Origin of the sequence: Niallia sp. MER 6 (assembly GCF_023714395.1) — a bacterium.
GTDB lineage: Bacteria > Bacillota > Bacilli > Bacillales > Cytobacillaceae > Niallia.
Genome location: NZ_JAMAUK010000004.1, coordinates 1 through 57,671, shown reverse-complemented (window position 1 = coordinate 57,671; position 57,671 = coordinate 1). Strand labels below are relative to the sequence as shown.

The window sequence follows — 57,671 nt, the reverse complement described above, 5'->3', positions numbered from 1 at the left end:
TACAAGCAAAGCATCCGGTCTATCCTTTAATTCCAACAGTTTTTTAACGACTCTTTTTCCATCTTCAATTGACAGGCAGCTGTCAAATACCCATTCCTTCTCTGCAGCCAAACCTAACTTCTGCAAGCCTTCATAAAAGGCTTTTTCCCTCAGCCTGCTGTTGGCGCTTGTCGCCCTGTTGACACAGTAGCCTATGTGCTTGTATCCATTGCTATGCAAAAAGTCTAAACCTTGCCTGAATGCACTGTAATGGTCAATATAGACTGCAGCGATATTTTCCTCTGTTACCTTTTCACAGACTATTATCGGATGGTCACTTGCATATTTGCGGAGAATGTCCATATTAGCAGTGTGGGAGCCGATAATCATCCCGTCCACTTGTTTGCTTTTTAGTTTTTCGAGCGCTTCCTTTTCTTTGTTCACATCATAGTTCGTCTGAAATAAATTGATGCTATAGTTATTTTTCAGCGCCTCTTCCCCGATACCGTCAAGCAGGCTTCCATAGTATGGAACAGTAATATATGGCACCATTACACCTATCATGCTTGTTTTTCCTCGCGACAGGTGAACAGCATTCAAGTTTTGGCTGTAATTTAATTTATCAATTGTCTCTAAAACTGCTTTTCTTTTTTCTTCTTTAACATAAGGATGATTATTTAATACTCTTGATACGGTTGTAACAGACACTCCTGATAATTCTGCGATTTTTTTTATATTTCCCATTCGTTCTCTTACTCCCATACAATTTGATCTAAACGGTCACCTATAAAATACCAAGGCTAGCTGAAATTTTCAATGGGGATTTTAATGTGTTTCAGAAGTTCCCCTTCTATTTCAGACAACTCGTCCATATATTTTATTAATAGTATGAACGCAGTTAGGGTGATTTTCAAATGACAGAAAAAATCAGCGCCATATTAATCGGCAGCCTTCTTATCGGGATTGGTGTTAACGGCTTTTTAGTCCCTCATCATCTTCTTGATGGGGGTCTTATTGGCATTGGCCTCATCTTACATTATCATTATGATATCCCGACAGGCTTATCTATGATACTTATCAGCATCCCGATTTATATCATTATTTGGTTTTATAATAAGCAATATATCGCCTACGGTTTATTGGGTTTTCTCATCTCCTCTGGAATGATTGACGTTTGTTCCTTTATGCGCGACACATTTTCCACCAATATTTTAGTCAGTTCTGTGATTGGCGGCAGTATCATTGGAGTGGGTATTGGCATTATGCTTCGCTTCGATACAAGTACAGGCGGAACAGACATGCTTGCCCAAATGCTGTCTAGTATTTTTAAATTCCCTGTCGGCATTATCATCTTTATTATTGATGGTCTTGTTTTATTAGGTGGATTAAGAATCGTCGGTCTTCCTATTTTAGCCGCTTCGTTTTTAACAATTATCTCTGTGGCCCTATTTACTAGTTTGCTAACTAAGAAAGTGAAAACTGTTTAAGCATGGAAAGAAACCTGCACACATATGTGCAGGCTTCTTTTAAAACTTTATTGTTCTTCCGGGATAAGCACTTGCCCAATCTTGCCCATTTTGAGCAATGTTTGCATAATAGCCCGGGAAAGCTGACTTGGCGGATAAGGTTTCACCAAGTAATCAATTGCGCCTAATGCAATGCCCTTTTCCTTCTCATCCAAGGCAGTAGAAACGACAATTGGAATGTTTTTCAGATACTCAGAATCTTTCATTGCTTTCATGATATCCCATCCGTCCATCCTGCTGTCTTCCAGCATTATGTCTAGAACGAGCGCATCTGGCTGTACTTCCTCCATTTTCTTAATTCCATCCATTCCATTTTTGGAATAATAAACTTGGAAGCCGCTTTCCTGCAATTCCTGAATAATCAGCTCAGCCAAGCTGTAATCATCTTCTACGACCATAACTTTATAACGGACCTTTTCATCTGCGACTGCGTCCTTCTCCGAAGTTTCCATATTCCATTCCACAATCGGAAAGCTCATTGTGAAGGTGCTGCCTTTTCCATATTCTGAGTCTATTGTGATATCTCCTTGATGTGCTAGCATGATTTCCTTTACAATCGCAAGACCTAATCCAGTTCCGCCAATTTTGCGGCGGTCCGAATTATCAATACGGTAGAACTTTGTAAACAGCTTATCACGGGCTGACTCTGGTATTCCTAACCCTTGGTCTTTCACAGCTACTTTCAGCATGCCATCTTCCTGATAGAGGCTGATATCAATAGTTCCGCCTTCAGGAGAATATTTAATGGCATTGCTCACAATATTAGTGAAAGCCTGCTCGATTTTAAACCGGTCTCCTAGTATGAACGAATTCTTTTCCGTATTATGAATTGTTATATGGTGTTTAGTTGCATTGACCGCTTGGTTTTCCACAACTCTTTCCATGATTGGCAGCACTTCAATATATTTTTTCTCATATGTCTGCTTGCCTGCTTCCATGCGCTGTACATCAAGGAAGTCATTAATCAAGGCTGTTAATCTTTTCGCTTCTCCGTATATCGTGTTCAAATACTTCTTCTGACGCTCTGGTTTCAAATCACGATTAATAATGAGCTCTGTAAAACCTAAAATGCTCGCAAGAGGTGTGCGCAGCTCATGACTGACCGTACTTACAAATTCAGACTTCATCTTGTCTACTTCATATTCCATTGTAATATCTCTGTATACGAGAACAGTCCCGAATTTCTCATCGCCTCTGTATAAATGTTCACTATAAACCTTAACTATCTTATCTTCCTTCAATTTATAGGTGAATGACTCTGCAGAAGAATCTCTCATAGACTTACTAATATAAGCAATCAGATCGTCTGTTTCCTCTAATTTTTCCTTCAGCTGCCCTGTCCATTCCTGCCACTTTTGGCCGACAAATATATCAAGCATTCCCTTGCCTGTCATGATCTCATAGAACTTGCTGTTAGCATGGATAATATCGCCATTTGGACTTATTAATTGAATTCCTTCTTGAACATTATTTAAAATATCTGTGTTTAGCAATCTGTCTTTCTCTGTTTGTTCGAATAAGTGAATCTTATCCAATGATATCCCAATCTGTTTAGCTAATGTGCTGAATTCATCCATTTCCAGCTCTGTAAAGCCGCAAGCAAACCTGCTTAGCATCATGATTGCTGTAATACTGCCGGCAGCAGACAAGATTGGGATATAAAGATCATGCACCCTGCCTTTTTCAAGATGATAGCCTTTTTCTGACACATCTAAATCTCTGATGATTGTAAAGCTAAGCTTTTCCTTTTCCAGACGATGATACATCCCTGTATGAAGATGGTTCTTAAATTGCTCTGCTCCTTCATTTGATATGCCAAATGCAGCAAAATCTCCACTGTCTGCTTCTACGATAATACCCCTGTCTGCCTTAATAACATCACACATATTTATGATGATGCTCTCCAGCACCTTCTGCTTATCAAGAGAGCTCGACAGGCCGTTAATAAGCTTGTTTCTGCGCAATAAAGCATCTTCATTGGATTGTACAGTCTCAAGCATTTTTTCTAATTCAAACTGCTGTGCCTGCAGTTCATCTTGCTGTGCAACGAGCTCTTCGTTCTGTGCAAGCAAATCTTGCTCTTTCTCTTGTATGCTCACATACATCCGCTCAAAGGCAACAGATAATGTAGCCAGCTCATCTTGCCTTTTCTTATCATGCTTAATTTCTGCTTCATTTCCCTTTGCCACTTCATTGGCTGCAACTGCAAAATCAGTCAATGGTTTCCCAATCCTCTTGACCATCACTCTGCCGATAAGCAATACTGCGATAAGAACTAGAATGATATAAATTAGAAAACCGACTTGCAGGATGGCGATATGAGTAGTCAGCTTGCTTACCTCACCGCTCAGCGAGTTCGAAACAGACTGTAGGTAATCAGCCATTTCTCCTTGAAAAGAATTAACCCTTTCAGTCGCACCATTATTGGCAATAGCAGCAACTTCCTCTCTATCTCCGCTTTCAAAGTAAGCTATTGCTTCTGGCATTGTTTCATCAAAATAAAACCGATAAAACGACGCCAGCTCTGTTGAAAAGAGTGTGTCTTCTTCTGTTTCAAGCCTTTGGTCAAACTGCTCTATCAGCTTTTCGATCTCAGCCTGCTGACTTTCTGCCGATTCTTTTAAGGCTGTGTTATTGTAAGCGAAATATCCTCTCACATTAAACATTGCATCATTGAGCCTTGTTTCTAGCTGTCTGACTAACGCTTGTTTTTCAACAAGCTCTTCTCGGTTACTTACATACTCATTGTTCACAGAGTTTTGCCAATAAACCAGCACAAGCCCTCCAATAATAAACAGTAGAATGAAAAAGCATATTAAGGCCATAAATTGCCTTGATATGCTTTTTCTTATATAGGAATTAATCTTCATCAAGAATATCCCCTACTTTGTCTAATAGTGCGAGCGGACTGAAAGGCTTTGCCATAAAGTAATCTGCTCCAGCTTCTAATATATGGTTTTGTTCATTTGTCTGGTTTTTTGCTGACAGCATCATTATTTTCAGATGCTTCTTCTCTTCGTCCGCTCTAACCTTTTGGATTACTTCCAGCCCTGTCATAATCGGCATCATATAATCAAGTATTAACAGATCATAGTCATTTTTTGCGATAAGCTGGAGAGCCTCTTCTCCATCTGGTGCTTCATCGACCACGTAATCTTCATCTTCCAGTGTATCTACTATCAGCATTCTCAATACATCTTCATCTTCAGCTAATAATATTCTTTTCATATTTCTCTCTCCCTAATTCCCTATTTTGGAGAAGGCCTCTTGCAGTATATAATAGGATTGTTTTAATCGTTCATGATAGGCTGGTTCTTCCCAGCTTTCCCATTCAAACAGTTTAGTGTCTTCTTGATGAATAGTGTTGTCACTGCCTCTTTCAGGCAATGTTTGCACAATCTTTTTATCTTTTTCCATTACAACCGCAAAATAAATGCCGTCAATGGTTTCGCTGCCTTCCATGCCCTTTTTCCATAAGTCTGCCAATACTTCCTTCTGACTTGGGTCTTTCACATTTAATAAAGCCCACGGCAGGCGAAGCTCGATTGTTTTCTTATCTTTACTTACACTAATATCGGCCAGACTATTGAAATCTTTACTTTCCGGATTGCCGTTTCCGTATAATAATTTTCCTGTTTCATAGGAGTTAAACGGAATTTTTTCCCCTTGTATTTCCAGCTCTTTATTAAGCGCAAGTCTGATTGGATGATACACACCGTTGTTCTTTTTACTTGCATAGCTTTCTTTTTTTATCATATTCAGCAAGTGCCCATAGTGGAAATAATAAGAATCATAGTAGCTGTCAATCAGGATATGCGAATCATTCTGTTCCCCAATCTTAACAGCAAAATCGACACCAAAATCTGTGTTCACTTTTTCCTTGCCATCAAGAACTGTGCTCATTTGCCCTTGATCTGCAAGTGTATCTAATAGAAGATATGTGTGATCAACGTTTAAGTCAACCGGCTCCTTATAAGTGAATTTAAAGCTGATTTGCTGTTCATCAGACGTGACACTCACATCTTGAATATCATTTTCTTCCTTATTATCAGCATTAGCAGTAGTATACAGTGGCGACACATTCAGCTTTTCCCAATCCTCTGTGCTGCCATCAATATAGATGGTTGGCTCATATTTACCAGGATCAAAGCTTAACAGACCGAAATGCTGCTCATTTGTCTGGATATTGGACCAAAACGGTCTTCTGTTCGGATTATCATAATCCATCGTGTTCCATGTTCGCTTAAACCATTCATCCTGCCATGTAAACACAAGTCCGCCTGCATACTTCTCATCAAGAATCATCTGATACAGACTCGCATCCATATTTCCTTGTTCTTCTTCTGAAATAAAGCCTTGATTCATGCCATTAACGTTCTCATGAGTTTTGCCCCTAGATGCTGGCACTCCGAACTCTGCAACTAACACTGGCATATTATGAACCTTTCGCAATTGATTTAAATAGGCTGCATAATTGCTTTGCTCGCCTTGTTTATTCTTATATGTCAAATAGCCTTTTTCATAGTTCAAGAAATCTGGATAATACGGATAAACATGATAAGCCGCAAATAGGCCAGCATGAAAATCATCTGTTTTAGTTATATGGTTGGGATCAACAACCGCCTTATCTTCATCCTCACTCGGCTCTGCAGGATGGTCAAGCAAGTCTGTTGTCACCCAGTTCGTAAAGCTCATCGTATGCTGCCACTTATATTGCTTAGCTTCATAATCTGCTGCATAGTCCATTAACTTTGCAACCCAAATCTCAAACGGAGATGCAGCTTTTGTCTCGAAATAAGTGCCTTTGTATTGTCCTAAGCCACTGTGTTCTTCATCGGTATGATTAACAACATCAGGGTCCCACTCTGTTCCAAGCATAAATCCTAGCACATATTTGGAAACATCATACTCATACTTTCCTGAAGCATGCCCAGCCCTTTTTGGCAAATCAGCATTTCCATGAATAATGTCAATCATGTTTTTAATTTCTAACTGCGCATCTGCTACTACTTCTTCTGAATAAGCATCCTGCTTTTCTGTAAGAACATCTTCATTCACCCAAGAACCGTGGATAAGATACAGAGGCTCTTTTGCACTTTGATTATATTCATACAAGGCTTGATAAAAACCTGGTGGATGAAGCGTGTACACCCTGATTGTATTAGCATGCATCGCACCGATTTCTTTGAACCAGCGGTAATATTCATCCTTTGTAATGGATGTTTCACCTGGAAAGGAGCCTGGTTTTGAAATCCCCATATTTACCCCTTTAATAATGAGATTTTCCCATTTCCCATCCTTTTGAACTTGAATATATTCAGCATTTGTCCGACTGTTCGTTACCATTCCGTCAGCCTTTACTGTCTCTATAGTACTGCCTTCTGTATTATTATTGTGAAGTCCATCCTTCAGCAGGTTTTTCATAAGCGGCACATAAGTATTCCAGTAAAAGGAATTTCTGTATGTGACATATTTCTTCCATAAATCAAAGCCGACTGTTTGATATAAACTTGGAACTTCTGCTTCATCAGCATAATCTCCTGCAAAATAATAGGAAGTGTATTGTGTATTGGCATTTTGCACGATTGCCGGGAAAGTGCTTGGAATTCCGTAACCTTCCAGCTTTTCTTTACCAGACTCTGAAACTGGAAGCTTATATTGGGCCAGCACCTCTTTTTGATCTTTTGCTGCGATAATATCAAACCAGTAATCATAAGTGGATGTCAGTTCTTCCTTTAAGACAGATTGACCTTTTTCGGTAGTGGAAAATGCGACACCACTGTCTGTTAAGTCCTTGTTATTTAAGACGACAATATAATCATCCTTATTAATCAGTACAAGTCCAGAGCCTGTAAAGCTCCATTCTTTGCCGTTCTGGTTTTTATAGTTATCCTTTACCCAAACAGGTACCTCATCACCATCTAAATCGTCGAAATGCCTGCCCATCCAGCCGCTCCACGATACATTAAGCAGATTGGTGATTTTCTCCCTTGCCTCATCACTTGTAGGACTTGCAAACGTATTAAATTCAGCAATAAGTGTTTTATTGTCTGATTGGAAAAGAGCATTCTCTATTTTTTCTACATCCTCTATTTCCAATCCGCCATATAATTTATCCGATCTCTCCCCAAGATTATTGCTTCCATAAAATTCTTCTTCATAGACTCCATACTGATCTGTCAAATACAAAACATCATAATCACTTAAATCATCAGGGAGTTCGCTGATTTTATAGCTGTTGTCTCCGCTCGGTTTAAAGCCTTTATAATCACTTTGACTGAAGTATTTGTCTTTGTTAGCCTTCACATATTTCTGATTGTTTAATATATAAACAAGGCCGTTATGCTCCCTGTATGTCTTATCAGGAACAGTCTTATCCATAATCAGCACATTCAGTTCCTTTGTCCCTTTAAACTGCCAGAGCCAAAAAGGACTTAATAGTACCGCAAGCCCAATCATGACAAACAGAAAAAAAAGCAATGTATTCCTTCTTTTCATTTAGATACTCCTTTACGACTCATGTCCCCCCAAGATTTTTCACCTTTAATGAGCTGCCAAATCCCTTCACAGCGCCAAAATACTGTCATCGGCCTGTACCATAAAGATTCTGTCAGGGAAAAGAAAAACAGCTTCAATAAATGGGACACTTTTGGATACTTGCGAAGACTCCATTCCTCGAGCAAGACTGCTGCCATTGAAAAAATCGATCCATAAATACAAGAAAGCAAAAATATAAGAATCGCAAATTCCAAATAAATCCCGCCAAAGAAAATCGCGATTACCGTATATAGATATCCTAATATTTCTACGATTGGACCTAAAAACTCTATCAGCCAAAAATAAGGGAAGGAAATCATTCCGATGCTTCCATACTTCGGATTAAATGTCAGCTTGCGATGATTCCAAAGGCTTTCAAACAATCCCCTATGCCATCTTCTTCTCTGTCTCCTCAGGAACTTTATATCCTCTGGAACCTCTGTCCAGCAGACAGGATCAGGCACATAGACAATTCTTTTATTGACCTTAGACTCCTTTATAATTCGGTGAATACGGACAACAAGCTCCATATCCTCCCCTACTGTATTTGTTTGGTAACCTCCAGCCTTAATCACCCATTGCTTCGAAAATACACCAAAGGCACCTGATATGATTAACAGCAGGTTATGCCTGCTAAGCCCAATGCGGCCCATTAAAAATGCTCTTAAATATTCAATGATCTGCATAATAACAAGGGGATGGTTCGATAAACCGATCTCCAATATATTTCCGTCCTTGATCTTACAGCCATTTGCAATTCGGATGCTTCCTCCTGAAGCAACTACCTCCTCATTGCTGTCCATAATCGGCTTCATAACTTTCAGGAAAGCATCACTTTCTAAAACCGAATCTCCGTCCAATGAGCATATATAAGGATAGTTCGAAAAGTTCAAGCCGACATTTAAAGCATCAGCCTTTCCGCCATTATCTTTATCGATAAGAAATAGTCTCGGCAAGAGCTTTGACTGGTAGATAGCCTTAATTGGCTTCGTCTCCACCTGTTTGCGGACTACCTTTTGAACCTCTTCCATATCATAATACTCAATCATTTTTTGCAAAGTTTGATCCTTAGAGCCATCATTTACAACAATGATTTCATACTGCGGATAATCAATGCTCAATAAGGAGCGGACACTCGGAATGATTCCTGCTTCTTCATTATATGCAGGCACAATTATCGAAACAGGCTTTGTATACAGACCGTCAGCAATATCCTCAAAAGACTGCTTTCTATTAAGCTGATATTCTCGTCTAAGCTGCATCATTGATACGATAAGAATAGCTGTGTAAAACGTGATGATAATAATCATATATATAGAAATAAAACCGCCAAAAAACAATACCGCATTTTTCCACCATTCTAAAACCAACTTAATTAGCTCCTTTTAAAATTCCTTTATTGACCCACTCCCAGGCCATATCCCGAGCAAAGGCATCTTTTGAATGCTGAAGCACCTCTTCAAGCACTTTTGTACCATCTTTATATTTCATAATTGATTCTGCCGCCTGAGATCTTACAAACCATGACTGATCATGCAGCAGTTCCTTTAATAGCTTCAAGGCTGTTTCTTGTTTGGCAAAGCCAAGCAGTCTTGCCGCCATCATTCTTTCCTGCCACACACTTGATTGGCATAAAGGAAGATAGTTATCAATATTAGGAACAATCCCTATGTTCGAAATTGCTTTTAAGCTTCTCAGCCTCAGCTCTCCCTCATAGGTTTGAAAAACATTTTCTAAAAAAGTAATATGCTCCAAATCTTTTTTAACACCCATCACATCGAGAATTGCCAGTTTTAGCTCTTCCACACATTCATCAAACCGGGCAATCATCTCTTCAAAAATTGGTGCTTCCAGTCTTGTTAATATGCTTCGATAATCCTTTTCTGCTAAGTATTCCTGCTTATTAATCAGCATAAAAATATCGGTATATTGAAAAGAAGCAAGGATGCGGTAAATCTGGATTTTTTCCTCTTTCGACCGCTTCTTTTCCTGTTCAGCCAACTTAATTAATTCCTCTTTCAGCTCCACCAGCTGAAAGCTCTCAATATGATACAGTGTGTTCATACGAGTGCTCCATTTCCTTGCATTTACATTTTTTCGGTAATAACCTGTCAGATTAGCTGCTGCAAGAATTCTTAAGCTTTGTCTTTCCTGATCTCCCTCGAGTATGTCTGAATACTTTGTAAGGAGCTCCTCAAGTGCTTCCTTCTCTATGTTTGAATCAGCAGAGAAGGACAGCTCATAGCTTCTGTCCTGTAAGAACAGGAAGACATCCTGGGCTATTTTTTCCTTTAAATCATTTATTTGCTGCCGCCTGTTGTTTTCAAGAAGCTTCCTTGCTATTAAGTAAGCAAGGAGGATTAGCAAAATACTGATGGAACCAACTGCAACAACAACTAATAACATAATTTCCTTTGCCACTTTAAACCATCCTTTTAATGAGGCGGACAATCCTTGCCTGAAGTTCTGTCAGACTGAAAGGCTTTGTTACATAATCATCCGCTCCCAGCTTCAATGCTTCCGCAATATCATTTTCACTCTTTCTGCCTGTCAGCATAAGCACATTAACATTGTTACGGTACTGAGATTTTTTCACGATTTGCAGTATCTCCAGACCATCCATGACTGGCATGATGCCGTCAAGAACTAGGAAATGAATGCCGTTTTGTGCGAGCCTGTCAGAATCAAGGAATTGCATCCCATCTTCATAGGCTTTTACATCAAGGGTAATATTATCAAGCTCCAAAGAACTGAAAATATTAATTAAGATGGAGCGAATCAGTGTATCATCATCAACAATGGATACATTCAAAAGCTTTGTTGCTTTTGAAATAATGCGTTTATTAGCTGTTTCAACCCTCGCCCTGCCATTCTCCTTAGCCAAATATAAAGCTTCATCTGCTGTTTTTATTGCTGCCTGCAAACCAATCTCTGTATTTTCAATTCGATACACTCCTGCTGAAAATGTGAGACTAAAGGTTTTCTCTCCGTCTGTAAATTCAACATGTGAGAACTTATCAAGCATGCGCTCCAATACGTCTTTTATTTCCGTCTCTGTCGCTCTCTGGAACAGAATAACAAATTCCTCCCCGCCATAACGGAACAGTGTATCTGTACTTCTAATACTCTTTTTCAGAAATTGAGCGAACTCCATCAGCACCTTGTCACCGACAATATGCCCGTATGTATCATTAACTCGTTTAAAATAATCGATATCAATCACAGCGATTGTTCCATTTGCATTCAGCCTTCCCATATCACTGATAAAACGATTGTACGAATCTTTAAGAAATTTGCGGTTATAAACTTGGGTTAATTCGTCTATCAAAACCGATTGATCAAATATCTTTTTCCTTTCGAGATGGCGTTCCACACGAATTAAAAATTCTTCCACATCAATCGGTTTTTCCATGAAATCATCTGCGCCATTTCTATATGCTTCAATTCTTGAGTCTCTGTCTGTTTTAATGCTGCACATAATTTTCGGAATAAATGCCCGGTTTGTATGATTTTGGATAACACTGAGCACATCGTAACCAGATTGATCCTGAAGGTTGATATCAATGATGATGCAATCAGGATGCATATTATAATACTGCTCAATTGCCTTATCCGCTGTCGTGTTTGCAATAACCATCCAGCCCTTGCTTTCGAGCTTATCCTTCAGGAAAATAAGCAAAGAAATATCATCATCAATAATTTGAATAAGCGGTGCGTCCCCTTCACGTAAAGCAGGAGGCTTGCCAATTTCTTCATGGAAATGCTCATATTCATAACTGATTTCCATCAGCCCGCTCAAGAAATCCCTTAGTTCCTGAATGGACCATGAGTCTTTTCTATTCTCTACCTTTGCCAACAGCTCTGAAGCAATACCGTAAAGCATATCAAGCTCCAACGTGCCAGACGTCCCTTTGATTGAGTGCAAAAACCTGTATACATCTCTGTTTTCAATCAATGTTATCTCGTTATTATCAAACCAGCTTGTAAGCTGATCCTTCATTTTCTTAAGTAATATTCCTTTGTATTTATCAAAAATCATTTGCCACACCTCTTTAAAAATATTCCCTTACGCATTCTCCTGTTATCTCTATATTTTTATCTGGTTAGCTTTCCCCTCAAAAGCAAAAAAAAACCAGCCCAACTCATGAATAAAGGCCGGTTGCACTAATCGCTCCAAACAGCTTAAGTGCCCAAATAAAAGCTGTTTTTCTTCGCGGTCCAAAAGGTCTATTATGTTCATAAATAAGCTAGTAATATTGGTATTGTTGATAATGATTAATGTTTATTATACAGAATGAGATTCTAACTTTAAAGGCTGAAATATGGAAAATATTAAGGAATAATGACCTATTTTTTATACAAAAAAATGCCAAGAAGTTAGTAAAGACTCAACACCTTGGCATTTCTAATTAAATGTTCGTCCAGAAGAACAACATATTACCTATTCCGAACGACCTGACATTTATTTTTTCTGCAATTCTTTATTTTTTTCGGTGCATCTGTCCATTGCAGCCATAACTGCTCCCCTGAACTGCATTTGCTCTAGCGTAGCTATCGCTTCAATGGTTGTTCCCCCAGGTGTGCATACCTCATCTTTCAAGATGCCAGGATGCTTGCCTGTTTCCAGCACCATTTTTGCAGCCCCTAATAAAGCCTGGGCCGCGAGCTTGTAGGATGTATCTCGCGGAATTCCGCTTCTGACACCGCCGTCTGCCAATGCTTCAATAAAAAGGAAGGCATATGCTGGCGATGAACCGCTAATAGCTGGAATAGCATCCATCAAGCGCTCCTCCATTACCTCTACCTTGCCGAAGGAAGAGAACAAGTCAACAATATACTGTACTTCTTCTTCCGTGACATTGCCATTCGGGCAAACAACACTCATTCCTTCTCCTACAAGAGATGGTGTGTTTGGCATTGTTCTAATAATCTTGCTTTCACTTGATAATTGCTCTTCCATATAAGCAAGATCAACACCAGCTGCAATCGTCACGATGATAGCATTCTCCTGTATAGATTCCTTGATTTCCTGTAATACCTCTGTATATAAATATGGCTTCACCGCAAGAACGACAATATCTCCATACGATGCTGCAATCTTATTATCAATTGTTGTTTTGATCTCATATTGTTTAGATATCATTTCCGACGTAGCAGCCGTTTTTGCACTTGCAATTAAATCCTCATGTCTTGTAAATCCTGACTTTAGCATACCGCCAAAAATAGCCTGCGCCATTTTGCCGCTGCCAATGAAACTAATCTTCTTATTATTCATGTTTACGAACCGTCCTCCTCTATTTATACTCTATACTTTTACACAGTAAAGAGAGAAAATCAATCCCATTCGGAAAATTGTGATAAGAAGAGGAAAGGTGGCTATTTAATGATGATATTATGCAAGTAAATGGTTCAAAAATGCACAGATTCATGCAATAATAAAATAAACGAGCTCGATAAATAAAAAAAACATATTTCCACCAAAGAAAGTCTACTAACCTGTCATAAGCTTTAGTCATCACTTGCTAGACGGCTTACATGATTGTTCTCTGGAAGAAATATGTCATCTGGTTTTCTATGAAATATTTTAGCTATTCTTATCGCATTCTCATACGATAAACCTCTTTTGCCATTCTCTATTTGCCAATAGTAGGACTTCGTGATGCCTAGTTTGCTGGCCATTTGCTGATAAGTATAGCCATGCTCCTTTCTAACATACCGCAATTTAAGTCTAGTCAACCCTCTCACCTCTTTCTTAGTCGAAACCGTTATCTTTATCTCTATTATACGTAAACCTAAGGTTAACTTCAATCTTTTACTATCTTTTTAGTTAACTTATTTTTGAACATTTACTGTTAGCAATAAGTTAACTTATAATAGAACCATCATATGGAAATGGAGGGGAGAATAATTTGAGTTTTTCTGAAAGATTAAGAGCTTTAAGAAAATCGGCTAATATATCACAGCAAACTTTAGGGGATGCAATGAACGTGACAAAAGTGTCCATTTCTGGATACGAGACCGGCAATCGCAAACCAGACACAGAGACACTCCAAAAACTCGCTGATTTTTTTGATGTCAGCACAGATTACCTTCTAGGAAGATCTGCCGTTATGGAAACAGCTTCGCGATACGGCAGCGATAACCGCTTGGCAGTAGCTGTAGAAGATTATAATATAATTACCGCCATTCAAAGACACCCTGCCCTCCATAAAGCACTTCAGGAAGAACCAGCAAAAGTGGCCGGCCAACTATACCGCTTTTGGTCGTTTATGCAGGAAGAAAAAAAACAATAGCCCTCAGAAGAAGTTGGAGTTCCCTCTTTATCCCTCAAAATATTTATCCTTTTCTCTCTAACAAAAAAGAAGAAGAGGTGCAGTCGCTCGACTGCACCTCTTTCATTTTATTCATTACCAAGCTTTTGGATATTTTCATAAATATTTTGTATATCCTGCAGCGAGTTTAGCAACTCGCTATTCTGAAGGAAGTCTGCCTGGAAGGTACCATCTTCAATTGCTTTTGTATATTCTTCAATTTGAGTTTGGATTTTTTCATTTTGCTCACTAATTTGTCCATGCAAATCTTCCATCACTTGCGGCACTTCCACTTGATTGAACTCACTGATTTGTTTTTCAAAATCAGTTAATGTGCTTTCCAGCTGTTCAACTGTTTCCGGATTTGTAACTGCTTCCTGTGCCTTAGCCGGAAGGTCTTCTGCGAACGCCGCTGCTTCATTAGCATACTCTGTTGCTTCATTAACATAATTAATAGTATTTTTCGTCTCTTCCACTGGTGAGCATCCTGCTGCTACCAACAGCATGATCGGGAGAGCCAGCAATAATTTTTTCATAAAAATCACTCCTTATTTTTTTCCTTTTCTTTTTTCCCATTCTTTCTTTAACAAAGGTAAGCCTTTTTTCTTAAGAATTTTCACCCCTTCTTTTTGGAGATAATTTTTCATAAGTTTTTTTAGCGTCGACATGCAGACCCGCCTCCTTCCCTAACCATCGTTTTGTTTGGAGCAGTTAAAAAGGCACAGCAAAAAGACCTCACCAAATAAATGGCAAAGGTCTCACAAACAACATATGTTGCCAATAAAGCCGAGGTCTGCTGACCTGTATTGACGACTTTATTGTACAGTTACTCCCCTTTTGACAAAAGGTTACTTTCATTCAATTATTAGCTTAATTATATAATATTTCTGCGTTACCAGTCAAATAAGGAAAGGTTTTAGGATGAGCTCAATGCGATAGCAAGGCTTGTTTTTGCTTCTTCATATAATAATAGTTCCTTCTTATCTAAAGCATATGCGAGCAGTAACACAAGTGTATACACAGCCTTAAATCTGGCAAGCTCCAATGTGACACTGTCTGTTTTGCCATAGACAGCATAAAAAGCCTCCCTTTCTTCTGCTGGTATAAGACTGTAAACAATCGCTAAGTCAACTGCCCTGTGGCCAATATGGACATCGCCCCAATCGATAATGGCTGTCAGCTCCTTACCTTCGTTTACAAGCATATTACCTAAATGTAGATCACCATGCACTAGCACATGCTCACATGGGACTTCAATATGCTCTATTCCTTGGCAATAGTCTCTCGCCTTTTCAAAAACTTGACTGTTATCAAGCAGACACAAAGCCTCGAGTTTTTCCATCATTCCAGCTTTCCGTTTCCCTATGTCCAGACGGCCCAGTTTATCATATGGAACTGGCACTCCCTTTAAATCCTTGATAGAAATAGAATGTAGTGCCTTTAAAAACGCTGCTAGTGGCCCGATGAGCTTAGTTCGGTTTTCCTGTGTTAATTTATGCGGCATTTTGCCCTCAAGATAGCTGTAACCTAAGAAGGACCATCTGTAGTCTTGCGACTTTTGTCCGAAAAAAACCGGCACTGGTATTTTTATCGGCAAAAATTGCTGTATTTTTGGCAGCAGGACAGCCTCTGTTTCCATTAGCTCTCCCGCGATTTCCCTGCGTGGAAATCGAAAGACATATATGTCATTCACTGCATATATCGTATTGTCGAAGCCTTCACCTATTTCCTTAATGCTTTGGATAGATAACTCAGGAAACTGTTTATTAATTAAAGCAATTGCCAGCTCTTTTTCAACCACAACCTCAGGAGCCCAAATATTCCCCATTTTTTCACCTCAAAAGATATCGCCTTAGAAATTCTTGTACTATTAGTTTATTGTATAATCCACTAAATATCTAATCTTTGTTACCATACATCAATTCCGTACTATAGGAATAAAGTTCAATAATATTCCCAAATGGATCTTCACAATAAACTAAATAATACGGCTTGCCTGCCCAAGTATTCCACATACTGCTCCTGATCTTTCCGCCGCTCTTTTGTATTTCAGCAGCCTTTTCCTTTACATTATCAGCAATAATACAAAGGTGAAAAAAGCCAGCTTCCTGAATATCTCTTTCCCTTTTTATTGTTTTCGGCACCTGGAACTCAAACAGTTCTATCCCAACTTGGTTTTCTCCTATTAAATGAGCATTGCGCATTTTTTTTATATGGTTTCCGAGCAAGTCATTTGTCATATTATAAGCATCCTCTTTCTCCTGCTGAAAGGAATACGGACCGGCAATCAGCTTAAAATTTAGAACCTTTTCATACCAATCAATCGCTTTATCTAAATCTGTTACAGCTAGGCCGATATGGGTAATTACAGCCATTATTATCTCCCCTTTTTTACAAGTATTTATTTCTATTTATTCCCATACGATTATTGTTAAAACAAAAAAGAGCTGGAATCTTACTCTTCTCAGCTCTTAACATCTATTTTTTTATGATGATATCCTTCGGTTCAACTGTCTTAGTTTTAATAATGAACATAGAGATTAATTGGACAATTGCAATGCAGCCGAGAATAATGCGCATATACATATGCGGAGCGAAATAAGCACTTATCCCAATACAGATATAGCAGGTGACCAGTATTTTTATTTTTTGTTTCTTCGTCAACTCACCTTTTTTAAACCCTTTTACATATTCCTCATAAAATCTTGTTGAGCGGAAATAGGCGTTAAGCCGTTCTGAGCTTCGTGTATAGAAAAAGGAAGTCAACAGCAGAAATGGAGTTGTCGGAAGTAAAGGGAGAAAGATGCCGACAAGGCCAATCCCTAAAAAAACGGTACCTAATACAATATAAATCCATTTATATAATTGCTTCAATTTCTTCTCTTTAACTCCTTTCAAATAGCTTACAGAATTATGCAAGACAGCTTTCTACCTCTATACCCTTATTATAGTGCAGGCATAGCCTTGTCTTAACTGTTCTTTTTTAATGTATACGAAAATTTCACATTTATGTGGATAAATAAGGAAATTCAAAAGCGGTAGCTTTCCTTTTTCTTTTTATCACGCAAGTACTGAAAAAACTTTACCAGCAATACAGCTGTGACAAACTGTAAATAATCAAATACAAATACAAACCAAATATTCATCCACTTATACATCTGAAGATAATCAATTGCCTGAGCAAAGCCACCAAGCACAATGCCTGTCCCAATGCTTGCGAATAATCCGCCAATATACAAATTTTTCTTTCTGTTTATACAATATTGATATGTCAGCATAAATGTGACGGGAATAAAGGAAGTGTTGATAGACAAGTTAATATTCATCAATGGCATCAGCGGATAAGGGTGAGTCACGAGGCCCTTTACAACTGCAATAGAATCTAAATAGTTCATCATAGCATGTATCGCAAAACCAAAAAATAAAATTTGAAAAATCCATTGCCGATCAAGCCATATGAGCAATACAATAAGCGGTCCTACTAAAAAGACAATATTCAGCCAAAAATGCCAATCCTGAAAATCAGCGAACTTACTCCAGTACTCTGTATGAAATGCATCCGCCTTGTTTGTCATTTCCCTCATTTTATCAACCATCTGCTGTTGCTCAAGCTTCATCTATACCACCTGCAATTATACTTTTTGTCATTAACATCCCCAATCTCCACCTAAATACACCCTTAGAAGGAAGATAATTGCTATAATATAGATTTTCTGTCACAATTAAGGCACAGTTATTTCCATTTCCTTATTTAGAATGGAGGCAATAAGATGAAACAAATCCATGAGACACAAATGGATGAAACAAACTATATTAATACTGTTAATAACGATGAGATATTTGTTCCTTATGAATTAAAGGAAGCACAGAGAGCTACTGGTGATCGTTTTCCTGTGAAAGATTATGATGTAAGCACGTTTCCAAAGCCTGTTCGGTATGCTGGCTATTTGCTCGGCTCCTTTCTAGCAGCTATGCTTGTTTTTGTCCTTGTTTCTTTTTGGTTACAGTAAAGAAGTAATAGACCTTACTTCTCCATGTGAAGTGAGTTTCTAAAGAGAAATAAAGGATTTTACAATATGAATAATACTCCATTTAAAAAGGCCTCTGATGATTTTCGTCATCAGAGGCTTTAAAATTCAGCTTCAATTGGTAGATTCTTCATCTACCTTTTTTAATGTAACAGGAGTATCCTCTCTCTGATTATTCTCTACATCAATCTTGTTAGATATTCGCAATGCAGACGGTGAACCGATTGAATCAATACAGTGGGACCAAAAAACAAAGGCAGGAATAGAAGTTCCAATTAAACTCTCAAAGGGAGATAGGATTTATACACTATATGGTTGGCGAGGAACTGCCTGAAGGAACTTATGATTTCATTTTGGACGACAGCTCGGTCCCTCTTGATATTTTTAGGATAGATATAATCTTCGACATATTTCTACATTTATCCATATACAGCAATCAATTTAAACAATTAAAAAGACCCATGTCTGCTCCAATGCAGTCATGGGTCTTTCCATATTTTTAATTCACTAGTTCCAGTGATTTTTCTATTTTTTCTTTATCATGCTCAAGCTGTTTATTTACATCATGGGCATAATACATACCATTTTTCATCATATAATTGGCAATCTTCGCATGGTTATCAATTGCTTCATCTAGCTGCTTTTTTAATACTTCCCGTACTTCCGGCGAAGCAGTTTCTGTTAAGGCCACGGCATACGTTCTGACAGTTGATTTAGCTGAAACCAGCAGCTCTGTTGCAATCAATTCATCACGCATTTTTCCTGCAGTTTTTAATTTATCAACTATACCCATTCTAATCACCTTCCCTTTATTTTGATAAGATAGCTTGCAGCTCCTTAATTGCTTTCTCAGAACTGGACACATCATTGCTCAAAATCATTTTTAAGGTGTCATCCTCCACAAGGGATTGCAATGCATAAGATTTCACGAGACAGCTTTGTTTCAAAGTAAGCACTTCATGTAATTCTAGCGTTTCATGTACTGCTAATTTTTCTGAAGCCATGTTTACTCCTCCTCCCTCATCCTGTCTTATATATTTGATATAACCGGAAGGAGCTGAGCATAAACTATTTTCCCATAAATATATTTACTGTTTTATGCTCTTAACGATTCGTGAAGGAAAGTGGTCAAGTATTCGGTACTTGTGATTTTTTGATTGCAAACCATGCTGTCTGTGCAAACAAAATTACCAATAGCCTTGTAGTAATCTGGATTTTTAGATTTTTTGGCTTTAGTGATAGTAGAGAAGTAGGAAATCTCCCCAAAACAATTACAAAAGGAGCAAAGATTTTTTTTATTAGTTGGTATAAATCTTCCTTCTATACCGACCAGCTTTCCATCTAACTCATAAACAATAAATTTTTTATTCGATCGTAAATCATTCCAGCTTAAATATGTTAGTCGGCTATAGTCTATTTTAGATAAATCAGGCAGCTTTAACTTTTTCTGCTTTGGAAACATTTTTTTCAGCTCCTGCTCTTGCACAGTTGGAAATGCTAATAAGCAGGCTGAAAGCTGCTCAATATATCGGTCAAACTCTTTGTCTGTCTTTAATTTGGAAAGATTAAGCATGCTTTGTTGTTCTAATGAAGCACTCGGAAAAAGGCTGTGAATTTTGCTGTTGGCTACATCAACTACAGCAGCTAAAACCTTTGCTGGGACATTTTTTTTCATACTGTCATTAATTAAAGCAACCTGGTTTTTTATAAAGTTCAGCTGTTCATTATTAATAAACGGTTCCATTTATGTTCACTCCATTTCTTTTGTTTATTTTATAGAAAAAAGCAGAATTCTAAAATGGAAAGAATAACTTAGAAGCATTTGTTACATAAAAAAACACTGATGAAAATCATCAGTGCCGTTTATTTGAGTAAACAATTTTCTTAATCGTTTCAGTGGAAAGATAATATGCCTCGGCCAGTTGAGCAATACTGCTGCCATTCCTAAACGAGTTTTTTATTTCAGCATTGCGGCGGTCAAAATGTTGCCTTCCTCCGCTTGAACTTCCCCATTTTTGATACTCAGTTTCCTGTTTAGGTATATATAATGTTTCCCCCTGAACATATTTTTGGATCTCTAAGAGAAGCTTTTCAGGTAAAACTTTGTTCGCATTCGTATATTTCATTTGTGCTCCACCCCTTATTGATATTGAAAAAATAAGGTGCAAAGCCATAATATTAGAAAAGCGTGTTAAGCGATATAATTAAATGTTTCGCCCCATGCAAAGAATCGCCTTCCCAATAACAGGCTTTGCATGAGTGGATGAAGTACTAGATAATTTTTTATGATTATCCATATGTAAGCACCTCCCTTTAAACCTTATTATAACGGATTTCAATAGGCGTTTGGTTTGTTTCTGTTTTTTTAATTCGGACAATCACCATTTATCTTCACTGCACATATCTTTACAGTAGCCTTTTTTTGCAGAGGAGGTAGTAGAAATGGGAAAGTCAGGACTTGTCCCTGATAATACAAATATTAAGAAAACAAGCGGAACTCCTAATCTCTTTTTTGATTCAAAAAATAATGTGGAGTACGAAAAAAACCAAGATAATATTATTTATAAAGTAACTTCCACCCAGCTGCCTGCTATGGTTGGCGGTGCTTTTGCAGATGTTTATCTTTCAAAGGGAAATATTCGCGAACCACATTGGCATCCAAATGCTTGGGAGCTGGATGTTATCATTTCTGGTGAAGCACAAATTTCCATTGTTGATCCAGATACTAATAAACTCCATACCTATAATGCTAAACCAGGTCAGGTTGTGTTTATTCCAATGGGCTGGTGGCATTGGATTACTGCAGCTTCTGAAAATTTGCATATGCATCTCTTCTTTAACAATGACCAATTTGAAACAGCATTAGGATCAAATATGTTACGGCTTACCCCGCCAGAGGTTTATGAACTATCCTATGGAGTTAATGCTGAAAAAATAGAAGATGTTTTAAGTCCTATTAAAGAGGCTGTTGAAATTGGCCCACCTAAACTGGAGAGAACCAAACAAAAACAAGAAGAAATTGTTATCAATATTAGCGGCAAGAATGTAAAATTATAAACTAAAAAAATGTTAATATAGATACCATTAATAAAACAGCTGCCTGCTGGCAGCTGTTTACTTTAGTTTGAATATATTCTGCCAATTGTCTGCTCATTACTGATTGCCACTTTGTTTTGTGCTTGCACTTCTTTTAATTTTTCTGGTGTTACATCATTTCCTAATGGATCTATAATCGTTGTATTTAAAAGAATGCTGTCCATAGAGCCACGAAACGTTTTAATGTATTCATTAATAAGTCCTTGGCGTTCGTTTGTTTCTTCTTGTGTTAAATTCCTTGTTTTAGAGATTTTAGCTAATTCATTTATTCTATTCAAAGTTTCTCGCATTTTTTTAACCTCCAGATTTGATGTATTAATGTTAGTTTAACATTTATCTTGAATTCAAGATAAAATACAAAAAATAAAGTATTCTTATTTGGTTACATTTTTATATTATCTCGAATTCAAGATAATCTTATAATACAAATAATGTTTTGTCAATATATTCCTTCAATTAAATTATGACTCCCTTTGTACAAACCATCCATACTAAAGTCGAAAGTTAATGATCAAACTATGAGGGGAAACATTTTGAAGGTCTGTAAGAAGGGGGATTATAAATGAAAGAAGAAAATACGGTCGTAGACCTGCACTTGAAAAAAGAAATAGAGGAGGAACTAGACTCCTTAAAGTTCACGAAAAACTTCCGCTCTGCTACTGCTGAAGAATGGTATTTATTTATGAAAAACTATGCTGATCCTAATACTGGCGGAGCTGCAGGAAAAGCCATTATTCATTATAACTTATACGGAAATAAAGAAATATTTATTAATACAACTATTATTTTTGATGATGATAAACTCTTTAACAATGAGCTTCACCCACTTGTGTATGCAATCGCAGACGAAGTAATCAACAGGCTGGTGGGTTATGCTGACACCTTATTATCAGTTCACGCAGGAGCAAACTCTTATCATGCGGAATATAAATCCAATTAATAATCTAAGGAGGAAATCACATAATAAAAACGGAGGTGAAAGAAATGAAAACAAAGGATGATTTCTCTGAAGGTGCTAAAATCACTGATAAAGCTCATACATATGGGCCGCCAAATGGAGGTACTGCAAATTCCCATTCTCCACAGTCTGTTCCGAATACAGAAGCAGCTAAAACAGGCAAACAGAAGTAATAGCCTTTCATAGCAAAAAAGACCTTGGTGATTTTTCACTAAGGTTCTTTTGCAATATTTACATAGCGTTAGCATGCTTGTCTGCATTACTGTTATATACTTAAAACCCTTAACCACAATATCCGCTCTTTCCATCGGCTGATGGTGCTTAACATATAAATCTTCTGCAACCATCCAATTATTCTCCCATAACTGTCTAGCCTCTTCACCATCTCTATTAAGTCCTCGTCTTAACCTGATTTCACGGGGACAATCAACCCAGATAGTTAAATCATATATATTGGCTAGTTCCTTGCGAATGGAATAAATTCCCTCTATGATGACAATGCCACCGACGGGCACGTTATGCCACTCTGCCAAACTATCTGTCTCCCAGTCGTATCGTTGATAAGCTCCTTCTATGTTTCGACTAACAGGTATAAGGATATTAATTAATACACGTTTCCAATCAAAGTCGGCACCAATTGGCTTATTAGCAGGTTGTGCTTTGATTATTTGTGAGGATGGTAAATAAAAATCATCCATATGTACAACTGTTACAGACGAACAAGCTTCCTTCATCAAGTTTGCAAAGGTAGTTTTTCCTGATCCTCCACAACCGTCTATTCCTATTAACATTGTGGATTGTTTTCTTGGTGTAGAATCAATTATCGTTAGCAGCTGTCTATATTTGTTGAATTCACCGTTTTTAGTATAAAAAATCACTGTATCACCACTTTTCATCATGTTAATAACCCGCCGTTACTGTTAGTTTATGAAGCGAATAAATTGTTAATGCTGATAGCAAAAAGGATGTGATATTTATGTATGCAGAATTATCGAAGAATGAACAAGGCAGATACGCACTTCCTAATGGAGAATATTTCACAACAGATGACGACATTGAAGCTTTCATTCAAAACCAATGGGTAAAAACAACTGTTCATCATAATCATGAGGACTATTATTTAGTCGGTTATCCAGATATTGCTTTGCAAGGGTTAATGGCTAAATATCCTAATGTAGTTTAATTTGTGTTTTAAAAAAAACTAGGCACTAGTATTAGGTGCCTAGTTTAAAACCGTTTATTTATAAAAAGGCAGTTAATCTTTTTCGCAAGATAAACTGATTGCATGAAAGCTCGTCCAATAGTTTTGAAACCAACTTGATCCCAATACTTTTCTTCATATATAAACGATGTATAACTACATCCTCAATATATGCTTTATAATGCCCATCTGAGACTGCTCTAGCGTAGCCAATAAGCGTATCACCCTTCCAAGCACCAACTGATGGCACTTTGTGTAATATCTCTTCCATATCTAAATCCAGTCTTCCTTGCAGCCAGCCTGTTTCGTTATACAGGCTCAAAACATCAATCGGTTTGATTTTTCTTTCCGTAAAGGTCTTTATTTCGATATCCAACTCTATTATCCTCCAAGTCTTATTAGCTTTTTAAATCATCTATTCATTTGGTGCACTCTTTTTGAAAGTTTTCAGTAAAAGCTTTGCATCCGCAACAGAAACATCCTGAGTGATCATTTCGTATTCATAATCTCCCGACACGCCTATAAAATGCGCCTCTTTAGAATCTTTAATTTCATACACTTCCCATTTAATCTCGTTCAAAGTAAACGAATCGATTTTATTGCCCTTCTCTGTATTAAAATCATTTAATGAACTTACAACTGATTCTTCAGGATATGCTCTTACATATAGCACTTGCGATCCAGAGCCAAGGTCATTTCCTACTTTTTTATAACTGTAAGTTAAATACGCTTGATTAAATTCTTTATATCTTTCCAAACTTGCTGAGAAAATCTTTACATCTGAACTCGTAAATTCATACAGAAAAGGCACCTCTGACCGCAAAGTGACTAAAACGGACTCAACCTCTTCCACATTGGTATCAGCACTCTCTACAATACTAATATCTTTTTCTTTAGGGTCCTCATATTGAATATCCGAATAATGTTGCATAGAATTATAATTTTCTAACTTAGGTATAAACTCTTTTGCATCAATTGTTACATTTACTGATAATTCTTTCGGATGAAGATAACTGATCAATTGTCCTTCTTCATCGTAAAATTCATACATTACTAAGATTCCTGTATCTTTATCCACCCAAAAACGAAAGCTCTTTTTATCTGGCTGCATAATATTTTTATTAGCCTCATTTATTTCTCCATGCAAAACAATCGTATTATGACCAAGCAGCTCTTCATTTTGCCTCTCAATTTCCCAAACATTACTAGATCTTAAATATTCCGCTGCCATCTCGTATGGAAACAGAGATACATCTCCTATTGCTGGAATTTCTCTAAATTTCTCTTCAGAATCATATAGCTTATTTATTGGAATCGAAAATACATCTTTCGGCTCAACTGTCTCCCTCTTTGGTGTCACTTCATAATTACTTGTACTGTATGTGTTCCGATCATTATCTATATTCCAAATGGCCTCGTCATTAAAAAAGATTTCGTTCGTTGTAATTGGATCATCTGTTATAAACTCATCAGGAATATTAAATATTTTTTCATATCCACCAATTTCTTCTTTTAGACTAAACTTATATTCCACGTTATTGTTACTAGTTGAACCGTCATAATATCTATCAAACATCTCATATGCACCGGAAGCCGTTTGAAAATTATCTACTGTATTTAAAAGTTTACTTAATATATCTTCTTTTTTCATATCTTCATAATTTTCATCTTGATGAGGAGGAGTAATAATGGAATTATTTTTACCAACATTATTTTTATCACTGTGGCTGGATATAGGTTCTTCCCTTTGGTTAAGTGTATGTATCATAAAATAACTTAAACCTATTAGAAAAATGCAAGTAAAACTAAGACTCAAAATTCGCGGATATAGACTCCTCGTATTTTTTGCTTTTGCAAAGTTAGCGTTGGAGATTTTTTTCCTTACTTTAGACTTATTTATTTCTGTAAAGTCTAATTCTTTCAAGACTGTGTTATCCATCGTTTCTTTTAAATCCTTTAACATTTTATCCATCGATTTTTCCTCCTTCACCTATCATTTTCTTTAAAGAAAGCCGTCCCCTATGTAATCGCGATTTTATTGTCTGTATGCTAATACCAAGCAATTCTGATATTTGATTGTAGGAAAACTCTTCATAATAATATAGAATAATAACTTCACGGTACTTAATTGGCAGTGATAATACCTTCGTTGATAATTCCTGCCTGTTTTCCACATGCAGTATTTCTGATTCTGGAGTATGATTAGTGATCGAGCTTTTTGAAAGCAGTTCTGTTAACACTATGTTTCTAAAACTCCAACTTCGTAACCGGTCCTTGCATAAATTCACTGTAATACGATAAATCCAAGTTTTATAGGAAGATTCCTTTCGAAAAGTATCCAGGTTCTGATAGCATTTAATGAATACCTCCTGTGCGATATCCTCAGCGATTTGTTGCTTTTTCACAAAGGTGAATGCTAACCTAACGACACTTTGACCATATTCGTTCATTAACCACTCGATTATTTCCCCCCTGCTGGAATGTTTCCCATCCAGATTATCTTTATTATTTTTCTCTAACATTCTTTACACCCTTTCAAACTTTAGACGATGCTGAAAAGGTATGGTTGCAGATTTTTTATTTCTGCTACATTTACAGCAAAAAACACAGCTCTCAAAAAGAGCTGTGTTAATCCATTACGCATACATCTTTCCAGATTCTTCTTTGCGGAAAAAGCTCGTCATCGCATTGAAGACATCTGCCTTTTGTCGCAGCAAGTAATGACGAAACTTCTCGTTTGAGATATTTTTGTAGGCGGACATCAACGTGCTGTGGCGATTGTATTGATTCACCTCTCCATATCCAAACATATTGGAGACTTCCATCAATTCTTCGACAAGCTTGACACAGCGGGCATTGTCGGATGTGAGGTTGTCGCCGTCTGAGAAGTGGAATGGATAAATGTTAAATCTGCCTGGATCATACTTATCATTAATCAATTCAAGGGCCTTCCTGTATACAGAAGAACAAATAGTACCACCGCTTTCTCCTTTAGAGAAGAAGTCCTCTTCTGTTACAACTTTTGCTTCTGTATGATGGGCGATAAATTCAATTTCCACCGTCTCATATTTTGTGCGGAGAAATCTTGTCATCCAGAAGAAAAAGCTTCTCGCCATATATTTTTCCCAAAGTCCCATCGAGCCGCTCGTATCCATCATTGCAAGGACAACTGCCTTTGATTCTGGCTTTGTAACTTCATTCCATGTCTTAAACTTTAAGTCTTCAGGGTATATTGGATAAAAGCCTGGCTTGTTGTTCATTGCATTCCGTTTAAAGGCAGACATCATCGTCCGTTTTTTATCAATATTCCCCATCAGCCCTGTTTTCCTAATATCGTTAAATTCAATGTTTTCGACAACAATCTGATCCTGCTCTTTTCGCTTTAGGTTAGGCAGCTCTAATTGCTTAAAGAGTGCTTCCTCAAGCTCCATTAAGGACACTTCAGCTTCAAAGTAATCTTCTCCTGCCTGATCGCCGGCTCCTTGGCCTTTGCCAGGTCCCTTTTGGCCGCCATTTCCATCGCGAGCCACAACATCGCCAACTTGGCTGTCTCCGTTTCCTTGCCCAACATGTTTATTTTTATCATAATTATAGCGGATTTTATATTCATCTAAAGAACGTATTGGTATTTTCACTACTTCTCTTCCATTAGACATCACGATGTTTTCTTCCGTAATTAAGTCGGGCAGATTATTTTTGATAGCCTCCTGCACTTTTTCCTGGTGTCTTTGCTGGTCGTCATGGCCTTTACGATGGAGGGACCAATCTTCTTGGGAAATTACAAACTGGTGATTATTTTCATGTTTTGTCATCCTTACCCCTCCTAAAAATAAATTTTTTCAGCACCATTTTCTGTTTCATGCATAAACTAATTCGGGCACCATCTTCCAAAAAATTAGTGATTACTCTATCCTATGCATGACGCTTAAATAATTTACTAATAATTTAGATAATTCGCTAATTTGGTCGAATGACAATATAACTTTTTTCTATATGGATAAAAGAAGGAACAGACAAGTCCATTGCCCGTTCCTTCTCCTTCATCATCATCAGCGATTTAATAGACTTCCGACATAGCGCAGCAAATCATTAGCAGATGTAGAATTGTAGCCATGCTCATCAATCAGGCGTGCAATAACTTCATTCACTTTTTTCAGCTGCTGCTCATCAGGTGTTTTAGTGGAAGTCGTAATTTTAACGACATCCTTCAAGTCAGCAAATAATTTCTTTTGAATTGCTTCTCTCAAACGGTCATGAGAATTATAGTCAAATCTTTTCCCTTTGCGGGCATATGCAGAAATGCGGATAAGAATTTCTTCACGGAATGATTTTTTCGCATTTTCAGAGATCCCGATTTGTTCCTCAATTGAACGCATTAGTTTTTCATCAGGATTGATTTCTTCCCCTGTAAGCGGATCGCGAAGTTTATTCTTGTTGCAATATGCCTCCACATTATCCAAGTAATTATCCATAAGCGTTTTAGCTGATTCCTCATAAGAGTAAACAAACGCCTTTTGTACTTCTTTTTTCGCGATTTCATCATATTCCTTGCGGGCAAGGGAGATGCAGTTCAAATACTTTTCACGCAATTCATTCGTGATTGATGAATGCTGATCCAAGCCGTCCTTCAAGGAACGAAGCACATCTAAAGCATTGATCGTTGTGATGTCCTTGCGAATGATTGTTGATGAAATCCGGTTGATTACATATCGTGGATCAATCCCGCTCATGCCTTCATCGCCGTATTCATTTTTCAATTCTTTAATGTCTGCGGAGCTGAAGCCCTCCACACTTTCACCATCATACAGGCGCATTTTCTTTACAAGATCAATATCGCCTTTCTTCGGTTCCTTCAAGCGAGTCAATATCGTGAAGATTGCCGCGATTTTTAATGTATGTGGAGCAATATGGACATCTGAAACATCACTTTCTCTAATCATTTTTTCGTAAATTCTTTCTTCCTCAGACGCCTTCAAGTTATATGGCACTGGCATTACAATGATACGTGAATGCAATGCTTCATTTTTCTTGTTGGCAATAAAGGAACGGTATTCCGTTTCATTCGTATGTGCCACAATCAGCTCATCAGCTGAAATAAGGGCAAAACGGCCTGCTTTGAAATTTCCTTCTTGTGTTAAAGAAAGCAAATGCCATAGGAATTTCTCATCACATTTAAGCATTTCCTGGAACTCCATCATCCCTCTGTTCGCTTTGTTCAATTCTCCATCAAAGCGATAGGCGCGCGGATCAGATTCAGATCCATATTCGGCAATTGTGGAAAAATCAATGCTGCCTGTCAAATCAGCGATATCCTGAGATTTCGGGTCAGACGGGCTAAATGTACCGATACCAGTACGTTTATCTTCAGAGAAGAAAACCCGTTCTACTAAAACATCTTCAATTCTTCCATTATATTCTTCTTGCAGTCTCATCAAATTCAATGGAGATAAATTCCCCTCAATGCGAACTCCATATTCGTCATAAAAGTCTTTGCGTAAATTATGCGGAATCATATGAAGAGGGTCTTCATGCATTGGGCAGCCTTTAATTGCATATACAGCTCCCCTGTCTGTGTACGTATATTCTTCTAATCCTCTTTTCAGCATGGTTACAAGTGTTGATTTACCGCCGCTGACTGGCCCCATAAGCAGCAAAATCCGTTTTCGGACATCTAGACGTTTTGCCGCAGGATGGAAATACTCTTCTACTAAGCTTTCTAATGAATCCTCTAAACCAAATAGCTGATTCGAGAAAAATTTATATTCCTTTTTCCCATTTACTTCATCAATGCCAGCGTCCTTGATCATATTGTATACACGTGAATGCGCTGATTGAGCTACCCATGGCTTTTCCTTTAAGATCTCCAAATACTCAGCAAATGTTCCTTCCCACTTAAGCAAGTCTTCTTCCTGTCTATACATCTCGATTTTTTTTAATATACTCATATGGACCTCCCCTGTCACTTTATCAGAGACGATTAATATAATCTATGCAGGCAGGAGAATGAACATGCTTAAAAAGAAAGGTTTGTTTTTAAAGCCTAGCTTTGACTCATATATTAACGGGAAGAAATGCCCGTAAAAAAAGGAATTCTCGGGCTAAGAATTCCTTTTTTATCTTTATTTCAAATCAAATTTTTTACCTTCCACGAATTCCTTCATGTACAGGCGGGATTTTTTATCTAGCATGCCTATCATTTGGGCAGTCCATGTATCGCTTCTTTCATTGTTTGTTCTTTCTTTATAATAAGCTGAAATGATGTCGTTGTATTCCACCAGCTCTTGTTTGTATTTGTCCAAGTCTTGTTCATACTCATTTTCATGATATACATGATGGAAAGGTACTCTTGGTTTTATATCTGTATGCTGATCTGGGTAACCTGCGACAATCGCGAATAATGGCAGCACTCTGTCTGGTGTTTTTAACAGCTCAACCACTTCTGGCAATTGATTGCGAATTCCCCCAATGTAGCAAATACCAAGTCCCATTGATTCTGCTGCAAGCGCTGCGTTTTGGGCAGCAAGGGCTGCATCAATTAGGCTGACCATAAATTTCTCTGTGCTTTCAAGGGAAGTTGATACATCCTTTCCTTCCATTTCTGCAGCCACACTATGTCTGTGAAGATCGGCGCAGAACACGAATACATGACCGTTCTCAGCAACATAGCTCTGATTTCCAGCAAGCTCGGCAAGCTTTTTCTTTTTTTCCTTATCTGTTATGCCGATAATGCTGTATGCTTGAATGAAGCTTGATGTTGAAGCACTTTGAGCTGCTTCTACAATCGTTGTAATTTGTTCTTTTGTTAATTCTTCATCCTTGAATTTTCTTACAGAACGATGGTTCAGCATCGTTTCAATAACATTATTCATCCTATACATCTCCATCTTTTTGTATTTTCGTCTATATTCATTATAATAAAAGAAACCTACATCTAATAATAATCTGCTCTTAGCCTGCCCATAAAAAAAGGGATAAACCATAAGGCTTATCCCTCAAATATTACTCATATTTCTTATTTAAATCACGATAATCCTGCTGACGTAGCGCTTCATACACAAGGATTGCTGCTGTGTTCGATAAATTCAAGGAGCGGATATTGTCAGTCATTGGAATCCGCAATGCTCTGTCTTTATTATTTTCGATGATATCCTTCGGCAAGCCTGTTGTTTCTCTGCCGAAGATGAAATAATAATCTTTGTCCTTGTCACTGTAATCGAAGGAAGAGTGAGGCTTCGTTCCGAACTTCGTTAAATAGAAAAATTCCCCGCCTTTATTTTCCTCAAAGAAAATCTCGATGGAATCATAGTAACGGATATCGACATGTTGCCAGTAATCTAAGCCTGCCCTCTTCAGCATCTTGTCATCTGTCGAGAACCCTAATGGCCTGATAAGATGAAGCACTGTATCTGTTCCTGCGCAAGTTCTTGCAATATTGCCGGTATTAGATGGAATTTGTGGTTGATATAATACAATATGTAAAGCCAATCTTGTCACCTCTGTCAATTAGTTCATTGTTTATTATACACCTTGCCGGCAAAAAAATAATGATTTTGCTTTCTTTATTGTCCGTCGACAATCGAGAAAAAACGGTATTTTATATTTGGCGTATATGCTGTTGAATCCTCATAACCCCAATATCTCATTCTGCTGTTATACGTATGGGCATTAACTAGCGGTTCTCCATTACTGTCTTTCCCTGTAACGATTGTCGTGTGGTTATATTTACCATCACCTTCAAAGTCATAGCAAATAACATCACCAAGCTTTAGTTCAGACGCATCACTAACGACCTTCGCCCGAAGACCTTGCTTGGATGATTCGAGAAACCGTGGAAAAGCATTTGCGACAGACCAGCTGTAGCTCCAGCTGTTGTTCTGCATCCACCAGCCGCTGCCTCTGTTCGGATAGCCCCTCATTGGCGCTCCCCCTGCATGAACACATTGTGATATATAATTGGTGCAATCCACCTCAAATTTATGATAAGCAGGATTATAGCTGTTCCACCATTTTTCTGCATACTGGACTGCTTTCAGCCTGTCATACGTATATCTCCATGTTCCTTCACGCTCTTCTTGCTCATTTGTTAAAAGCTTTGCTTCATCCGCTTGAATTGGTGCGATTATTTCTTTATCTTCTATTAATATTCCTTTATAAAAGATCCCTTTCCTGTTTTCGATTTCTTCCTCTACATAGAAATGATCTTTTTGTTTAATAAAGTATTGAAAATGTACCAGATAGTCCACTTCCTCTGTTTCTTCCTGCTTTTCAATAGTTAAAATATTTCCACGAGCCTTCACATTAACAATTTCAGCCTTGCGCTTATCAAAAAGCCTCGTCTTTCTTTCCATCTTTTCATCCAAAACAGAACCCCTGGCATCAGCAACGCACTGCTGCATTCTTTTCTCCATTAACTCTAGCAACTGAGTTCTCAAGTTATACACTCCTTTCCATGCTTATACTTATGAAAAAGGATGCAATACCTTGCCTGAAAAATGCAGTAAATAAAAAAGGAGGACTAAAATGAGTCACTCCTTTTGCTTTATGATGACAGCCGCGCAAGTGCATCCTGCATTTCTTGCAGCACTTCAGGGTCTGTTTCCTTATTGCTCAATGTCGTTAAAGCCTGACGTGATTCATCACCGCCAATTTTCCCAAGCGCCCATGCTGCAGTTCCTCTTATGACAGGTCTCGGGTCATTTTTCATTACACCGATAATATCTGGAACTGCACTATCTTCCTTGAAATGGGCAAGTGCGATAAGCGCATTGCGCTGAATTGGCTTTTTACCTCTCCAAGAGCCGGATATATGTCCATACTTCTCCTTAAATTCCTTATTGCTGATAGTCAGCAGCGGCACAAGGAGCGGCTTGGCAATTTCAGGATCTGGCTCCATCTCGATATGATTATGAAAATCCATGCCTTTGTTTTTTGGACAAATCGTCTGGCATGTGTCACATCCATAAATTCTATTGCCTAGCTTCTCCCGAAACTCTTCGGCCAAAAACCCTTTCGTCTGTGTTTGGAAAGCAATACAGCGCTGGGCATTCAGCTGCCCGCCTTGAATAAGCGCACCTGTTGGACATGCATCGATGCATTTATTGCACTCACCGCATTGGTCTTCCATTGGCGTATCTGGCGTGAAAGGCAGATTAGTAATCATTTCGCCTAAATATACGTACGAACCGAACTCAGGAGTAATAATAGCACAGTTTTTCGCTGACCAGCCGACTCCTGCACGCTGAGCGACAGCCCGGTCAACAAGCTCCCCTGTATCCACCATTGATTTGCATAATGCATCAGGAACTCTGTCCATAATATATTTTTCCAGCTTAGAAAGCCTGTCCCGCAAAACAACATGGTAGTCTGTTCCCCACGAAGCACGGCAGAATATTCCTCGTCTTGCTCCTTTTTTGCTGGAGACACGCTCCTTCATTTTGGAAGGGTATGCTAAAGCAATGGAAATAATTGATTTTGGCTGATCTAAAAGGAGGGAGGGATTCACTCTTTTTTCGATATCCTTCTCCTCAAAGCCTGATTGAAAATTGAGCTCCTGCTGCCTTATCAATCTGATTCTCATTTCTTCAAAGGTACTTGCAGTAGTGAAGCCGATTTTATCAATTCCAATTGTTTTGCTGTAATTAATGATATCCTGCTTCAGTTGATCGTAGTCCATACTGCTCCCTCCTTTCTTCTTCATTGGTTTTTTTACTCATTTATCGCTAAAATAATAGCATAACATATAGACTTTATTTATTGGAGGTACTTATTATTGGATATTTCAATTGACAGAGAACTCTCTTCCCTCATAGCTGGTTTCAAAATTGGCGCTATTTTCTATAACCAGATTGAAGTCGGTGAATCACCGCAAATGGTAAAGGGCCGCTTGCAGCTTTTCCAAGAATCCATCTACTTTGATCTGTTAGAGAAAAAAGTCCAGGATATTCCGTCCGTTCAGGAATGGCGCCAAATCTTTAAAACTGCCGGGAAAGATCCGAACCGCTACCGACATTCTGCTGAAGCACTATTCAGACGGGTACATAAACAGAATTATTTGCAGCCTATCAACAGCAGCATCGATTTAAACAATTTCTTTTCCCTTCAATATGGAGTGCCGATTGGCATTTATGACCTATCGAAGCTATCCGGCGATATTACCTTTAGAATTGGAAAAGAAAGTGAACAGTATACAGGTCTAAACGGCAGAGCCAATTCTCTTGATAACTTAATTATCAGCGCAGATGATGCAGGTCCCTTCGGCAGCCCGTTTGTCGATTCAAACAGAGCTCCAGTGACTTTCGATACAAAAGACGCTGTCCAGTTCGTTTATCTTCAAGCCTCCACCCCGAAGGAAACAGCCGAGCGTATGGTTGCTTCCTTAATGGATATGTTTGTCCAAGTTCACGGAGGGCAGGCACAATTTAAAATTGTAGAATAATAGTGGGGTATGTTCAAGGAAAGTCCTTGTGCATACCTCTTTTGCAGTTTAACCATAAAGTTTATCTGTAAAAACAAAAAGTTATCCACAGTTAAAATAAATCAGAGAGTTATCCACAGGAAAATAAAAAGCTCCCCAAAATGAAAAAACGCAATGCTTCGTTCTTCTTTGAAACGAAACACTGCGTTGTGACTATGTATGGAGCGGGTGATGGGAATCGAACCCACGACATCAGCTTGGAAGGCTGAGGTTTTACCATTAAACTACACCCGCATTTTTAACAAGCTGCTTTACAAAAAGACAACTTATTTTTAACACGTTTTTTATTATATAACTGCAGTTTTAAAAAATCAACCACTTTTCGACATTTTTTTTACGAAGATTACATTCATGCGTAATATTTAACTCATCAGGACTAACTTTTTACTATAGTATGAAGATATTCTGTAATTAGTACCAGAAATAAAGAAAAAGACCGGACATTTTTTGTTCGGTCTTTTTACATTCCTAAAATATATTCTTTTTCTCTTTTAATCCGAAAGCAACTGTCAACAGCAGCAGCACTCCCATGATGAGTACATACAAATTAACAGCACCGCCCACACCTAACTGCTGGGACAGAAAGCCTAATCCGATTACAGGCAGGCTGACACCTAAATACGTGATGACAAAAAAAGTTGAGACGATATTGCCTTTAATTTTTGCAGGCGATCTTTCATTAATTAACGCAAGGCTTCCTGCATAGGCAGGTCCGTTCCCCCCGCCGATCAGCACAGCAGAAATAAGAAGCAATGTCAGCGATTTTGCGGCGATAGTAATTACTAATAAAATTAAGCCTAACGCCAATAATATATAACCGACTGAAATCATCGTCCGCAATGAGAATTGTTTCAGCAGTATTTGGTTTACTGCTGCTGCGATTAAGCCTAATGCAACAACAATGCCGGAAACAGTCAGCGAAGACACATGTGTGAAGCTTGATAGATTAGAAGGAATTAAGCTCATAAACATGCTGATAATAGACCAAGCGATAAATGACGTAAATGATGCCAAAATAAATGCCTTCACTATTGATTTCGGTACATAAGGCTTTTTCAGCTTAACCGGCTGCAGGCCAGGGCGTGCATTTTCATTCAAAAAGAATAAAGCTGCAAAGCATGGCAGGATAAACAGTAAATGCACATAGTATGATAATCGCAAAGGATATGGCGCAAAGTCGCCAAGCAATCCAGACAGAATCGGGCCAATCGCATTTCCAAGCGTTACAGCAAGGGCACAAATAAGGGCCGTTTTCTTTTTATCTCTCTTTTCGTCTAATTCAGTTAACGCCGCAACCGCAACACCATTTAATATTCCGACAGATAAGCCTTGAAACAGTCTTGCAATCAAAAGCATGCCTAGTCCATTAGCAACCGTAAAGCACGCAGTTCCAATCAGGGAAAACAGTATTCCTGGTATAAGGACCTTTTTTCTCCCAATTTGATCAGAGAGCTGTCCGGCCACGATAATGGCTGGGATAACCGTAAACGCATAAATGGCAAACACTAAAGTTATCATTCCGGATGATAATCCCCACTCTTGGCGATAGAGTGTATAAAGGGAAGCCGGAATATTTGTGCCAAAGAGCGTCAGGAACAAACAGCAAGCAACAAGCCAGAAGGAAACCTTCCTGCTCAGCATGCGCTGCTCACGCATCACTTGAATAGAGCTAGTGCGTTCAAGCAGTCTTTGCTGGAAGGCAGACCTCTGCAATTCAGAAGCGTCGATATCCACAACGTCCATCAAGCCTTGCAGACCTACAATCAGATTCTGAACCTGATGCTCTTCCGCATTGCTCGCGATTCTGATTCTAGTCGCCTCTTTGTATTTTTTTGTTTGAATACTTTCAATATTAACTTCATGTGCTCCAAATAAATTGGATATACGAGCCAGGACTCCCGGCTGATCTATAACTAGCATGGAAATTCGATAATCAGAAGCCATCAGCTCTTCACTCCCCTACTCAAAATATCTTTACTTATATTGTAAGGCATGAATAAATATAAAGTCTATACACTTGTAAGAAAATATAACATGAAAATATCGACAAAATGTGCCAACCGTTATAAATATTACTATATCAAGGTTTTTTGGGCCATTCCAATTAAATGACTATATTGAATTAATTTTATTTTCAGAAAACTTTTGCATACTTTTTGTATATTTATATGAATAAAATTAACTACTATTTCCTGAAAATCACCTATTATTCTTATAAAATTGAACATTCTTTGAACAGTATTATATATTGTGATTTTTTTCACAAATATCTATTGTAAATTAACTATGCACCATTCATAATATGTTTATCAAACGTACTTATAGTGTTAATACTATACCAACAGATTATATTTGGAGGAATCAGCGATGGAAGGCGCATCTCTTTATCAAGTGGAAAAACTGGCACTAAAGAAATGGAAAATATTTAAGCGAAGCAAGTTTCGATTTTTTATGCGTGCTGTTGTAGCAAGCATGTTTATCGGTTTTGGTGTAATTGTTGCCTTTAAGACTGGAAATTTCTTTTATGCAGAAGGCTCACCCTTCGCATATCCTGCTGCAGCACTCGTTTTCGGGGCTGCTATCATCCTGATAGCATATGGTGGAGGAGACTTGTTCACAGGCAATACCTTCTATTATACGTATGCTGCATTGCGGAAAAAAATCGCCTGGCTTGATGTATTCAAAGTGTGGGGAACAAGTTATGCCGGCAATATATGCGGCGCTGTCTTTTTCGCAGTATTTATTTATTTGACAGGTTTATTCAAATCCCATGAGGTCAATGAATTTCTACTGCATGCAGCTCAGACGAAAATTGAAGCACCTATAAGCGAGCTTTTCTTTCGCGGCATTCTTTGTAACTGGCTCGTCTGTCTCGCCTTCTTTATTCCAATGGCTTTAAAGGAGGATATTGCGAAAATATTCGCCATGATATTATTCGTTTTTTGCTTCTTCATCTCTGGATATGAGCACAGTATTGCTAATATGGCAACCTTCTCTATTTCATTAATACTTGACCAAAACCCTGCCATTACTTTGCCTGGGATTATACGCAATATTATCCCTGTTACGTTAGGCAATCTAATCGGAGGTGTCGGTTTTATGGGCGTGATGTACTATTATGTGAATAAGCCATTTATGGATGAAGATATAGAAGAAAAATAAAAGCAAGCCTGCTTATGAGGCTTGCTTTCTTTCTTAACGATTTTGAACGATTTTAGCTCTTCTTCTAATGTGTGCATAAATAACTATGCCTGTTGCAGCTAAAGCTGCGCCTATCAAAAGAATAGTATAATTCGACGTAGCTGTATTTGGCAGCCAGGAATTATCGCTGTTATCATTCGCTGATCTTACATACTGGCTATTGCTTCCTTTGTGATTATCTGTGTCCGTTTTGACATTTCCACTTGTAGTTTTGCTTCCTGAAATGTTGCTATTATTATTGGACGGATTAGCAGCTGGCGGGGCTGCTCCATTATTTCCATGTGATGGATCTGCATTTACTGGTGTTTCATCAACATCTCCGTCAGATGAATTGTCTCCTGGCGTTTCACCATTATCTCCATCAGATGGATCTGTATCTCCTGGCATTTCACCAGTATCTCCATCAGATGGATCTGTATCTCCTGGCGTTTCTCCAGTATCTCCATCAGATGGGTCTGTGTCTCCTGGCGCTTCTCCAGTATCTCCATCAGATGGATCTGTATCTCCTGGCGTTTCTCCAGTATCTCCATCAGATGGGTCTGTGTCTCCTGGCGTTTCTCCAGTATCTCCATCAGATGGGTCTGTGTCTCCTGGCGTTTCTCCAGTATCTCCATCAGATGGGTCTGTGTCTCCTGGCGCTTCTCCGTTATCTCCATCAGACGGGTCTGTGTCTCCTGGCGTTTCTCCGTTATCTCCATCAGAAGGTTCCTCAGGAGTTCCTGTATCGTCCTCTTTTGCACCTTTTATGAAAGTCCAAATAGTTGATACAGCTTTTCCTGTATAATCATCTGCTGCAACAGCATACCAGGCGTATTCCTTACCTTCTTCAAGCCCTTCCCACTCGACTTCTGCCGTTTTGCCGCTGTCGACATTTTCCTGTTTGCCGATTTCGTCATTCGTATAAACATTAACAGCGAAATAATCAGTTGCAACCCGCTTTTTCTCTGCTTCCAGGTCCATGTTTATAACAAGCTCATCTTTACCTGGATATTCTGCTGGATCATAGAAATTATAATCATCTAAATATGGTGAGTATGTGTTAACAATAATTCGGTTATTGTCCTGATCAAAGTGAAGTAGTTTTAAATAACCTTGACCTCCTTCAGGACCTCCTTGATAATCACCAAGCATTTGGTACACTTCTCTGTCAGCTGTTCCATCACCATTATCGTCCACTTCACTGATAAGTGTTTCTGAATCATGGTAATGACCGCTTAATACTGCGAGTACATTTTTGTTTGGTTTTACAACCTCTTCATACAGCTTTTCACCAATCGGGCTTCTGTTCCCAGAAACAAGTAAATATTCATGGAAGTTAAGGATTGCTTTGCGATCTGGATATTGCTTAAGGACGTTATTCATCCAAGCAATATCCTCATCATCAACGCCCCAGCCCATATACAGCATGATAAAATCATTGCCGCCAGATGAAATTAAATCATAGTGTCCTCTGTTGTTTTTGTAGGAATCTCCATAATAAGACTTGCTGCTGAATCTGTCTGCACCGAACCATTTATAATATTCGTTATAGTCATTCGACAGCTGGTCTACATCATGATTTCCTGCCAAAACACCATACGGAATGCCGTTGTCATCAAGCACCTGCATATATTCATCGGCATATTTCCATTGCTGCTCTTTATCTGCTTCATCAACAAGGTCACCAGTATGGAACACATACTTTATTTTCAGCTGGTCCTTCATTTCAGCAATCCACTCTGTCTGGCGCTTGAAAATATACGGGTAGCTCTCCGCATAATATTGTGTGTCTGACATCCATACAAACGTATAATCATACTCATCTGGAGAGCTTGGGATTTCATCCTGAATAATAACATTAATTTTGGAATCCTTCGCAAACTCTTTGACAGCTACATTTGCTTTTAATTCAAAGTCAGCACTGCCAGCTATCTTATATGTGAGCATCTTCCATTTGTTTTCAACAAAACTCCACGCATACATAGATACTTTTCGGCCTTCAAGCGATTTTCCGCTCCACTCTAGTTCCACTAAATCTTCCTCGCCTACTGATGAATCCAGCTCGACATCAAAACGATGATATGGGAATTGTGTATCAGAATCTGTCGTCAAATATTTTCCGTCAAGCGTTGAAACGGACGCAATTTCATTGTCAGACAGTGCTTTCTCACCTGCTGGCTTTTGCTCGGCTGGCGGCTCTATGTCACTCGCATGCTGAAAGGCTTTTACATTGCTGCTACTTGCTGAATATTTAAAGCCCTTATAAAAGGAAACATCCAGCTTATCGTTCGTCGGATCTGCAACCTTCACTTTTAACAGTGGATTGCCTTTTACAGTTTCTGCATTATCTGCAGGTGATACAAGCTCGGGCTTTGTTGGATTTTCATCATTCACTGTAAAAGTCACTTGTTTTTCGGCAATATTGCCTGCCTTATCTACTGCCGTAACAGATAATACATGTTCTCCTGGAGAAAGCTTAGATGACGCTGTTTCATATGGAGCTTCGATTATTTCATCATCAAGCATCATCTGGAACGATTCTACTCCAGCAATTTCATCACTTGCGCTGGCATTAATGGTAAAGGCTCCTCTGTATTCTTGCTTTTTCATGTTTGTTTCAATAGCAGGTGCCGTATTGTCCACCAAGATGGAAACAGACTTTTCATTTTGTCCATCCTTCGCACTTATCGTGTGCTTTCCATCACCAACTGTTTTACTGTCCCAATTATAGGAAGCAGCGCTAGTTTGCTCACTATTAAGTGTAAAATGGAAATGCTCGAAAGGACGATACGTTCCGTCATCTCCCATATCATAAATCTTATTGGGATCACTCTTCTCTGGGTCTCTTAAAATAGTTCCGTCTGCAAGCATAAGTCTGACATTACGCAATGAATAATCATCCCTGTTTTCTTCACTTTCTTCGAGCTGGAACGGCGATGCTTTATTTCCGGCACGGACTGTGATTTCATTGACTCCCTGCTTCAGTTTTTCAGCATCAATCGGAATCGTAAACGTCTTCCAATATGACATATTATCCTTATCAAGCAGCTGGATAATTTCATCACCCATCGTGATTGCATTTTTGAAATACATATTCAGACCGCTTATTTCAACAGCCAAATAGGCTTGTGTTTCAAGTGACGGGTTCATTGCTGCTGACAATTCTTTTCCATCAATAAAAAGCTTTACTTTATCAGCGTCATGATTACTCGACGTTCCTTTCAGCAGAACATTGCCGCTGACAATGCTGCCATCCTTTACATTAAGGCGAAGCTCTTCTGCATTTTCCGGGTTATTAATCTTGATTTGCTGCTTTTCTGTCTGCACTTCATTCACACCATCGGATGCAGTCAAATAATACTCGACATACTCTTTAGCAATAAAGTTGGCAGCATAAATGCTCGTTGTATAGAGATTATCATTGCCATCCTTTTTCAACAGAAGGCGCTCATATTCCTGTTCACCATTTGTCCGATAATAAACAGCAACTGTTTTTACCCCGTTATTATCATTTGCTTTTGCGGAAACTGTAATATCCTCTATTCCTGTTTCTGTTAGTGCTGTCGTATTTTCAATTGTCGGCGGTGTTGTATCTTCCTCCACAGCAACTGGCTTGCCAGGCACTTGACTTGCTTCCACACTACCTGGAGTTCCTAACTTTTCACCGCTGCTTACCTTAATTGCAGTTGTGGAGCCGTCCTGCGGATATTTATACAAAATCCCCTTGTTAGCGGCAGTATCATCCACACCGAGAACATCATTATAGTAAGCTACACTAATCTCTTCTTGTGTATTTGTTGCAACGGCAATTCCCCTTAAATCACTGTTCGCCATTCCATCACTCTGAATGCGGACAATATCTTTGTTTTCCATAAGATTAGTCCCGTAATTAGCGTTAAAGTCGGCAACCGTCTTATCTCCATTAGCATTATTAATGATCCAGAATACCAATGTCCCTTTCGCCGGAATAACAACATCCTCAGGAACCGATGGCCAGACAACATCACTTGCAGGATCTGTTCCATATCGGTATTGAATCTTATAATCTTTAAAGTTTACTGGTTTATTCGTATTGTTATAGACTTCAATAAATTCATAGCCATCTGCTGAATTAACATTCGAGCTGTCAGGCACCAATTCTGTCACAAACAGCTCTGGTACTTTCGAATAATCCGTACTAACCTTTTTGACCGCAACGGTAAATTTGTCTGTTTCCGCACTGTTTGCTCCATCACTTGCTTCAATATAGTACGTTATATTAGAATCTACATCTTCAGCAGGTATAACTGCTTTATACTTGCCAGCTTCCTTTGTATCCTCTGTCATAGATAAAGAAAGATACTCATTCTGTGATTCTGACTTATAGTACAATGTTACAAACGGTTTTGACTTATCATCCTTCACAACAGCTTCAACAGCAATATCGGCGAAGGCTTCTCCGCTGCTGACTGCCTCATGGCTGATAGTTGGCGGATTCGAATCGTCAGACTGATCAAGCTCAACTGGTTTTGTCGGCACTTGGCCTTGTTTCAAACTGCCTGAGTTAGGACTTGCTAGAACCTCAAGCTTTTCCATTTCCGTTCCGCTTTTCGGGAACAAGTATTGGATTACCTTGCCGTCATTATTAGTTTCTTCTCCCAAATAGGACGCAGAAACAAGCTCATTTCCGCCACGATCTTTGATAATGATCGCCCGATTACCTCCATTTGCGAATCCTGGGAAAGAATCAGTAAAGGACAGCAGGTTTTCTTCTGTTAAACTTGTGCCGTACTGACTGTTAAAATCAGCCAAGGCTTTATCACCATTATTGAACCAAAGCACAACCGTTGATTGCGGTTTAATAACTGCATCAGGCACTTTAAAACTAACATCTTTCCTGCTGCCATCTGTGTAGCGGTAGGCAAATGAGTAGTTCTTCAATGATACTGGCTGGTTTGTATTGTTATAAAGTTCAATATATTCATAGTAGTCTGTGCCGCTTCCTTTTGAGTTCGGTGCCAATTCAGTTAGAAGAAGCGGTATGGAGCTATATGTATCTTCCTGTTTAGCTACTTCAATCACATATTCCTCTGTTTTGGCAGTTGATGTTCCATCTGTCGCCTCTATGTAATAATGAATATTGGCTTGGACAGCTTCCTCTGGAATTACGGCAGAAAAGCCGGTGATGCTGCTGGCATCCTTGCTCATGAGCATAGACTGATAAGTGTCTTCCCCTTCTTGTTTATAATGAAGAGTTGCCGACGGAATTTTCATATTATCTGCGATATTTGCTGCAATTTTAATGGCTGTACCCTGTTTGCTGCTTTTAACTGCGCTATGTGAAATTTGCGGAGCTTCATTATCAGCAGCTGGAGGACTAATCTCCACTTGACTAGCTGGAACTTGATCTTCCAATAAGGTACCAGGTGTTGGAGCAGCTTTCGTTTTCAGCTTGTCCATGACTGTACCACTAGCAGGATAACGATATGCAACTGTTAACCCGGTATTGTCAGTTTCTCCAGGCAAGTAGTTCGCAGAAATGATTTCGGTTCCTGTAAGGCTCTTTATCGCAACTGCACGATTTCCACCGTTTGCAAATCCAGTGAAATCACCTTTAAAAGAAAGAAGTTGCTTTTCTGTTAAAGCTGTTTGAAAATGCTTATTAAAATCACTTATGTTTAAATCATCTTTATTGAACCAAATCACTTGGGTTTCTCCTGAGGCAATTGTCTTGTCAGGCAAACTGAGAAGTTTATCACCTTGGCTGCCATCTGTAAATTGATAGTAAAAGGCATAGCTTCCGAGATTAAGTGTCTGATTCGTATTATTGTACACTTCCACATACTCATAGGAATCAGTCCCTTTAGAATCAGGAGAAATTTCTGTTATTAACAGCTGGGGGTACTTACTGAAATTTTCTTCAGAAGTTTCCGCTTGCGGCTGTTCCACATCCTCCTGCTTCGGTTCTTCTGCAGCAGGCTTTTCTGTTACTTCTTCAGCTGGAGTCTCTGTTTTCGTTTCTTCCTCTTGTTTTACAACAGGCTCCTCTGCTGCTTTTGTTTCCGTTTCTTCTGAAGGCTTTTCTTCTGTTATTTCTTCTTCTGAATTAGCAGGTGCTTCATTTTGCTCCTTATCGATTGTTTCACTGGAGCTGTCTGTGCTTTTTTCTGATTCTTCATCAGGTGATGATGGCGCTTGCTGAGGTTCTAAAGGTTCTGCTGCGTACGATACTGCAGGGCGGCTGCTTGTAAAAATAGTAGAAAAAAAGAACACAACCATGAGCACAAGCAACATCCATTTCTTACTCGTCTTTCCCCTCTTGCGACTAATCATATTTGCCTCCTCTGCTTATTCATTTTCCTTCCCTCGTCCATCATAATAAAAAGTTTTTAAACTGCTTTTAACAATTTGTGAATAATTGTAAAGAAAAGGGGATATATGTAAATGGAATGTTAGCAGAGTTTTTCCTTTTGACCGAATTTCTGCAGTAACCCCATGTCCCATCTGTGTTATTCGCTATTTACAAAATGAAAACAAAAAAATTACATAATTCAGATATTTATACCATAGTAGAAAGCTATTCTATCTTTAGACCCAATTATATAGAGGAGGAACAAGAGGAAAAATGAAGCTATCAAAAAAATTAAAGGGAATTTCCACATTATCACTGACAGGCTTAATGTTGTTTTCTGCCTACCCATCCATCACACTTGCTGGCAGCAGCTTAGACGTGAAAAAAATTGCTAGTTACAGTACTGGCATTACAGATGAGGATGGCGGCGTTGCCGAAATCGTCCAATACAATAAAGATAATGAGAAATTTTATGTTATTAATGGCAAAGCCCAGACAATTGATGTTGTAAACATGTCAGGTTTATACTCCACAGAAGTACAGAACCTACAAAAGGAAAAGTCTATTAACATTGCTGATGTAGTCAATTCAGACTCCTTTCAATATGGAGATTTAACAAGCATAGATATTAACACAGATAAAAAGATTATAGCTGCTGCCGTTCAAGATGCTGATTATACGAAAAATGGACGAATCGTTGTCATGAACTATGATGGAGAAGTGCAGGAAACATTTGAAGCTGGTGTACAGCCTGATATGGTTAAGATTTCAGATGATGGGAATTTCATCTTGACTGCAGACGAAGCAGAGCCAAGACAAGGGCTTGAAAACGGAGTTGATCCAGAAGGTTCTGTCACTATCGTTAATTACGACACAAAGGAAGTACAACAAGTAAAATTTAACGATACAAGTGTTATTGATCAAGATGTACATATCCGCAATAATGGAACGACAGCAGATGCAGTCCATGATCTTGAGCCAGAATATCTTGCTTTGAATAAGGATGCCAGCAAAGCTTATGTAACTCTGCAAGAAAATAACGCAGTTGCATCCATCGACGTAAAAACAGGCAAGGTGCTATCTGTTAAATCACTAGGATACAAAGACCATTCCGTAGAAGGAAATGGCTTGGATGCAGCCCGCAATGATAAAATTGAGATTAAACAATTGCCGATTCTAGGTGCTTATATGCCTGACTCCATTGCACAAACAGAAATTGGCGGTGTAGAGTATCTGCTTACTGCAAATGAAGGTGACGCGACAGAGTGGGAAGAATTTGTTAATATTGAAGACTTCAAAAAAGTAAAAGATTCCATTACTTTGGATACTTCCCTGTTTAAAGGCTTTACAAAAGAGGAAGCAGAAGCAGCCTTCCAGGATATGAAGGATTCAGGAGACTATGACAAGTTAGAAGTGCTAACAGACAGAGGCACAGATGCAATATATACACTCGGCGGCCGTTCCTTCTCCATTTGGAAAGCAGATACGATGGAGCTAGTATACGACAGCGGCAGCGACTTTGAGGATATTACAGCAGCCCAATATCCTGATGTATTTAACTGGTCAAATGATGATAATGTGTTAGAGAAAAGAAGTGCCAAAAAAGGACCTGAGCCTGAAGATGTTAAAGTCGGTCAGATCGGTAATGATTTATATGCATTTATCGGACTTGAAAGAATCGGCGGTTACATGACCTATAATATCTCTAATCCTTCTTCCCCGTCTTTTGCTAACTATTTAAATACGAGAGATTTCTCTAGTGCTGTTTCCGGAGATGTGGCACCAGAAGGACTTGAGTTTATTGAAGCAGCAGATAGTCCTACAGGCAGACCTCTTGTACTTGTCGGCAATGAGGTAAGTGGTACTGTATCAGTTAACGAGTACCAAACAGAACAGGTTATCCCGATTGAAGAGATTGCTCTAACTGAAACAGAAGCCACCTTGGAAGTTAGCAAAACTTTAGCCCTTACTGCTTCCGTTAAACCAGCAAACACAACAGAGAGTAAAGAATTAACATGGACAAGCTCTGACGCAAATATTGCCACAGTAAATGAAACAGGGCTAGTCACAGCTGTAGCGCCAGGAACTGCGACAATTACTGTAGAAACGGCTGATAAAAAACACCAGGCAACTAGTGTTATTACAGTTACTGCACCAGTTGTAGCTGATGATGAAAATGATGCTGACCAAGATACAGACACAGATACTGAGACTGGCAGCAATATTCCTGACGAAGAAACCTCTTCACAAAACGATCAAGATAACTCTAGCACTGAGAACAGCAGTGACAATAACAGCAATGAGTCTGAAAATACAGAGGTTGTCGAGACTGTAGCTGGAAATGACGACAACAACGATGGCAATGCACTGCCTGATACAGCAACAAGCAATTACAGCTTCTTATTGTATGGCGGTATCATTCTTGCCGGCGGCGGAATTCTTTACTTTATTGCAAAACGAAAGTTAGCATAAGCGCAATCCCCCTGTTATGACAAAGGGGGATTTTTCCTTTCTTTAATGAAGGTAAAAATCAGCCTGAAAAAGGCGATAAAAATTGCCGCAATCATAATTGTACCAATCACAACTATTGCACGGTTCATCAGACGGTATTGAAAGAAAGCAGCTTTATCAAAATATTGGTTTTCTTTCTTTATTTTCTCCTTTTCCACCGTTGTGCGTTCTCCTTTTACTAAGAGGCGATAAGTGCTGCTTCCGTATGGATGGCATGTTAATAGTGTTATAATATCCTTATCTGGAATTAAGTCCAGCTTGTCCGTTTGCGTCGGCAATATTGTTTCTTTCTCATAAACTTTATAAGCATGTTTTTCTCCATATATATGAACAAAGAAAATATCTCCTGTTACCATATCATCTATATTGCGTAGAAACCGTGAATATTTATAGCCTCGATGGCCTGCTAATACAGAATGGGTATTAACACCGCCATAAGGCAACGATGTCCCTTGGATAATACCAATTCCCTTGCTCAAATGATCATCTGTCGCTCCCATATAAATCGGCAGATTCTCACCGATTTTCGGCAGTTCTAAATAACCGATGATTTCATCTCCTGCTTCTCCTTGTTGATCTGCTTTATATTCACCAAACGGATCAATTTGCCCATCTCCCCAATTCTCCATCTCTGCATTTAATATACTGGCAGACTCCTTCTCCACCGCAAACTTGCTGACTGCTGCTTGCTCATAATAGGAAGCTATTGCTCGATCACGTTTAAAGTCGTTATAGAAAATAATCCATTGCGGATATAAAAGAATACATAAACCAACAAGAAATATTGTCATTCCTATTATTTTTTTCAGCATCATTCCGTATCCCTTTTTGCCTTTCTTCTGTCCCTGATAATCAGAATGATAATGATCAATAAAATGAGTGCCAGCGAGATAATATACTCTAAATAGCGCATGAAAAATGACTCGATATCCATTGCCTCATCTGCTGATACGAATGGTATTCTATGCCCTCTGACAAGCATGCGATGTGTATTAATCATATAAGGCTCGCATGTTATTAATGTTGTATAATCTTTGTCTTTTATGATTGCAAGATCCTCCACTTGTTCCGGCTCAACAACTTTTATTTGATCCACTTTATAAGCTAAAGTCCTTCCTAAGCTTTTCACATAAAAGACATCGCCCTTATTTAGCTTATCTAAATTGCGAAACAGCTCAGCTGTAGGCAAACCTCGATGACCAGTTAAGACAGTATGAACGCCTTTTCCGCCAACAGGCAAAGAGGATGACGGCAAATATCCGACACCTTTAGCCAGTATCTTATCTGACACACCTAAAAGAATCGGCAGCTTTACAGAAATTTTCGGAATCTCAACAGCGCCGATTACTTCTCCTTCCAAAAAGCCTTCCGGATACTTAACAGCTCCTCCCTCCTTCTGTTTGGAACTTGCTGAAAATGGGTCGAGATAAGCGATGCTTCCAGATGCTAATCTGTTATTAAATGCCTCTGCATCTTGCAGGCGTTTTTCTTTTATTTTGTCAGATAACCCGCCCACCTTATCCTCATAGCCTTCAATCATATTGTATTGAAGCCTGTTATTATACCAATTAGAAATAAGGGGAAAAGTAAAAACTCCCACACCGATTAAAAATATGATTGCTACAAGGAGCTTTCTTCTCATGCTGCACCTCCTAAAAAGAAGAATGCAAGAGAATCAGCTCCCACATTCTTCTTTTAACTTTTAAGCTGTATCGCCTTTTCTATTTTTCAGAAGGAATGCTGCGCCAATCATAAGTACCAATCCAATGACTGTGAAAATGATTGTCCCGATTCCGCCGGTTTGCGGGATAATGCCTTTTTTGACGTTCTCTACTTGCAGGGTTGGGTGAAGCTCTAATTCAGAAGTAGCAGAACTTTCTCTTTCTACTTTTACCTTAATTGGTTCAGTTAGGTTGTTATAGCCTGACGGTGCTTCTGTTTCGACAATAAAATATGTGCCGATTGAAAGCTGTCGCCAATAAATTTTTCCGTTTCCATCTGTTGTTTGCTCAGCACTTAGTGGCACCGCCACTATGCCGTCAATTGTAATTGCCTCATCAGGAGCTTGTTCATCTTCACCAAGTGCTTTATATAATTGAAACTTGGCTCCAGCTAGAGGTTCCTTCTTTAAAGAATCGACTTTGTTTAACTCAATAGAGCCTTCTTGTGTTTCTGTGTATACTCCATTTGTATCTACTGTGTTTTCTGTTCCATCATGGATTGTTAATACAATATTACCTTTGTTTTCAATTGGCCTTATATCATCTATGGCCTGTTCATTAACCTTTACGGAAAAGCTAAATTCCAATTGATCTCCTGCTGCTAACTTCAGCATTCCATCAGCATTCATTACTGCCTTTAAAGTGTTTGAACCAGAGTCAAAAACAATAGAATAATCGTTTCCTTGCACCAGATCGATAGCTTCACCATCTCTAATGATGGAAAGCACTCCTGTATTCTCTGCATATGTCAAACGCGAATCTAGTATATCAATCACAGATGCTTCCTTATATTTACGAATGTCATTTCCTTGCTCATCCTTAACATTCCCAGCAATATCTGCAGGTACATTAGCATTAATTTTGTAATCGATGCTGTCACCTACAGCTATAGACATTGGATTATTTTGTTCCGGTGCCCTGTACTCGCCTTCACCAGCTGGTCTTTGCGATTTATCTGCAGAAAATGGTTCATTTTTTGGATAAATATGAACATCATATACAAGTTCGCCATTTTGATAGAATAAATCTCCATCCTCACCGACTAAAGGAATGTCGATTTGATAAGTGGTTGTATCTGCTGCATGCCCAGGCGGTGCCGAAATTTCTTTCATTTCATACCTTCCCAGCGGCAGATCATCAAAAAATACAATCCCCTCACTATTCGTTACAAGAGTGTCTGTATAAGCAGTGTCTGAATTCCCAAGTGCTACGATATTGCCTGTAGCTTCATCTAGCTTATGTGTTTGAACTATCTCAAACTCTGCACCAGGAAGCGGCTCTGTTCCATCTGGAATCGCTCCTTCTACCCCAGTCCCCGGAAACGTTATTGACTCTTCCCCCATGCTTAATTTATGAACCGTTATGCTACCTGTTTTATTCGGGTCAATGGTGGACGCTGCATCAACAGTAAAGCCTCCTAAACCTAATGCTGTAATAATAAGTGATGCGAAAATAAGCTTCATTACTTTCTTCATTCTTATTCCTCCTGTTAATTTATAAATTTACTACGCGAGGATTTTTTTTAGTATAAGAGATTATGTGCTTCTTCTTCGCGAAAAATAAATGGCACCAAATATAAGCAGTGCTCCTGCAAGCGTGAAGGCGATTGTTCCGATTCCTCCGCTTAACGGCAAGCTGCCCTTTTGATAATTAATTACATCATAGGAGTAGATGACACTTCCGTCCTGCTGTGTTTCACTGACCACATCTATAGTCTCGTTACCATATGCTGCTGTCATCTTTCCCTCTGAATCTATCACTATCGTAATTTCTCCTTGAAGCAGCCTGAACCCATCTGGAGATTCTGTTTCCCTCAGTCTGTAAGTGCCGGGAGCTTGTTTCGGGAAGAGAATAACTCCATTATCAGTCTCCAGTGTTAAGCTGTCAGCAAGCTCTTGATTTTCATCTAAAATTATCCCATCACCGGCTGCTTTTAATTCAAATACAGCATTGCCATCCTTTATTAAACTGCCTTCTTCATCTGTTTTTTGAAGCTTCATCGTACTAAACTGGCCAAGCTCGTTTGTGATAAGAATATTAGTCAAATCCTGAATTGGATCTTCTTTTGGACCTAGATTTTGATATTCAATACCCATTAGCTGATAAGGCCCGTTATAATCCTCCTCGACCCGATAGCCGTATTGAAAGCCTTGATGTCTGCCAAAGTCAAATAGCCATTCGCCGTTATCATTTTCCTCTACGGTCAATTCATCCACCAATTCTTTTGATTCTTCCATAAGTTCACCAGTGCCAGTAAATGTTCCGTCAGCATTTAAACTGATATCCCGTTTATATCTATACAGCTTCAATTGCAGACTCTCAGGCCGTAAGGCTGGAACATTATCATCATCCCAAACCTTCTTGCCGCTGACTGCCGGCCAGTAGTCAAGATTCTTCTCATAATAAAAATCATGGATGAAAAATTTATCATCAGCGCTTAAGTATTTCAGGTGATTTAATGTATATTCCGCTTCCTGATTCTGATTTATAAATGTCCAGTATGGCATAACTCCTTCAGGGATGCCTTCATTGCCAGCGGCTTCATAACTCTTAATCCTGACTTTGTCATACCCAAAAGTTGGCTTCTCTGATTCAATCGTATTGCCAGCTTCATCTGTGCCGATTACATAACCGTCCTTACCTAAGGGAAGACCATAAAACTCCTCATCGTTCGTAACGTTTCTGACATGGTCGTCTGTTGCATTATAAACTTGGATATCCTCTTGTCCATCTTCAGTTCCCAATCCAACATGTTTCAGCACTGTTTTCGTATAAATATTGTCAGCAATATATGTTGCTGGAATATAGGTAGTCATATGATGTTGTGTCGACCCGTCTTCCCGTGTCACTCGATAACGCTCATCCTCGATAAGAAAATAGATCATGCTGTTATCTGTGATTTCCAATTCAAAAGTCTTCGATGTATCTTCCGTCTCAGCTAAGACCGGTTCTTCAAGTAACTCTCCCTTTTCAAAGTCGCTGTCTGCATACAGCTCCTTGAATTCTTCAGGACTGATTTCATCATCCATATCCATATTCCTCTCATATGGAACAACGATATATTTGATGCTCGTAATCGAGTTAGTAACATATGACGGCAGCTCCTCATTAAAGGATGACGCCGGTATATCAACTGTGATTTTTGCCGTATCTACATTGGTTTCTCCTGCTTCCTTATAAACCTTTTTAGCTGGTTTAGATGGTTTTACAGTTGCTATTCCCATTCTCGGCTGGCCGCGCATATACATGACTTCATGTACCGCTTCTTCATAAAGCCCTTCCTCTACACTGCCACCTCTGTCATACTTGGGATTGTAATCAGAACCCCAAGAAATTATCCCCCTGCCTTCATTCGATCCCCAAGTAAATATATTTCCATCTCGATCCAGTATCATATATTGCGATAAAAAGGAGGCGATTTGCTGCACATAAGGAACTTCCTTAAACGCTGTGTCAATCCATGGTTTTTCCACTGGATCGACTACCGGCGTGCCAATCTCTGTAGTTTTGTCTCCATTTCTGTCCAGCTTATAATAAAAGCCTTTCAACCAGCTTCCTTCTGTTTCCGCCTGATAAGCAATTTTAGTAATCCCATCTTTGTCCAATACATTGCCTTTAGAATCTTTAAGCATATATTTTTCATCATAAATGGTAGGATGGTTTATACTATCAGGAATGGAATACCCAAAATAATCATTTGCTGCAATACCTGTTTGACTGTCCCCAGTAAGATAGACTGGCAGCTTAGGATCTGAATCATACAGCTGTGTATCGCCATCTCCAATTTGCTTCGGCCATTGCTGAGCCACTTTTGTAAGATCTTCCTCTGAAGTCAGTGAGCCCCCTTCCTTTCCAAATCCATAAAAGTAGTTGTAACCCCATGCCCATGTTTTTCCATACTGATCAATAAAAAAATGAACTAGGTCACCTGATGATAACGATTGGGGAATAGGGGTATAACCAGCTTCTCCTTCATCAATTTCAAGAATTACCGGACGAAAACTTATTATTTTTTGTATGATAAGATTATCTTCTCGACTGTAATCAAACATACCCCATTGCCATACTTTGTGATTTTCATCCAAAGCTGTATTCAGTCCAACAGCTGAGGATATATCTGTTATCTTACCCATGCCAGCTGGTTTTTCGAGCTTTGTGAATATGTTTACTTGTGGGGAATTCTCTTTATCTTTTTCTGAGTACTCGCTGCCGTCTCCTTGTCTACCTCCGTATTGCCAACCGGCCATATAAATGTCGCCTTTATCATCCAATATTTGGGTTTGACCATCGCCTCCGATAATTTTGACAATTGACCCCATGTCGCTAGGCAACTGAACCTTTACAGGAGTTGGCTGCATCTCCGCTGCGTCGCCAATCCCCAATTGGCCATATTTATTTGTACCCCAGCACCACAGCTCATTATTTTCAGCTATTGCAAATATTGTTGTTGCATGTACGCCTGCATTAGTAAAGATTGTTTTAATTTTAGGCAGGTTTTCTACAGCAGTAGGAATAGATACCCCTATACCTACTTGTCCATTTCCCATCTCCCCGGCTGCACCCAATCCCCATACGTACACATCACCTGTAGTGGATAAAGCAATACGAGTATGCCAATTGGAGAGCGTATCATCGAATTTCACATCGGTTATTATCTTTCCATCCTTCATGAACTCAGTGATTTTTGTCATTCCGCCCACACTCTTGAACATATCAGAAATATTCAAGCCTAGTTGGAAGAAATAATTCCATCCCCATGTCCAGATGTTTTTGTCATAGTCCAATGCCATGCCGCCAAATCCACCAGCATTCACTTTGGTGAACTTCGTAAGGTAAATCAGCCCGAATGAACCTGCATCTGTTCCATTATCGGCCCTTTGCATATAGCTTTTTGGGTTTGTTGGTGCAGATGTTTCTTCTTTTGGTGTTTCTTCTACTGGTGCTTCCTCTTTTGCTGTTTCTTGCTCTGAGGCGGGTTCGTCATCCTCTTGTTGTGCCGTAGGCTGTTGTTCCTTTTTCTCTCCTTCCTTTACAAGCTCTTTGTCGTCTGCATTATCACCAGCATTAACAGCTGGCTCTTTCTCCCTTTCTTCCTTATCTGTATCTGTCTCTACCGGTTCTGCTTCATTTGAATTTTGATTCAAGTCATTTTCAGTTCCTTCAGTCTCCAGCTGTTCGCCTGCAGGGTCATTGCTAGCATTTATATCTCCAACTGCATATATCTCCATCGGAATCATTGTAATGATTAGCGAAATTATCAATAGCAGCGAAAATAACTTATTTGAAATTATTGCTCTTTTCATTTCTGCCTCCTTGCTTTAATGAAAGGGAGAAGTTCACAAAAAAAATAACAGATACATGCAAATTTTAAAGGAGCTATTCAGTTAATGTGTTTCTTTCGTGGAACGGTCAGTTTCTATTTTGGAATAGTAATAGAAGAATGCTGATTATAATAGTCTTTATCCATCTCAAAATAGGAAGATAAAGGAAAATCAAGGTGAGTATGTAATTAATTAAAAATAGATACTTGGGGGATCAAAAATCTTGTATATTTTGTGACAAAAATAGGAAGTGAAATTTTAACATACAAAAAAACAGCTTAACCTGTTGAGGTCAAGCTGTTATTTCTTGTGATATTTATATGTTAATCAAGTATTTTCATCTTTAGTTGTCGTAATTTGTATTTCAGCTCGGCATTAAGCTCCAATAAGACATCCTGCTCAAGATCGCCTTTCGGCAGCTTTCCGCTTGGCTTTTCCAGTAAAAAGGGACTTTTTCTTTTCTTTGATGTCATCATATTCCCCCACGCTGTTATTATCATAAGCTTAGTATATTTACTGTATAGGCAAAATATGTGTTTCTTAATCATGCAGATGGATTATATTTGTTCCTCTGGCAGTCTTGTTGTATTTTAAGTGATTAACCACTTCATCACTCTTTTCGAACAATTCCCTTGTATATAATGCTGTAGGAACATGTGGAAGAGATGATGTTGATTTTTTAACAATAAGAGGTGATTGGTTTTTCTTTCTTATCCGACCAGCTTCTCTGACTGCAGGCATCGAGTAATCTTTGTCCTCCATGATATCTGTTCCTTTCCTTGTTTATACTTCCATTTTATCATTATATTCATGAATCTTCCACCTATAAGAGCGCCCGTTTTTAATGCTCTTTGTACCAGGAGTGAATTACTGCAAGGTCAATGATATAGTCAAAATCAATTTGCAGCAAGGGCTCCTTTTCCGATTCAACAGAAATAACGACAGGATGGATTAATTTCGTGAAAGGAATAAGTACCGTTTTATTGTCTAATTGCACAATTGTCTCTTCATTTAAGCGATTCAGCTGATCTTCCTCCAGTTCTATCCCGAGAGTGGTCCCGACTTCAGCAGAAAAGATGATATCATCCTCCTTGCAGAAAACGGTAATATCCTGTCTGCATACTTCGCCATAAGCATACAGGAAGTCCTCAAGGCTTATACGATAGTCTTCTATGTCAGTCCAATCCTGCGTTCCAAACGAATAGGTGGCAATACTGTCTAAAATGGTTGTGAACTGCTTACTCCTGCTTTTCGTCTGAATGATTACCTTTTTCATTTCATCATTAATACTTTCTACTTCATTGATGCTTTCTACTTCTGCTACCCCGATTCGTTTTATATTCGGTGTGATAAATATTGCCAAGTCTACAAAAACAAACATAAGAGCCATTAATGCGTAGCTCCTCCATTCGCTCTCCTTAAATCCCATATCCATCAGCAGCAATATCATGCCAACAATGAATAAAAAATACCATGTCCGTCTCAAGTTCTGCTTGTACTCTCGGAAAAAAATCGGAAACGCCCAGCTAATATATAACATAGTAGCCGTAAATCCAATTAATAAACTCCATTTATTCCCTTGCAAAAAAGCAACAGCCTCATTGCCCCAATAATTTTTCATCAACACTATAAGGGCGAAAACAACAAGCGGAAATGCAATCTTGATTATCTGCTTCTGTGAATCTTTTCTAATCATCATCCCTGTTTCCTTCCCCTCTTTTGAGCAGTGATTGAAGACTGGACAAGTATAGTGCTCTAGCGGTATAGGTTATTAATAACTTTATAGTGTTATAGTAATTCTACCAAATATCTGGATTTATTTGGAACCAAAACTGCCCTTTATAACCAAAAACACCAAAAATAGGACATATTTGCTAGATTATCTTCTGAATTCTTTATTACACAAAAATTAGGGAATAATGTGTTCTCTGTCAGACTGTAGATACATTCGAAAAAGAGGTTTAAAGATAGCAAAACACAGAATTTTTTCTTATGAGTTGCTGCTTAGTTTTTCTTGTTCTGCAATTCGTCCACATGCAGCTTTCTTATTTCTGGAGACGTGACATTTACCCTTTCCAAAGTGTTATACATAATCTTAAGGACAAGATCTGAAAAAATTGGAGTTGGATTTGTCAGCTTGAGGACATTGCATTTTCTTGCAATAAAATCTGAAAGCTCAGTGTCATATACAATAAGATCGTTTGATTTCATTTGTCTCAATTCTTGATTGACTTTAAACACCGCTCTTTTTGTAAAGGAAATCATTGATACATATACAGCTCCCTTTACACCGCTTAAAACAGCTTTAATTGCCTCTATATGCCCATAATTTTGATTAAATGGGTTCATCATTGGAAACTTTCCATTAACACTCCAGCTTTTTCGCTTACGGTCACCATAAATCGTTCCCTTGTAATTTTTTGTTTCTATGACAAAAATGGCGTACGGGGTAAATACAATATGATCAATTTGGGAATAGCCAGATTGGGCCTTGCTGTTTTTGATAAGTAAATCGCTGAGGTACAAATAATTTTTGGGAAGCTGATCTAGCTGGATATTTATCTTATACTCTCCTAATTCACCAATTCTATCTGCAGCAACTTTTGCTTTTATTCCTTTTTCCTGTTTCATTGTTTCCACTCTTCCTATGAAGGTATGTATATTTAGTTTACTTGTTTATGTACACAAAAAAACCAGCTTCCTATTAAACTAGGAGCTGGTTTACTTAATTGATACCGGTGGCCGGGGTCGAACCGGCACTCCAGAGGAACACGATTTTGAGTCGTGCGCGTCTGCCAATTCCGCCACACCGGCGTAATAATTTTTTGGAGGCGGCAACCGGATTTGAACCGGTGATAAAGGTTTTGCAGACCTTGGCCTTACCACTTGGCTATGCCGCCTTGACAATAATGGAGCGGAAGACGGGGTTCGAACCCGCGACCCCCACCTTGGCAAGGTGATGTTCTACCACTGAACTACTTCCGCATAATGGCTGGGCTAGCTGGATTCGAACCAACGAGTGACGGAGTCAAAGTCCGTTGCCTTACCGCTTGGCTATAGCCCAATAACATTATATTCAGGATTATCAAAAATTATTATAAATATATATGGGGCGAATAATGGGAATCGAACCCACGAGTGTCGGAGCCACAATCCGATGCGTTAACCACTTCGCCATATCCGCCATGTTATTCATTTGGCAGGGGTAGTAGGAATCGAACCCACACCGGAGGTTTTGGAGACCTCTGTTCTACCTTTAAACTATACCCCTGTATTCAAATGGTGGAGGGGGACGGATTCGAACCGCCGAACCCGAAGGAGCGGATTTACAGTCCGCCGCGTTTAGCCACTTCGCTACCCCTCCGACATAAATGGTGGCTCAGGACGGAATCGAACCGCCGACACAAGGATTTTCAGTCCTTTGCTCTACCGACTGAGCTACTGAGCCTTTATACTTTTTTTGAAAAAATGGCGGTCCGGACGGGACTCGAACCCGCGACCTCCTGCGTGACAGGCAGGCATTCTAACCAACTGAACTACCGGACCAGATTGCGGGGACAGGATTTGAACCTGCGACCTTCGGGTTATGAGCCCGACGAGCTACCAGACTGCTCCACCCCGCGATGATTTTATGGTGGAGGATGACGGGATCGAACCGCCGACCCTCTGCTTGTAAGGCAGATGCTCTCCCAGCTGAGCTAATCCTCCATAATTGGTATATTTAAAATGGTGACCCATACGGGATTCGAACCCGTGTTACCGCCGTGAAAGGGCGGTGTCTTAACCGCTTGACCAATGGGCCATATTATGTTGAGTGATAATGGCGGAGAGCAAGGGATTTGAACCCTTGAGACAGGGTTACCCGCCTACACGATTTCCAATCGTGCTCCTTCGGCCACTCGGACAGCTCTCCATATATGGCTCCGCAGGTAGGATTCGAACCTACGACCGCTCGGTTAACAGCCGAGTGCTCTACCACTGAGCTACTGCGGAATAATGGTATGCCTGGCGACATCCTACTCTCACAGGAGGAGAACCTCCAACTACCATTGGCGCTGAGAAGCTTAACTTCCGTGTTCGGTATGGGAACGGGTGTGACCTTCTCGCTATCGCCACCAGACCTTTTTTCAAGACAAGTATTATTATAACTTATCTATTAGGTTTTTGCAACACTTTTTTAAAATTTTTTCAGCGAATTTATTCCCTGAAAACTAGATTATGTTGTAAGAAGAAAGAATGAGTAATCATTTATGTCCAGCTGCAGAAGCCAAATCGTACGGCTGTTTCACTCACTCGTGCACAGTCTTGCGACTGCTTCTCGCGCGCTCCAACATCCTATCGATTTAAGCGGGCTCCTTCCGCTTTTCGTTTTAGTTAAGTCCTCGATCTATTAGTATTTGTCAGCTCCACGTGTCACCACGCTTCCACCTCAAACCTATCAACCTGATCATCTTTCAGGGATCTTACTAGCTTACGCTATGGGAAATCTCATCTTGA

At 39.0% G+C, this 57,671-nt stretch carries 47 protein-coding genes, 15 tRNA genes, 2 rRNA genes, 1 pseudogene and 1 riboswitch (1 of these 66 running past the window's edge); of the genes and pseudogenes, 9 read left to right on the top strand and 56 right to left on the bottom strand.

Annotated features, from left to right (window positions below; translation table 11 throughout):
- Positions 1–723 carry the 5' portion of a LacI family DNA-binding transcriptional regulator gene (locus M3600_RS07090; protein ID WP_233317354.1) on the bottom strand. The gene continues 249 nt to the left of window position 1, outside the view, so only the first 723 of its 972 coding nucleotides appear in the window; it begins with the start codon at positions 721–723; its stop codon lies off the left edge, out of view.
- A 170-nt stretch (positions 724–893) separates the two neighbouring features.
- On the opposite strand from M3600_RS07090, the gene M3600_RS07085 reads away from it, so the two are divergent.
- The gene (locus M3600_RS07085) at positions 894–1,466 is read left to right on the top strand and encodes a YitT family protein (RefSeq protein ID WP_233317355.1); all 573 of its coding nucleotides are present in this window, start codon (positions 894–896) and stop codon (positions 1,464–1,466) included.
- 47 nt (positions 1,467–1,513) lie between these two features.
- Here the strand turns inward: M3600_RS07085 and M3600_RS07080 are convergent, their stop codons facing one another.
- From M3600_RS07080 to M3600_RS07045, 8 genes are all read right to left on the bottom strand, one after another.
- Positions 1,514–4,375 (bottom strand): ATP-binding protein, encoded by a 2,862-nt coding sequence (locus M3600_RS07080; RefSeq protein WP_285854743.1) that lies wholly within the window; start codon positions 4,373–4,375, stop codon positions 1,514–1,516.
- Entirely contained in the window at positions 4,365–4,733 is a 369-nt protein-coding gene (locus tag M3600_RS07075) for a response regulator transcription factor (RefSeq protein WP_233317356.1), read from the bottom strand. The genes M3600_RS07080 and M3600_RS07075 overlap by 11 nt, the downstream gene beginning before the upstream one ends.
- A gap of 12 nt (positions 4,734–4,745) precedes the next feature.
- Positions 4,746–8,003 (bottom strand): hypothetical protein, encoded by a 3,258-nt coding sequence (locus M3600_RS07070; RefSeq protein ID WP_251645085.1) that lies wholly within the window; start codon positions 8,001–8,003, stop codon positions 4,746–4,748.
- On the bottom strand, positions 8,000–9,352 hold the full coding sequence (locus M3600_RS07065) for a glycosyltransferase family 2 protein (RefSeq protein WP_233317396.1): 1,353 nt from the start codon (positions 9,350–9,352) through the stop codon (positions 8,000–8,002). Before M3600_RS07065 ends, M3600_RS07070 begins: the two co-directional genes overlap by 4 nt.
- A 61-nt stretch (positions 9,353–9,413) precedes the next feature.
- Positions 9,414–10,463 (bottom strand): HEAT repeat domain-containing protein, encoded by a 1,050-nt coding sequence (locus tag M3600_RS29170; RefSeq protein ID WP_251645082.1) that lies wholly within the window; start codon positions 10,461–10,463, stop codon positions 9,414–9,416.
- A gap of 1 nt (position 10,464) precedes the next feature.
- Complete coding sequence (locus tag M3600_RS07055) at positions 10,465–12,081, bottom strand: GGDEF domain-containing response regulator (protein ID WP_251645080.1); 1,617 nt, start codon at positions 12,079–12,081, stop codon at positions 10,465–10,467.
- Between the two features lie 105 nt (positions 12,082–12,186).
- Positions 12,187–12,269: riboswitch (cyclic di-GMP riboswitch) on the bottom strand.
- Positions 12,270–12,504: 235 nt separating this feature from the next.
- Positions 12,505–13,317 carry a pyrroline-5-carboxylate reductase gene (gene proC, locus M3600_RS07050; protein WP_233317360.1) on the bottom strand — a complete coding sequence of 271 codons (813 nt, stop codon included), beginning with the start codon at positions 13,315–13,317 and terminating at the stop codon, positions 12,505–12,507.
- A 233-nt stretch (positions 13,318–13,550) separates the two neighbouring features.
- Positions 13,551–13,778: a helix-turn-helix transcriptional regulator gene (locus tag M3600_RS07045; protein WP_233317361.1), complete on the bottom strand. Its 228-nt coding sequence runs from the start codon at positions 13,776–13,778 to the stop codon at positions 13,551–13,553.
- A gap of 173 nt (positions 13,779–13,951) precedes the next feature.
- Between M3600_RS07045 and M3600_RS07040 the strand changes: the two genes are divergently transcribed.
- Entirely contained in the window at positions 13,952–14,335 is a 384-nt protein-coding gene (locus M3600_RS07040) for a helix-turn-helix domain-containing protein (RefSeq protein ID WP_233317362.1), read from the top strand.
- Between the two features lie 107 nt (positions 14,336–14,442).
- On the opposite strand, the gene M3600_RS07035 is transcribed toward M3600_RS07040, so the two are convergent.
- From M3600_RS07035 to M3600_RS07015, 5 genes are all read right to left on the bottom strand, one after another.
- Positions 14,443–14,889 carry a DUF6376 family protein gene (locus tag M3600_RS07035; RefSeq protein ID WP_251645057.1) on the bottom strand — a complete coding sequence of 149 codons (447 nt, stop codon included), beginning with the start codon at positions 14,887–14,889 and terminating at the stop codon, positions 14,443–14,445.
- 380 nt (positions 14,890–15,269) lie between these two features.
- Positions 15,270–16,181, bottom strand: coding sequence for a phosphotransferase (locus tag M3600_RS07030; RefSeq protein ID WP_251645055.1), 912 nt, complete (start codon positions 16,179–16,181; stop codon positions 15,270–15,272).
- 70 nt (positions 16,182–16,251) lie between these two features.
- Complete coding sequence (locus M3600_RS07025) at positions 16,252–16,728, bottom strand: VOC family protein (RefSeq protein ID WP_237940750.1); 477 nt, start codon at positions 16,726–16,728, stop codon at positions 16,252–16,254.
- A gap of 103 nt (positions 16,729–16,831) precedes the next feature.
- Positions 16,832–17,227: a YbaN family protein gene (locus M3600_RS07020; RefSeq protein ID WP_233317366.1), complete on the bottom strand. Its 396-nt coding sequence runs from the start codon at positions 17,225–17,227 to the stop codon at positions 16,832–16,834.
- A gap of 155 nt (positions 17,228–17,382) precedes the next feature.
- A complete protein-coding gene (locus M3600_RS07015; RefSeq protein WP_251645053.1) occupies positions 17,383–17,970 on the bottom strand; it encodes a hypothetical protein in 588 nt (195 codons plus the stop codon).
- Between the two features lie 153 nt (positions 17,971–18,123).
- On the opposite strand from M3600_RS07015, the gene M3600_RS07010 reads away from it, so the two are divergent.
- Positions 18,124–18,363, top strand: a complete 240-nt coding sequence (locus M3600_RS07010) for a hypothetical protein (protein ID WP_233317368.1) — start codon at positions 18,124–18,126, stop codon at positions 18,361–18,363.
- Positions 18,364–18,880: 517 nt separating this feature from the next.
- Here M3600_RS07010 and M3600_RS07005 read toward each other — a convergent pair.
- The 4 genes from M3600_RS07005 to M3600_RS06990 form a co-directional block, all read right to left on the bottom strand.
- A complete protein-coding gene (locus M3600_RS07005) occupies positions 18,881–19,174 on the bottom strand; it encodes a spore coat protein (protein WP_233317369.1) in 294 nt (97 codons plus the stop codon).
- A gap of 16 nt (positions 19,175–19,190) precedes the next feature.
- Positions 19,191–19,385, bottom strand: coding sequence for a spore coat protein (locus M3600_RS07000; protein WP_233317370.1), 195 nt, complete (start codon positions 19,383–19,385; stop codon positions 19,191–19,193).
- A gap of 92 nt (positions 19,386–19,477) precedes the next feature.
- Entirely contained in the window at positions 19,478–20,125 is a 648-nt protein-coding gene (locus M3600_RS06995; RefSeq protein WP_251645051.1) for a FusB/FusC family EF-G-binding protein, read from the bottom strand.
- A 109-nt stretch (positions 20,126–20,234) separates the two neighbouring features.
- The gene (locus M3600_RS06990) at positions 20,235–20,507 is read right to left on the bottom strand and encodes a CD3324 family protein (RefSeq protein ID WP_233317372.1); all 273 of its coding nucleotides are present in this window, start codon (positions 20,505–20,507) and stop codon (positions 20,235–20,237) included.
- Between the two features lie 316 nt (positions 20,508–20,823).
- On the opposite strand from M3600_RS06990, the gene M3600_RS06985 reads away from it, so the two are divergent.
- Positions 20,824–21,438, top strand: coding sequence for a cupin domain-containing protein (locus tag M3600_RS06985; RefSeq protein WP_233317373.1), 615 nt, complete (start codon positions 20,824–20,826; stop codon positions 21,436–21,438).
- A gap of 62 nt (positions 21,439–21,500) precedes the next feature.
- Here the strand turns inward: M3600_RS06985 and M3600_RS06980 are convergent, their stop codons facing one another.
- A complete protein-coding gene (locus M3600_RS06980) occupies positions 21,501–21,767 on the bottom strand; it encodes a DUF896 domain-containing protein (RefSeq protein WP_233317374.1) in 267 nt (88 codons plus the stop codon).
- Positions 21,768–22,039: 272 nt separating this feature from the next.
- On the opposite strand from M3600_RS06980, the gene M3600_RS06975 reads away from it, so the two are divergent.
- A complete protein-coding gene (locus M3600_RS06975; RefSeq protein ID WP_233317375.1) occupies positions 22,040–22,417 on the top strand; it encodes a hypothetical protein in 378 nt (125 codons plus the stop codon).
- A gap of 296 nt (positions 22,418–22,713) precedes the next feature.
- On the opposite strand, the pseudogene M3600_RS06970 reads toward M3600_RS06975, so the two are convergent.
- Positions 22,714–23,226, bottom strand: a pseudogene (locus M3600_RS06970) (uridine kinase family protein); the annotation flags it as partial.
- A gap of 185 nt (positions 23,227–23,411) precedes the next feature.
- Here M3600_RS06970 and M3600_RS06965 point away from each other — a divergent pair.
- Positions 23,412–23,618 carry a DUF5348 domain-containing protein gene (locus tag M3600_RS06965; protein WP_233317377.1) on the top strand — a complete coding sequence of 69 codons (207 nt, stop codon included), beginning with the start codon at positions 23,412–23,414 and terminating at the stop codon, positions 23,616–23,618.
- Between the two features lie 58 nt (positions 23,619–23,676).
- Here M3600_RS06965 and M3600_RS06960 read toward each other — a convergent pair whose 3' ends face one another.
- The 9 genes from M3600_RS06960 to queG all read right to left on the bottom strand — a co-directional run bounded on the left by M3600_RS06960 (position 23,677) and on the right by queG (position 33,309).
- Positions 23,677–24,012, bottom strand: coding sequence for a GNAT family N-acetyltransferase (locus M3600_RS06960; protein ID WP_233317378.1), 336 nt, complete (start codon positions 24,010–24,012; stop codon positions 23,677–23,679).
- A 39-nt stretch (positions 24,013–24,051) separates the two neighbouring features.
- Positions 24,052–25,608, bottom strand: coding sequence for a hypothetical protein (locus M3600_RS06955; protein ID WP_251645050.1), 1,557 nt, complete (start codon positions 25,606–25,608; stop codon positions 24,052–24,054).
- Positions 25,601–26,158: a sigma-70 family RNA polymerase sigma factor gene (locus M3600_RS06950; protein WP_233317380.1), complete on the bottom strand. Its 558-nt coding sequence runs from the start codon at positions 26,156–26,158 to the stop codon at positions 25,601–25,603. The genes M3600_RS06955 and M3600_RS06950 overlap by 8 nt, the downstream gene beginning before the upstream one ends.
- Positions 26,159–26,272: 114 nt before the next feature.
- Positions 26,273–27,448 carry a sporulation protein YhbH gene (yhbH, locus tag M3600_RS06945; RefSeq protein WP_233317381.1) on the bottom strand — a complete coding sequence of 392 codons (1,176 nt, stop codon included), beginning with the start codon at positions 27,446–27,448 and terminating at the stop codon, positions 26,273–26,275.
- A 237-nt stretch (positions 27,449–27,685) separates the two neighbouring features.
- The gene (locus M3600_RS06940) at positions 27,686–29,581 is read right to left on the bottom strand and encodes a PrkA family serine protein kinase (RefSeq protein WP_233317382.1); all 1,896 of its coding nucleotides are present in this window, start codon (positions 29,579–29,581) and stop codon (positions 27,686–27,688) included.
- Positions 29,582–29,755: 174 nt separating this feature from the next.
- Entirely contained in the window at positions 29,756–30,505 is a 750-nt protein-coding gene (gene nfsA / locus M3600_RS06935) for an oxygen-insensitive NADPH nitroreductase (protein ID WP_233317383.1), read from the bottom strand.
- A 130-nt stretch (positions 30,506–30,635) separates the two neighbouring features.
- Complete coding sequence (gene trmL, locus M3600_RS06930) at positions 30,636–31,121, bottom strand: tRNA (uridine(34)/cytosine(34)/5-carboxymethylaminomethyluridine(34)-2'-O)-methyltransferase TrmL (RefSeq protein WP_233317384.1); 486 nt, start codon at positions 31,119–31,121, stop codon at positions 30,636–30,638.
- A 74-nt stretch (positions 31,122–31,195) separates the two neighbouring features.
- Positions 31,196–32,068, bottom strand: coding sequence for an amidase domain-containing protein (locus M3600_RS06925; protein ID WP_237940741.1), 873 nt, complete (start codon positions 32,066–32,068; stop codon positions 31,196–31,198).
- Between the two features lie 107 nt (positions 32,069–32,175).
- Positions 32,176–33,309: a tRNA epoxyqueuosine(34) reductase QueG gene (queG, locus tag M3600_RS06920; protein WP_233317386.1), complete on the bottom strand. Its 1,134-nt coding sequence runs from the start codon at positions 33,307–33,309 to the stop codon at positions 32,176–32,178.
- 96 nt (positions 33,310–33,405) lie between these two features.
- On the opposite strand from queG, the gene M3600_RS06915 reads away from it, so the two are divergent.
- Positions 33,406–34,071 carry a B3/B4 domain-containing protein gene (locus tag M3600_RS06915; protein WP_237940739.1) on the top strand — a complete coding sequence of 222 codons (666 nt, stop codon included), beginning with the start codon at positions 33,406–33,408 and terminating at the stop codon, positions 34,069–34,071.
- A 199-nt stretch (positions 34,072–34,270) separates the two neighbouring features.
- Here M3600_RS06915 and M3600_RS06910 read toward each other — a convergent pair.
- Together M3600_RS06910 and M3600_RS06905 are read right to left on the bottom strand one after the other, a co-directional pair.
- Positions 34,271–34,344: transfer RNA gene (locus M3600_RS06910), tRNA-Gly, on the bottom strand.
- A 234-nt stretch (positions 34,345–34,578) separates the two neighbouring features.
- A complete protein-coding gene (locus M3600_RS06905) occupies positions 34,579–36,054 on the bottom strand; it encodes an MFS transporter (protein ID WP_233317388.1) in 1,476 nt (491 codons plus the stop codon).
- A gap of 423 nt (positions 36,055–36,477) precedes the next feature.
- Here M3600_RS06905 and M3600_RS06900 point away from each other — a divergent pair, with 423 nt between their 5' ends.
- On the top strand, positions 36,478–37,272 hold the full coding sequence (locus tag M3600_RS06900; RefSeq protein WP_233317389.1) for a formate/nitrite transporter family protein: 795 nt from the start codon (positions 36,478–36,480) through the stop codon (positions 37,270–37,272).
- Positions 37,273–37,305: 33 nt separating this feature from the next.
- On the opposite strand, the gene M3600_RS06895 is transcribed toward M3600_RS06900, so the two are convergent.
- Positions 37,306–43,602, bottom strand: coding sequence for a lamin tail domain-containing metallophosphoesterase family protein (locus M3600_RS06895; protein WP_251645048.1), 6,297 nt, complete (start codon positions 43,600–43,602; stop codon positions 37,306–37,308).
- A gap of 292 nt (positions 43,603–43,894) precedes the next feature.
- On the opposite strand from M3600_RS06895, the gene M3600_RS06890 reads away from it, so the two are divergent.
- Positions 43,895–46,093 (top strand): choice-of-anchor I family protein, encoded by a 2,199-nt coding sequence (locus tag M3600_RS06890; protein WP_251645046.1) that lies wholly within the window; start codon positions 43,895–43,897, stop codon positions 46,091–46,093.
- Between the two features lie 14 nt (positions 46,094–46,107).
- Here the strand turns inward: M3600_RS06890 and M3600_RS06885 are convergent, their stop codons facing one another.
- The 24 genes from M3600_RS06885 to M3600_RS06770 form a co-directional block, all read right to left on the bottom strand.
- The gene (locus M3600_RS06885; protein WP_251645044.1) at positions 46,108–46,947 is read right to left on the bottom strand and encodes a class C sortase; all 840 of its coding nucleotides are present in this window, start codon (positions 46,945–46,947) and stop codon (positions 46,108–46,110) included.
- Positions 46,944–47,774 (bottom strand): class C sortase, encoded by an 831-nt coding sequence (locus M3600_RS06880; RefSeq protein WP_233319433.1) that lies wholly within the window; start codon positions 47,772–47,774, stop codon positions 46,944–46,946. The genes M3600_RS06885 and M3600_RS06880 overlap by 4 nt, the downstream gene beginning before the upstream one ends.
- A 60-nt stretch (positions 47,775–47,834) precedes the next feature.
- Positions 47,835–49,328 (bottom strand): SpaH/EbpB family LPXTG-anchored major pilin, encoded by a 1,494-nt coding sequence (locus M3600_RS06875; protein ID WP_251645042.1) that lies wholly within the window; start codon positions 49,326–49,328, stop codon positions 47,835–47,837.
- A gap of 60 nt (positions 49,329–49,388) precedes the next feature.
- Positions 49,389–53,156: a SpaA isopeptide-forming pilin-related protein gene (locus M3600_RS06870; RefSeq protein WP_251645039.1), complete on the bottom strand. Its 3,768-nt coding sequence runs from the start codon at positions 53,154–53,156 to the stop codon at positions 49,389–49,391.
- Between the two features lie 341 nt (positions 53,157–53,497).
- Positions 53,498–53,650 carry a hypothetical protein gene (locus M3600_RS06865; RefSeq protein ID WP_233319440.1) on the bottom strand — a complete coding sequence of 51 codons (153 nt, stop codon included), beginning with the start codon at positions 53,648–53,650 and terminating at the stop codon, positions 53,498–53,500.
- A 64-nt stretch (positions 53,651–53,714) separates the two neighbouring features.
- Positions 53,715–53,936, bottom strand: a complete 222-nt coding sequence (locus M3600_RS06860) for a hypothetical protein (protein ID WP_251645037.1) — start codon at positions 53,934–53,936, stop codon at positions 53,715–53,717.
- 79 nt (positions 53,937–54,015) lie between these two features.
- Positions 54,016–54,873 (bottom strand): type II toxin-antitoxin system SpoIISA family toxin, encoded by an 858-nt coding sequence (locus M3600_RS06855; RefSeq protein WP_233319443.1) that lies wholly within the window; start codon positions 54,871–54,873, stop codon positions 54,016–54,018.
- Positions 54,874–55,178: 305 nt separating this feature from the next.
- Positions 55,179–55,805, bottom strand: coding sequence for a nuclease-related domain-containing protein (locus tag M3600_RS06850; protein WP_251645035.1), 627 nt, complete (start codon positions 55,803–55,805; stop codon positions 55,179–55,181).
- 102 nt (positions 55,806–55,907) lie between these two features.
- Positions 55,908–55,988: transfer RNA gene (locus M3600_RS06845), tRNA-Leu, on the bottom strand.
- A 12-nt stretch (positions 55,989–56,000) separates the two neighbouring features.
- Positions 56,001–56,074: transfer RNA gene (locus tag M3600_RS06840), tRNA-Cys, on the bottom strand.
- A gap of 10 nt (positions 56,075–56,084) precedes the next feature.
- Positions 56,085–56,159 (bottom strand) — tRNA-Gly (locus M3600_RS06835).
- A 4-nt stretch (positions 56,160–56,163) separates the two neighbouring features.
- Positions 56,164–56,238, bottom strand: a tRNA-Gln gene (locus tag M3600_RS06830).
- Positions 56,239–56,282: 44 nt separating this feature from the next.
- Positions 56,283–56,358: transfer RNA gene (locus M3600_RS06825), tRNA-His, on the bottom strand.
- Positions 56,359–56,371: 13 nt separating this feature from the next.
- A tRNA-Trp gene (locus tag M3600_RS06820) sits at positions 56,372–56,445 on the bottom strand.
- Between the two features lie 9 nt (positions 56,446–56,454).
- A tRNA-Tyr gene (locus M3600_RS06815) sits at positions 56,455–56,538 on the bottom strand.
- A gap of 8 nt (positions 56,539–56,546) precedes the next feature.
- Positions 56,547–56,622, bottom strand: a tRNA-Phe gene (locus M3600_RS06810).
- A 21-nt stretch (positions 56,623–56,643) separates the two neighbouring features.
- Positions 56,644–56,720, bottom strand: a tRNA-Asp gene (locus tag M3600_RS06805).
- A 3-nt stretch (positions 56,721–56,723) separates the two neighbouring features.
- Positions 56,724–56,797, bottom strand: a tRNA-Met gene (locus M3600_RS06800).
- Positions 56,798–56,806: 9 nt separating this feature from the next.
- Positions 56,807–56,882: transfer RNA gene (locus M3600_RS06795), tRNA-Val, on the bottom strand.
- 19 nt (positions 56,883–56,901) lie between these two features.
- Positions 56,902–56,976: transfer RNA gene (locus M3600_RS06790), tRNA-Glu, on the bottom strand.
- Between the two features lie 19 nt (positions 56,977–56,995).
- Positions 56,996–57,087, bottom strand: a tRNA-Ser gene (locus M3600_RS06785).
- A 5-nt stretch (positions 57,088–57,092) separates the two neighbouring features.
- Positions 57,093–57,167 (bottom strand) — tRNA-Asn (locus M3600_RS06780).
- A 10-nt stretch (positions 57,168–57,177) separates the two neighbouring features.
- Positions 57,178–57,294 (bottom strand): 5S ribosomal RNA (gene rrf, locus M3600_RS06775).
- Positions 57,295–57,544: 250 nt separating this feature from the next.
- A 23S ribosomal RNA gene (locus tag M3600_RS06770) occupies positions 57,545–57,671 on the bottom strand; the annotation flags it as partial.

Coding starts and splice junctions, on each gene's coding strand:
- M3600_RS07055 (WP_251645080.1), bottom strand. CDS start 12,081: ATGATTTTTGATAAATACAAAGGAATATTACTTAAGAAAATGAAGGAT.
- M3600_RS07010 (WP_233317368.1), top strand. CDS start 18,124: ATGAAACAAATCCATGAGACACAAATGGATGAAACAAACTATATTAAT.
- M3600_RS06865 (WP_233319440.1), bottom strand. CDS start 53,650: ATGATGACATCAAAGAAAAGAAAAAGTCCCTTTTTACTGGAAAAGCCA.
- M3600_RS06875 (WP_251645042.1), bottom strand. CDS start 49,328: ATGAAGAAAGTAATGAAGCTTATTTTCGCATCACTTATTATTACAGCA.
- M3600_RS07025 (WP_237940750.1), bottom strand. CDS start 16,728: ATGGCTGTAATTACCCATATCGGCCTAGCTGTAACAGATTTAGATAAA.
- M3600_RS07035 (WP_251645057.1), bottom strand. CDS start 14,889: ATGAAAAAATTATTGCTGGCTCTCCCGATCATGCTGTTGGTAGCAGCA.
- M3600_RS06855 (WP_233319443.1), bottom strand. CDS start 54,873: ATGATGATTAGAAAAGATTCACAGAAGCAGATAATCAAGATTGCATTT.
- M3600_RS06895 (WP_251645048.1), bottom strand. CDS start 43,602: ATGATTAGTCGCAAGAGGGGAAAGACGAGTAAGAAATGGATGTTGCTT.
- M3600_RS06995 (WP_251645051.1), bottom strand. CDS start 20,125: ATGGAACCGTTTATTAATAATGAACAGCTGAACTTTATAAAAAACCAG.
- M3600_RS06940 (WP_233317382.1), bottom strand. CDS start 29,581: ATGAGTATATTAAAAAAAATCGAGATGTATAGACAGGAAGAAGACTTG.
- M3600_RS06950 (WP_233317380.1), bottom strand. CDS start 26,158: ATGTTAGAGAAAAATAATAAAGATAATCTGGATGGGAAACATTCCAGC.
- M3600_RS06880 (WP_233319433.1), bottom strand. CDS start 47,774: ATGAGAAGAAAGCTCCTTGTAGCAATCATATTTTTAATCGGTGTGGGA.
- M3600_RS07085 (WP_233317355.1), top strand. CDS start 894: ATGACAGAAAAAATCAGCGCCATATTAATCGGCAGCCTTCTTATCGGG.
- M3600_RS06985 (WP_233317373.1), top strand. CDS start 20,824: ATGGGAAAGTCAGGACTTGTCCCTGATAATACAAATATTAAGAAAACA.
- M3600_RS06990 (WP_233317372.1), bottom strand. CDS start 20,507: ATGAAATATACGAATGCGAACAAAGTTTTACCTGAAAAGCTTCTCTTA.
- M3600_RS07080 (WP_285854743.1), bottom strand. CDS start 4,375: ATGAAGATTAATTCCTATATAAGAAAAAGCATATCAAGGCAATTTATG.
- queG (WP_233317386.1), bottom strand. CDS start 33,309: ATGGACTACGATCAACTGAAGCAGGATATCATTAATTACAGCAAAACA.
- M3600_RS06900 (WP_233317389.1), top strand. CDS start 36,478: ATGGAAGGCGCATCTCTTTATCAAGTGGAAAAACTGGCACTAAAGAAA.
- M3600_RS06965 (WP_233317377.1), top strand. CDS start 23,412: ATGTATGCAGAATTATCGAAGAATGAACAAGGCAGATACGCACTTCCT.
- M3600_RS07015 (WP_251645053.1), bottom strand. CDS start 17,970: ATGAAGCTTGAGCAACAGCAGATGGTTGATAAAATGAGGGAAATGACA.
- M3600_RS06955 (WP_251645050.1), bottom strand. CDS start 25,608: ATGGATAAAATGTTAAAGGATTTAAAAGAAACGATGGATAACACAGTC.
- M3600_RS06975 (WP_233317375.1), top strand. CDS start 22,040: ATGAAAGAAGAAAATACGGTCGTAGACCTGCACTTGAAAAAAGAAATA.
- M3600_RS06890 (WP_251645046.1), top strand. CDS start 43,895: ATGAAGCTATCAAAAAAATTAAAGGGAATTTCCACATTATCACTGACA.
- M3600_RS07005 (WP_233317369.1), bottom strand. CDS start 19,174: ATGGGTATAGTTGATAAATTAAAAACTGCAGGAAAAATGCGTGATGAA.
- M3600_RS06850 (WP_251645035.1), bottom strand. CDS start 55,805: ATGAAACAGGAAAAAGGAATAAAAGCAAAAGTTGCTGCAGATAGAATT.
- M3600_RS06870 (WP_251645039.1), bottom strand. CDS start 53,156: ATGAAAAGAGCAATAATTTCAAATAAGTTATTTTCGCTGCTATTGATA.
- M3600_RS07030 (WP_251645055.1), bottom strand. CDS start 16,181: ATGGGGAATATTTGGGCTCCTGAGGTTGTGGTTGAAAAAGAGCTGGCA.
- M3600_RS06885 (WP_251645044.1), bottom strand. CDS start 46,947: ATGATGCTGAAAAAAATAATAGGAATGACAATATTTCTTGTTGGTTTA.
- M3600_RS07065 (WP_233317396.1), bottom strand. CDS start 9,352: ATGATTATTATCATCACGTTTTACACAGCTATTCTTATCGTATCAATG.
- nfsA (WP_233317383.1), bottom strand. CDS start 30,505: ATGAATAATGTTATTGAAACGATGCTGAACCATCGTTCTGTAAGAAAA.
- M3600_RS06980 (WP_233317374.1), bottom strand. CDS start 21,767: ATGCGAGAAACTTTGAATAGAATAAATGAATTAGCTAAAATCTCTAAA.
- yhbH (WP_233317381.1), bottom strand. CDS start 27,448: ATGACAAAACATGAAAATAATCACCAGTTTGTAATTTCCCAAGAAGAT.
- proC (WP_233317360.1), bottom strand. CDS start 13,317: ATGAATAATAAGAAGATTAGTTTCATTGGCAGCGGCAAAATGGCGCAG.
- M3600_RS07000 (WP_233317370.1), bottom strand. CDS start 19,385: ATGGCTTCAGAAAAATTAGCAGTACATGAAACGCTAGAATTACATGAA.
- M3600_RS06905 (WP_233317388.1), bottom strand. CDS start 36,054: ATGGCTTCTGATTATCGAATTTCCATGCTAGTTATAGATCAGCCGGGA.
- M3600_RS07075 (WP_233317356.1), bottom strand. CDS start 4,733: ATGAAAAGAATATTATTAGCTGAAGATGAAGATGTATTGAGAATGCTG.
- M3600_RS07070 (WP_251645085.1), bottom strand. CDS start 8,003: ATGAAAAGAAGGAATACATTGCTTTTTTTTCTGTTTGTCATGATTGGG.
- M3600_RS06860 (WP_251645037.1), bottom strand. CDS start 53,936: ATGGAGGACAAAGATTACTCGATGCCTGCAGTCAGAGAAGCTGGTCGG.